The sequence below is a fragment of the Pseudomonas sp. CFBP13528 genome (assembly GCF_005233615.1).
Classification (GTDB): Bacteria; Pseudomonadota; Gammaproteobacteria; order Pseudomonadales; family Pseudomonadaceae; genus Aquipseudomonas; species Aquipseudomonas fluorescens_AM.
In genome coordinates, this window is sequence record NZ_QGAJ01000015.1 from 1 (window position 1) to 53,929 (window position 53,929).

61 protein-coding genes, 1 tRNA gene and 6 pseudogenes (1 of these 68 cut by a window edge) are annotated in these 53,929 nt (G+C 59.4%); 33 read left to right on the plus strand and 35 right to left on the minus strand.

Going from position 1 to position 53,929, the window contains the following annotated elements:
- Positions 1-345: 345 nt before the first annotated feature.
- The gene (gene treS / locus PspCFBP13528_RS21955) at positions 346-2,409 is read left to right on the plus strand and encodes a maltose alpha-D-glucosyltransferase (protein WP_101221031.1); all 2,064 of its coding nucleotides are present in this window, start codon (positions 346-348) and stop codon (positions 2,407-2,409) included.
- A gap of 89 nt (positions 2,410-2,498) precedes the next feature.
- Here treS and PspCFBP13528_RS21960 read toward each other — a convergent pair whose 3' ends face one another.
- Positions 2,499-2,906, minus strand: coding sequence for a hypothetical protein (locus PspCFBP13528_RS21960; protein WP_101221032.1), 408 nt, complete (start codon positions 2,904-2,906; stop codon positions 2,499-2,501).
- A 227-nt stretch (positions 2,907-3,133) separates the two neighbouring features.
- Between PspCFBP13528_RS21960 and PspCFBP13528_RS21965 the strand changes: the two genes are divergently transcribed.
- The 5 genes from PspCFBP13528_RS21965 (at position 3,134) to PspCFBP13528_RS21985 (ending at position 9,169) form a co-directional block, all read left to right on the plus strand.
- Entirely contained in the window at positions 3,134-3,592 is a 459-nt protein-coding gene (locus tag PspCFBP13528_RS21965; RefSeq protein ID WP_065952650.1) for an Hsp20 family protein, read from the plus strand.
- Between the two features lie 342 nt (positions 3,593-3,934).
- Positions 3,935-4,150 carry a hypothetical protein gene (locus tag PspCFBP13528_RS21970; RefSeq protein ID WP_065952651.1) on the plus strand — a complete coding sequence of 72 codons (216 nt, stop codon included), beginning with the start codon at positions 3,935-3,937 and terminating at the stop codon, positions 4,148-4,150.
- 516 nt (positions 4,151-4,666) lie between these two features.
- Positions 4,667-7,354, plus strand: coding sequence for a phosphoenolpyruvate carboxylase (locus PspCFBP13528_RS21975; RefSeq protein WP_137201492.1), 2,688 nt, complete (start codon positions 4,667-4,669; stop codon positions 7,352-7,354).
- A 78-nt stretch (positions 7,355-7,432) separates the two neighbouring features.
- Positions 7,433-8,488: an NAD(P)-dependent oxidoreductase gene (locus tag PspCFBP13528_RS21980; RefSeq protein ID WP_101221034.1), complete on the plus strand. Its 1,056-nt coding sequence runs from the start codon at positions 7,433-7,435 to the stop codon at positions 8,486-8,488.
- Between the two features lie 27 nt (positions 8,489-8,515).
- Positions 8,516-9,169 carry an RraA family protein gene (locus PspCFBP13528_RS21985; RefSeq protein ID WP_137201493.1) on the plus strand — a complete coding sequence of 218 codons (654 nt, stop codon included), beginning with the start codon at positions 8,516-8,518 and terminating at the stop codon, positions 9,167-9,169.
- A gap of 233 nt (positions 9,170-9,402) precedes the next feature.
- Here the strand turns inward: PspCFBP13528_RS21985 and PspCFBP13528_RS21990 are convergent, their stop codons facing one another.
- The 3 genes and pseudogenes from PspCFBP13528_RS21990 to PspCFBP13528_RS22000 form a co-directional block, all read right to left on the minus strand.
- Positions 9,403-10,443, minus strand: coding sequence for a trifunctional transcriptional activator/DNA repair protein Ada/methylated-DNA--[protein]-cysteine S-methyltransferase (locus tag PspCFBP13528_RS21990; protein WP_241669127.1), 1,041 nt, complete (start codon positions 10,441-10,443; stop codon positions 9,403-9,405).
- A gap of 149 nt (positions 10,444-10,592) precedes the next feature.
- On the minus strand, positions 10,593-11,414 hold the full coding sequence (locus PspCFBP13528_RS21995; RefSeq protein WP_137201495.1) for an isocitrate lyase/phosphoenolpyruvate mutase family protein: 822 nt from the start codon (positions 11,412-11,414) through the stop codon (positions 10,593-10,595).
- A 111-nt stretch (positions 11,415-11,525) separates the two neighbouring features.
- A pseudogene (locus PspCFBP13528_RS22000) lies at positions 11,526-11,784 on the minus strand (SOS response-associated peptidase family protein); the annotation flags it as partial.
- A gap of 38 nt (positions 11,785-11,822) precedes the next feature.
- Here PspCFBP13528_RS22000 and PspCFBP13528_RS22005 point away from each other — a divergent pair.
- The 5 genes and pseudogenes from PspCFBP13528_RS22005 to PspCFBP13528_RS22025 form a co-directional block, all read left to right on the plus strand.
- Positions 11,823-12,272 (plus strand): annotated as a pseudogene (locus PspCFBP13528_RS22005) (hypothetical protein); the annotation flags it as partial.
- Between the two features lie 166 nt (positions 12,273-12,438).
- The gene (gene gvpU / locus PspCFBP13528_RS22010) at positions 12,439-12,927 is read left to right on the plus strand and encodes a gas vesicle accessory protein GvpU (protein ID WP_083218036.1); all 489 of its coding nucleotides are present in this window, start codon (positions 12,439-12,441) and stop codon (positions 12,925-12,927) included.
- A gap of 189 nt (positions 12,928-13,116) precedes the next feature.
- Entirely contained in the window at positions 13,117-13,452 is a 336-nt protein-coding gene (locus PspCFBP13528_RS22015) for an MFS transporter (RefSeq protein ID WP_065952657.1), read from the plus strand.
- Positions 13,449-13,793 carry a hypothetical protein gene (locus PspCFBP13528_RS22020; protein WP_065952658.1) on the plus strand — a complete coding sequence of 115 codons (345 nt, stop codon included), beginning with the start codon at positions 13,449-13,451 and terminating at the stop codon, positions 13,791-13,793. The genes PspCFBP13528_RS22015 and PspCFBP13528_RS22020 overlap by 4 nt, the downstream gene beginning before the upstream one ends.
- Before the next feature lie 48 nt (positions 13,794-13,841).
- Complete coding sequence (locus PspCFBP13528_RS22025; protein ID WP_137201496.1) at positions 13,842-14,027, plus strand: hypothetical protein; 186 nt, start codon at positions 13,842-13,844, stop codon at positions 14,025-14,027.
- Between the two features lie 18 nt (positions 14,028-14,045).
- On the opposite strand, the gene PspCFBP13528_RS22030 is transcribed toward PspCFBP13528_RS22025, so the two are convergent.
- Positions 14,046-14,534: a DUF6530 family protein gene (locus PspCFBP13528_RS22030; protein WP_065952660.1), complete on the minus strand. Its 489-nt coding sequence runs from the start codon at positions 14,532-14,534 to the stop codon at positions 14,046-14,048.
- Positions 14,535-14,795: 261 nt separating this feature from the next.
- Positions 14,796-15,065 carry a hypothetical protein gene (locus PspCFBP13528_RS27955; protein WP_241669128.1) on the minus strand — a complete coding sequence of 90 codons (270 nt, stop codon included), beginning with the start codon at positions 15,063-15,065 and terminating at the stop codon, positions 14,796-14,798.
- A 14-nt stretch (positions 15,066-15,079) separates the two neighbouring features.
- Between PspCFBP13528_RS27955 and PspCFBP13528_RS22040 the strand changes: the two are divergent.
- From PspCFBP13528_RS22040 to PspCFBP13528_RS22075, 8 genes and pseudogenes are all read left to right on the plus strand, one after another.
- A pseudogene (locus tag PspCFBP13528_RS22040) lies at positions 15,080-15,337 on the plus strand (putative metallopeptidase); the annotation flags it as partial.
- A gap of 10 nt (positions 15,338-15,347) precedes the next feature.
- Positions 15,348-15,803 carry a hypothetical protein gene (locus PspCFBP13528_RS22045; protein WP_241669129.1) on the plus strand — a complete coding sequence of 152 codons (456 nt, stop codon included), beginning with the start codon at positions 15,348-15,350 and terminating at the stop codon, positions 15,801-15,803.
- Positions 15,804-15,814: 11 nt separating this feature from the next.
- On the plus strand, positions 15,815-16,153 hold the full coding sequence (locus PspCFBP13528_RS27665; RefSeq protein ID WP_241669130.1) for a hypothetical protein: 339 nt from the start codon (positions 15,815-15,817) through the stop codon (positions 16,151-16,153).
- A 62-nt stretch (positions 16,154-16,215) separates the two neighbouring features.
- Positions 16,216-16,995, plus strand: a complete 780-nt coding sequence (locus PspCFBP13528_RS22050; protein WP_101221038.1) for a hypothetical protein — start codon at positions 16,216-16,218, stop codon at positions 16,993-16,995.
- Between the two features lie 163 nt (positions 16,996-17,158).
- Positions 17,159-17,587, plus strand: coding sequence for an RDD family protein (locus PspCFBP13528_RS22055; protein ID WP_065952664.1), 429 nt, complete (start codon positions 17,159-17,161; stop codon positions 17,585-17,587).
- Positions 17,588-17,713: 126 nt separating this feature from the next.
- Positions 17,714-17,989, plus strand: a complete 276-nt coding sequence (locus PspCFBP13528_RS22060; RefSeq protein WP_232790600.1) for a hypothetical protein — start codon at positions 17,714-17,716, stop codon at positions 17,987-17,989.
- A 272-nt stretch (positions 17,990-18,261) separates the two neighbouring features.
- A pseudogene (locus tag PspCFBP13528_RS22070) lies at positions 18,262-18,555 on the plus strand (hypothetical protein); the annotation flags it as partial.
- Between the two features lies 1 nt (position 18,556).
- Positions 18,557-18,676, plus strand: a pseudogene (locus tag PspCFBP13528_RS22075) (DUF4113 domain-containing protein); the annotation flags it as partial.
- Positions 18,677-18,679: 3 nt separating this feature from the next.
- Here the strand turns inward: PspCFBP13528_RS22075 and PspCFBP13528_RS22080 are convergent.
- From PspCFBP13528_RS22080 to PspCFBP13528_RS22095, 4 genes and pseudogenes are all read right to left on the minus strand, one after another.
- Positions 18,680-18,889 (minus strand): annotated as a pseudogene (locus tag PspCFBP13528_RS22080) (hypothetical protein).
- Positions 18,890-18,996: 107 nt separating this feature from the next.
- The gene (locus tag PspCFBP13528_RS22085; protein ID WP_137201497.1) at positions 18,997-19,173 is read right to left on the minus strand and encodes a DUF3606 domain-containing protein; all 177 of its coding nucleotides are present in this window, start codon (positions 19,171-19,173) and stop codon (positions 18,997-18,999) included.
- 207 nt (positions 19,174-19,380) lie between these two features.
- Positions 19,381-19,467 (minus strand) — tRNA-Leu (locus PspCFBP13528_RS22090).
- Between the two features lie 136 nt (positions 19,468-19,603).
- Positions 19,604-20,131, minus strand: a complete 528-nt coding sequence (locus tag PspCFBP13528_RS22095; RefSeq protein WP_137201498.1) for a DinB family protein — start codon at positions 20,129-20,131, stop codon at positions 19,604-19,606.
- A 123-nt stretch (positions 20,132-20,254) separates the two neighbouring features.
- Between PspCFBP13528_RS22095 and PspCFBP13528_RS22100 the strand changes: the two genes are divergently transcribed.
- Positions 20,255-20,944, plus strand: coding sequence for a tellurite resistance TerB family protein (locus PspCFBP13528_RS22100; protein ID WP_065952669.1), 690 nt, complete (start codon positions 20,255-20,257; stop codon positions 20,942-20,944).
- On the opposite strand, the gene PspCFBP13528_RS22105 is transcribed toward PspCFBP13528_RS22100, so the two are convergent.
- The 7 genes from PspCFBP13528_RS22105 to PspCFBP13528_RS22135 form a co-directional block, all read right to left on the minus strand.
- A complete protein-coding gene (locus PspCFBP13528_RS22105) occupies positions 20,941-21,762 on the minus strand; it encodes a hypothetical protein (RefSeq protein WP_137201499.1) in 822 nt (273 codons plus the stop codon). The genes PspCFBP13528_RS22100 and PspCFBP13528_RS22105 overlap by 4 nt on opposite strands.
- A 19-nt stretch (positions 21,763-21,781) precedes the next feature.
- The gene (locus PspCFBP13528_RS22110; protein WP_065952671.1) at positions 21,782-22,129 is read right to left on the minus strand and encodes a DUF2493 domain-containing protein; all 348 of its coding nucleotides are present in this window, start codon (positions 22,127-22,129) and stop codon (positions 21,782-21,784) included.
- A 61-nt stretch (positions 22,130-22,190) separates the two neighbouring features.
- Positions 22,191-24,905, minus strand: a complete 2,715-nt coding sequence (gene mgtA / locus PspCFBP13528_RS22115; RefSeq protein ID WP_137201500.1) for a magnesium-translocating P-type ATPase — start codon at positions 24,903-24,905, stop codon at positions 22,191-22,193.
- 234 nt (positions 24,906-25,139) lie between these two features.
- Positions 25,140-25,433: a hypothetical protein gene (locus PspCFBP13528_RS22120; RefSeq protein WP_137201501.1), complete on the minus strand. Its 294-nt coding sequence runs from the start codon at positions 25,431-25,433 to the stop codon at positions 25,140-25,142.
- A gap of 475 nt (positions 25,434-25,908) precedes the next feature.
- Positions 25,909-26,376, minus strand: coding sequence for an arsenate reductase ArsC (locus tag PspCFBP13528_RS22125; RefSeq protein WP_137201502.1), 468 nt, complete (start codon positions 26,374-26,376; stop codon positions 25,909-25,911).
- 11 nt (positions 26,377-26,387) lie between these two features.
- Complete coding sequence (locus tag PspCFBP13528_RS22130) at positions 26,388-27,671, minus strand: arsenic transporter (protein WP_137201503.1); 1,284 nt, start codon at positions 27,669-27,671, stop codon at positions 26,388-26,390.
- Positions 27,672-27,690: 19 nt separating this feature from the next.
- Complete coding sequence (locus PspCFBP13528_RS22135; RefSeq protein WP_065952676.1) at positions 27,691-27,876, minus strand: hypothetical protein; 186 nt, start codon at positions 27,874-27,876, stop codon at positions 27,691-27,693.
- Between the two features lie 144 nt (positions 27,877-28,020).
- Between PspCFBP13528_RS22135 and PspCFBP13528_RS22140 the strand changes: the two genes are divergently transcribed.
- From PspCFBP13528_RS22140 to PspCFBP13528_RS22155, 4 genes are all read left to right on the plus strand, one after another.
- Positions 28,021-28,236 (plus strand): hypothetical protein, encoded by a 216-nt coding sequence (locus tag PspCFBP13528_RS22140; RefSeq protein WP_065952677.1) that lies wholly within the window; start codon positions 28,021-28,023, stop codon positions 28,234-28,236.
- A 70-nt stretch (positions 28,237-28,306) separates the two neighbouring features.
- Positions 28,307-29,002 carry an AzlC family ABC transporter permease gene (locus PspCFBP13528_RS22145; RefSeq protein WP_137201504.1) on the plus strand — a complete coding sequence of 232 codons (696 nt, stop codon included), beginning with the start codon at positions 28,307-28,309 and terminating at the stop codon, positions 29,000-29,002.
- Positions 28,999-29,310, plus strand: coding sequence for an AzlD domain-containing protein (locus PspCFBP13528_RS22150; RefSeq protein ID WP_065952679.1), 312 nt, complete (start codon positions 28,999-29,001; stop codon positions 29,308-29,310). Before PspCFBP13528_RS22145 ends, PspCFBP13528_RS22150 begins: the two co-directional genes overlap by 4 nt.
- A 171-nt stretch (positions 29,311-29,481) precedes the next feature.
- Positions 29,482-29,835 (plus strand): hypothetical protein, encoded by a 354-nt coding sequence (locus tag PspCFBP13528_RS22155; RefSeq protein ID WP_101221045.1) that lies wholly within the window; start codon positions 29,482-29,484, stop codon positions 29,833-29,835.
- Positions 29,836-29,990: 155 nt separating this feature from the next.
- Here the strand turns inward: PspCFBP13528_RS22155 and PspCFBP13528_RS22160 are convergent, their stop codons facing one another.
- From PspCFBP13528_RS22160 to PspCFBP13528_RS22205, 11 genes are all read right to left on the minus strand, one after another.
- Entirely contained in the window at positions 29,991-30,695 is a 705-nt protein-coding gene (locus PspCFBP13528_RS22160) for a YoaK family protein (RefSeq protein WP_065952681.1), read from the minus strand.
- Between the two features lie 66 nt (positions 30,696-30,761).
- Positions 30,762-32,396, minus strand: a complete 1,635-nt coding sequence (locus tag PspCFBP13528_RS22165) for an ATP-binding cassette domain-containing protein (protein ID WP_137201505.1) — start codon at positions 32,394-32,396, stop codon at positions 30,762-30,764.
- Positions 32,397-32,521: 125 nt separating this feature from the next.
- Positions 32,522-33,571, minus strand: coding sequence for a DNA topoisomerase IB (locus tag PspCFBP13528_RS22170; RefSeq protein ID WP_137201506.1), 1,050 nt, complete (start codon positions 33,569-33,571; stop codon positions 32,522-32,524).
- Positions 33,572-33,646: 75 nt separating this feature from the next.
- Complete coding sequence (gene modC / locus PspCFBP13528_RS22175; protein ID WP_137201507.1) at positions 33,647-34,726, minus strand: molybdenum ABC transporter ATP-binding protein; 1,080 nt, start codon at positions 34,724-34,726, stop codon at positions 33,647-33,649.
- On the minus strand, positions 34,723-35,412 hold the full coding sequence (gene modB / locus PspCFBP13528_RS22180; RefSeq protein ID WP_137201508.1) for a molybdate ABC transporter permease subunit: 690 nt from the start codon (positions 35,410-35,412) through the stop codon (positions 34,723-34,725). Before modB ends, modC begins: the two co-directional genes overlap by 4 nt.
- The gene (gene modA / locus PspCFBP13528_RS22185; RefSeq protein WP_241669133.1) at positions 35,413-36,162 is read right to left on the minus strand and encodes a molybdate ABC transporter substrate-binding protein; all 750 of its coding nucleotides are present in this window, start codon (positions 36,160-36,162) and stop codon (positions 35,413-35,415) included.
- Between the two features lie 108 nt (positions 36,163-36,270).
- On the minus strand, positions 36,271-37,329 hold the full coding sequence (locus PspCFBP13528_RS22190; protein ID WP_137201510.1) for a nitronate monooxygenase: 1,059 nt from the start codon (positions 37,327-37,329) through the stop codon (positions 36,271-36,273).
- A 109-nt stretch (positions 37,330-37,438) separates the two neighbouring features.
- Entirely contained in the window at positions 37,439-38,485 is a 1,047-nt protein-coding gene (gene ada, locus PspCFBP13528_RS22195) for a bifunctional DNA-binding transcriptional regulator/O6-methylguanine-DNA methyltransferase Ada (protein ID WP_137201511.1), read from the minus strand.
- A gap of 75 nt (positions 38,486-38,560) precedes the next feature.
- A complete protein-coding gene (gene alkB, locus PspCFBP13528_RS22200) occupies positions 38,561-39,226 on the minus strand; it encodes a DNA oxidative demethylase AlkB (protein WP_137201512.1) in 666 nt (221 codons plus the stop codon).
- 3 nt (positions 39,227-39,229) lie between these two features.
- Complete coding sequence (locus PspCFBP13528_RS27670; protein ID WP_163001619.1) at positions 39,230-39,394, minus strand: hypothetical protein; 165 nt, start codon at positions 39,392-39,394, stop codon at positions 39,230-39,232.
- A gap of 25 nt (positions 39,395-39,419) precedes the next feature.
- Positions 39,420-39,722, minus strand: coding sequence for a DUF1883 domain-containing protein (locus PspCFBP13528_RS22205; protein WP_003173824.1), 303 nt, complete (start codon positions 39,720-39,722; stop codon positions 39,420-39,422).
- A gap of 212 nt (positions 39,723-39,934) precedes the next feature.
- On the opposite strand from PspCFBP13528_RS22205, the gene PspCFBP13528_RS22210 reads away from it, so the two are divergent.
- On the plus strand, positions 39,935-40,285 hold the full coding sequence (locus PspCFBP13528_RS22210; RefSeq protein WP_065952690.1) for a hypothetical protein: 351 nt from the start codon (positions 39,935-39,937) through the stop codon (positions 40,283-40,285).
- A gap of 248 nt (positions 40,286-40,533) precedes the next feature.
- A complete protein-coding gene (locus PspCFBP13528_RS22215; protein WP_065952691.1) occupies positions 40,534-40,764 on the plus strand; it encodes a hypothetical protein in 231 nt (76 codons plus the stop codon).
- 9 nt (positions 40,765-40,773) lie between these two features.
- Here the strand turns inward: PspCFBP13528_RS22215 and PspCFBP13528_RS22220 are convergent, their stop codons facing one another.
- Together PspCFBP13528_RS22220 and PspCFBP13528_RS22225 are read right to left on the minus strand one after the other, a co-directional pair.
- Positions 40,774-41,055: a hypothetical protein gene (locus tag PspCFBP13528_RS22220; protein WP_065952692.1), complete on the minus strand. Its 282-nt coding sequence runs from the start codon at positions 41,053-41,055 to the stop codon at positions 40,774-40,776.
- A gap of 143 nt (positions 41,056-41,198) precedes the next feature.
- Positions 41,199-41,384 carry a hypothetical protein gene (locus tag PspCFBP13528_RS22225; protein ID WP_017528082.1) on the minus strand — a complete coding sequence of 62 codons (186 nt, stop codon included), beginning with the start codon at positions 41,382-41,384 and terminating at the stop codon, positions 41,199-41,201.
- A gap of 299 nt (positions 41,385-41,683) precedes the next feature.
- On the opposite strand from PspCFBP13528_RS22225, the gene galU reads away from it, so the two are divergent.
- Both galU and gorA read left to right on the plus strand, forming a co-directional pair.
- Positions 41,684-42,523, plus strand: a complete 840-nt coding sequence (galU, locus tag PspCFBP13528_RS22230) for a UTP--glucose-1-phosphate uridylyltransferase GalU (RefSeq protein WP_003173830.1) — start codon at positions 41,684-41,686, stop codon at positions 42,521-42,523.
- Positions 42,524-42,629: 106 nt separating this feature from the next.
- On the plus strand, positions 42,630-43,988 hold the full coding sequence (gorA, locus tag PspCFBP13528_RS22235) for a glutathione-disulfide reductase (RefSeq protein WP_137201513.1): 1,359 nt from the start codon (positions 42,630-42,632) through the stop codon (positions 43,986-43,988).
- Here gorA and PspCFBP13528_RS22240 read toward each other — a convergent pair whose 3' ends face one another.
- On the minus strand, positions 43,989-44,996 hold the full coding sequence (locus PspCFBP13528_RS22240) for a DNA-binding protein (RefSeq protein WP_137201514.1): 1,008 nt from the start codon (positions 44,994-44,996) through the stop codon (positions 43,989-43,991).
- A 171-nt stretch (positions 44,997-45,167) separates the two neighbouring features.
- On the opposite strand from PspCFBP13528_RS22240, the gene PspCFBP13528_RS22245 reads away from it, so the two are divergent.
- The 3 genes from PspCFBP13528_RS22245 (at position 45,168) to ahpF (ending at position 48,497) form a co-directional block, all read left to right on the plus strand.
- Positions 45,168-46,100 carry a site-specific integrase gene (locus PspCFBP13528_RS22245; protein ID WP_065952695.1) on the plus strand — a complete coding sequence of 311 codons (933 nt, stop codon included), beginning with the start codon at positions 45,168-45,170 and terminating at the stop codon, positions 46,098-46,100.
- 145 nt (positions 46,101-46,245) lie between these two features.
- Positions 46,246-46,809: an alkyl hydroperoxide reductase subunit C gene (gene ahpC, locus PspCFBP13528_RS22250; protein ID WP_137201515.1), complete on the plus strand. Its 564-nt coding sequence runs from the start codon at positions 46,246-46,248 to the stop codon at positions 46,807-46,809.
- Positions 46,810-46,931: 122 nt separating this feature from the next.
- Positions 46,932-48,497 (plus strand): alkyl hydroperoxide reductase subunit F, encoded by a 1,566-nt coding sequence (ahpF, locus tag PspCFBP13528_RS22255; protein WP_065952697.1) that lies wholly within the window; start codon positions 46,932-46,934, stop codon positions 48,495-48,497.
- Between the two features lie 51 nt (positions 48,498-48,548).
- Here ahpF and gloA read toward each other — a convergent pair whose 3' ends face one another.
- Positions 48,549-49,070 carry a lactoylglutathione lyase gene (gloA, locus tag PspCFBP13528_RS22260; RefSeq protein WP_137201516.1) on the minus strand — a complete coding sequence of 174 codons (522 nt, stop codon included), beginning with the start codon at positions 49,068-49,070 and terminating at the stop codon, positions 48,549-48,551.
- Positions 49,071-49,249: 179 nt separating this feature from the next.
- On the opposite strand from gloA, the gene PspCFBP13528_RS22265 reads away from it, so the two are divergent.
- Positions 49,250-49,783: a DUF4946 domain-containing protein gene (locus PspCFBP13528_RS22265; RefSeq protein ID WP_137201557.1), complete on the plus strand. Its 534-nt coding sequence runs from the start codon at positions 49,250-49,252 to the stop codon at positions 49,781-49,783.
- Positions 49,784-49,885: 102 nt separating this feature from the next.
- On the opposite strand, the gene PspCFBP13528_RS22270 is transcribed toward PspCFBP13528_RS22265, so the two are convergent.
- Positions 49,886-50,251 (minus strand): histone-like nucleoid-structuring protein, MvaT/MvaU family, encoded by a 366-nt coding sequence (locus PspCFBP13528_RS22270; protein WP_065952698.1) that lies wholly within the window; start codon positions 50,249-50,251, stop codon positions 49,886-49,888.
- 199 nt (positions 50,252-50,450) lie between these two features.
- Positions 50,451-51,992: an EAL domain-containing protein gene (locus PspCFBP13528_RS22275; protein WP_137201517.1), complete on the minus strand. Its 1,542-nt coding sequence runs from the start codon at positions 51,990-51,992 to the stop codon at positions 50,451-50,453.
- 392 nt (positions 51,993-52,384) lie between these two features.
- Between PspCFBP13528_RS22275 and hppD the strand changes: the two genes are divergently transcribed.
- Positions 52,385-53,461: a 4-hydroxyphenylpyruvate dioxygenase gene (gene hppD, locus PspCFBP13528_RS22280; protein ID WP_065952700.1), complete on the plus strand. Its 1,077-nt coding sequence runs from the start codon at positions 52,385-52,387 to the stop codon at positions 53,459-53,461.
- Positions 53,462-53,506: 45 nt separating this feature from the next.
- Here the strand turns inward: hppD and rarD are convergent, their stop codons facing one another.
- Positions 53,507-53,929, minus strand: partial view of an EamA family transporter RarD gene (gene rarD, locus PspCFBP13528_RS22285; RefSeq protein ID WP_065952701.1) — the end only. 459 nt of this gene lie beyond the right edge of the window; the window shows 423 of its 882 coding nt (coding positions 460-882); the start codon falls outside the window, past its right edge — the gene reads right to left on this strand; it ends in the stop codon at positions 53,507-53,509.

The window sequence follows — 53,929 nt, forward strand, 5'->3', positions numbered from 1 at the left end:
GGATAGCAAAAGGTGGGCTGACCATACATTTGGTTACTTTTGGGGCTCTTTTCCAAAAGTGACCCGCTGTAAAAGCGGAACCCATAGCAGCCGTGACCGCAGAAACGGATATGTACTCAATCTGATCCAGCATCCTGGTCGGCCCGGAAGCCGCCATCGGGGGCAAGCCCCCTCCCACATTGGGCCGACGCGTGTCAGTTGGGTAGCTGTCGGCTGGGAGGCCGCCATCGGGGGGCAAGCCCCCTCCCACATTTGGCTATGGATCTGTATCCCGATGCAACGAATTGCCCCCGCCGTCGCTCCTATGCTTACGAATCACCTTCAACGACCACAGGTATCAGGCTTATGACGGCGGCGGACAACGATCATGTGAATTGGCTGGTGCAACAGTCCATGCTGAACGCGGCGCGCCAGCGCGCCAAGCTCTATTCGGGGCAGGGACGGATGTGGCAGCAACCCTTCGCACACACCCGCCCGCGTGACGCTTCAGCCTTGTCATCGGTATGGTTCACGGCGTATCCGGCGTCGATCGTGACCCGCGAAGACGGCACGGTGCTGGAGGCGCTGGGCGACGAAAGCCTATGGCATGCATTGTCGAAAATCGGCATCCAGGGCATTCACAACGGGCCGCTGAAAAAGTCCGGCGGTTTGTCCGGCACTCAACATACGCCGACCATCGACGGCAACTTCGACCGCATCAGCTTCGACATCGACCCGCAACTCGGCACCGAGGCGCAGTTGCAGGCGCTTACACGCATGGCCGCCGCGCACAATGCGGTGATCATCGACGACGTGATCCCCTCGCACACCGGCAAGGGTGCGGATTTTCGTCTGGCGGAAATGGCCTATGAAGACTATCCGGGCCTGTACCACATGGTCGAAATCCGTGAAGAAGACTGGTCGCTGCTGCCGGACGTCGCCGAGGGCCGCGATGCGCAGAACCTCAGCCCGCCGCAGGTGGATGCACTGCGCGACAAGCACTACATCGTCGGCCAATTGCAACGGGTGATTTTCTTCGAGCCCGGCGTCAAGGAAACCGACTGGAGCGCCACGCCCGTGGTGATGGGGGTCGACGGCAAGCCACGACGCTGGGTGTACCTGCATTACTTCAAGGAAGGGCAGCCGTCGCTGAACTGGCTCGATCCGTCATTCGCCGCCCAGCAGATGATCATCGGCGACGCGCTGCACGCCATCGATGTAATGGGCGCCAAGATCCTGCGCCTGGACGCCAATGGCTTTCTCGGCGTGGAACGCAAGCTCGACGGCAGCGCCTGGTCGGAAAGCCATCCGCTGTCGATCACCGGCAACCAGTTGCTGGGCGGCGCGATTCGCAAGGCCGGTGGTTTCAGCTTCCAGGAACTCAACCTGACCGTCGACGATATCGCCTCCATGTCCCACGGCGGCGCCGACCTGTCCTATGACTTCATCACCCGGCCGGCCTACCAGCATGCGTTGCTGATGGGCGACGCCGAATTCCTGCGCCTGATGCTGCGCCAGATGCACAGCCTCGGCATCGACCCTGGTTCGCTGATTCACGCGCTGCAAAACCACGATGAACTGACCCTGGAACTGGTGCACTTCTGGACCCTGCATGCCCATGACACCTTTCTGTTCCAGGGCCAGACCTTTCCCGGCAATATCCTGCGCGAGCATATCCGCGAGCAGATGTACGAACGCCTGACCGGCGAGCACGCGCCGTATAACCTCAAGTTCGTCACCAATGGCGTGTCCTGCACCACCGCCAGCATCATCACCGCGGCCCTCGGCATTCGCGACCTGGACGCGATCACCGCGGCCGACGTGCAGCAGATTCGCCAGATCCATTTGCTGCTGGTGATGTACAACGCCATGCAGCCAGGGGTGTTTGCGCTGTCCGGTTGGGACCTGGTGGGCGCCTTGCCATTGGCGGCCGAAGAGGTCGGGCATTTGATGGCCGATGGCGACACGCGCTGGATTCATCGCGGCGCCTACGACCTGGTCGACCTCAACCCCGACGCCGAATTGTCGGCCGGGCAGATGCCGCGCTCCAGAAGCCTGTACGGCAGCTTGAACAGCCAATTGCAGGACCCGGATTCATTCGCCTCACAGTTGCAGAAGATCCTCGGCGTGCGCCGCGCCTACGACATTGCTGCCAGTCGCCAGATCCTGATTCCGGATGTCGAGCACCCGGGCCTGCTGGTCATGGTGCACGAATTGCCGGCAGGCAAGGGCACGCAGATCACTGCGCTGAACTTCGGCGCCACGCCGATCACCGAATCCCTGCACTTGCCCAACATCGCACCTGGGCCGGTGGTGGACATCATCAATGAGCGTGTGGAAGGGGATCTGACGGAGGAGGGCACGTTCACCATTACGCTGGATGCCTATGAAGGACTGGCCTTGCGGGTGGTGAGCAGTACGCCGATGTAACGGGAGTGACAGTCTCTTACACGCCGGGTTGAAGGACCTTTCAAGGTCGTTCAACCCGGCGTGTGTGCTGTCGGGACAGCGTCAGAGGATCAGCGGTGCTTGTTCTTGTGCTTATGCTTGTTGCCTTTGTGTTTCCCGCCGTCATCCCCCAGGTTGTTGCCCACCGCGCCACCGGCGGCACCGCCCAAGCCTGCGCCGATGGCCGAACCGGTGCTGCCGCCCAGGTGATTGCCGATCACTGAACCACCCGCAGCGCCAACTCCGCCGCCCAGTGCCGCTTCCGCTCGATTGCCTTTGCGCGCGCCCACCGCGCCGCCGGTCGCACCCCCTACGCCAGCGCCGATGGCCGCACCGGTGGAGCCACCGAGCTGCCCACCCACGACATTGCCCAGTACGCCGCCGACCCCGCCGCCCAGAGCAGCGGTGCCATCTCCGGCGGCCGAGGCGCCTTGGGAGATCAGGATGCCCAATGCCAGGGCTGCTAAAGTCATTTTCATTTTTCTTGTACCTCAAGGGCTGTCTCAGGCGCTCACGGGGTAAAGCACGCCTGTGTTGAGATTAGAGCACAAGCGCGAGCCCCGCCGTTCCTGCGATAGCGATATCAGCCAAGAAAATTTTTTTTCGCCCCCTTGAAATCCCTTTGAGCGTCCATAAATTTTTGATCACGCGATGCCGAATGCGGGTCGCGTCCTAAATCACTTGGAGAAACTCAGGAGATTTTAAAATGGCTACTACCCTTTCGTTGGCCCCACTGTTCCGTCAATCGGTGGGCTTTGATCGCTTCAACGACCTGTTCGAGTCGGCGCTGCGCAGCGAGGCTCCGAATTCCTATCCACCTCACAACGTGGAAAAGCACGGTGATGACGCCTACCGGATTGTCATCGCAGTGGCTGGCCTGACCGAGGAGGATCTGGATATCCAGGTCGAAAGAGGCGTATTGACGGTTTCCGGCGGCAAACGCGAAACCGACGAGAAGGTCGCTTACCTGCACCAGGGCATCGCCCAGCGCGCTTTCCGGTTGTCGTTCCGCCTGGCGGACCACATCGAAGTGCGCGGCGCGGCCTTGAACAACGGGCTGCTGAGCATCGACCTGCTGCGCGAGGTGCCTGAAGAGGCCAAACCCAAGCGCATCATGATCGGTGGCGAGGCCAAGCCCGAGCTGCGTCAGGTCAGTGTGCAGTAAGGCAATCGGCGGTAGAAAGGCGCTCTTCGGAGCGCCTTTTTTGTGTGCGCGCAGCGTCGCAGCCACAAGGTCGCGGCCTGCGCGACCATTCATTTTGAACTGCCCGCACCGCAGCGTGCCGAAACTCTACAACCTGGAGGAATCAGCCATGACCGAAGAAAAGCGCAAGCAACCCGAAGAGCAAACGCCGGCGCACTCCACCGAAGAGGAGCGTGAGCGACTCAAGGATTTCAACAAGGACGGTATCCCGCCGGGCGCGTGCTGAAAGGCACTCGCACGTTCTGTCTGAACAGCCCACTCAGCCCTGTGCGCAACCGCGCGCTACTGCAATAGAGGTGATTTATGGTCGATGACAATAACGGTCCCGCAGCGCCCTATCCCGGACCGCAAAAGCAAGTGCCCGACCTGGGCGAAGGTCACGCGTCAGGCCTGGACCAGGCTGAGTCCGAGCCCAAGCAAGGCACAGGCGAGAAGCCGGAAGATTGGAACCCACCGCCTGGCAATCCCGGATCGGATCAGGACGCCCAGACCGACCGTAACAATGGCGGTGCGAAGTAGTTCGTCGCACAGCATGAACTGACAAAACCCGGCCAAGCGCCGGGTTTTTCGTTTGCAGGCAGCAAGGATGTCTGCTCCCTGAGTAGGAAATGGTGTTCATGAAGAATTATTTAGGTTGCGCCCGCAGGTGATTCCTACTCGATATCCCCCTCGGCTCAGCGGGTTTTGGTGACTGCAGATTAATGCCAAATAATCAGCACGTTAGAAAATATGCAGGCAGTTAACCGGACTTCAGTGCCGTGATTTTTATTAGCTTCCTATCTTTGTTTTCAAGTTGGCTATTCCAAAAAGGTCTTTTGTGGAGAAATCCAAGCCATGTTTTATTGCGGGCGGATGTAACAAATTGTTTCAATTTTCTGCCGTTTTTCGGTACCGACAAGGGGGCTTTCTGTCGGCGAACAGGTGAGTTCCGTTCGTTGCGACGCTGTGGGTTGAGCCTGGGACATTGATGATTTTGCGTGTGTCTGTCCGGCGCACTGCAAACAAGGGATTTGACAATTATCGAGGCTTGAACCCATGAATCATGTGATCAACTCCATACTGGAAAATGCATCAACTCGCCCCTCAATCGGCCATACCAACCCCGCGTTGCTGCACGACGTTCTATGGCGAGCACTGGAGCACGCACTCAAGGCCAACACGGATGATGCCTCCCAAACCCCGCACACCCGCGCCTGCCTGAGGATCTACGCTGAAATCGATACGCTGGCGTATCTGGACAAGGCAGATTCGAAATTGGCCGCTGCCCTGGGCAAGGCGTTCTTTGAATCGCGCTCCAGCAAAGACGTCGAGGCGTTCTGGAAGTTGTTGCTGATCAAGCAACTGCTGTTCGAAGTGTCGGTCAGGAGTGTGGCGACCCAGATTGCTTCACAAGCCAGCCTGCCTCGTCAGTTGCTCACGCTCGATCCGCAGTTGATTGCAGCGCCGTCGGGGGTAAATATCAGCCTGGGCGTGCTGTGCAAAGAGACCGACCAGCTCAAGCATTCCGTTGTGCTGGTCCTGCAGAAACTGGCACAGCACATCGAGGACCGTGGCCTCAAAAAGCCTCAAGTTACTTCGCAGATCCTGCTGGAGCTGTACAACGCTGTGTGGTCGGGCAGCAATGGCACCGATATCGAGTCACAGCTTTTTTACGCCGACAGTGTGTATGACGCGTTGCCCGACGTGCATCACGCCCTGGGCCTGGCGCCGCAGGCAAAATGGCTGACGTTGTTCACCTGGTTATACGGCGACAAGGATGGGCGCCCCTATGACACCAACCAGCACACCGAAACCCTGGTGCTGGCGCTGGAAACGGCGCTGCGCAATCGCTACATCGCTGATATCGACGGCCTGATCAAGGACGGCGGCGCACGGCATCGCCTTGAAGAGATCCGTGCACGCCTTGGCACGGATCATCCCGAGCATTTCGAGCAACCGGCCGAACTGATCGATGCACTGAGCAGCATCCGTTTTACCCAGCCGGCCGCCATCGACCGTCTGCTGCTGCGGGTGCATGCGTTTGGCTTTCACTATCTGGATATCGAGTTTCGTGAAAACGCTGAGATGTTCAGCAGCGTGGTCGATGAGATTCTGTCCAGCCAGTGGCTGGAAACCATCGGCCTGGGTCAGGGCCGGCACTATCACGAACTGGATGAGCGTGCGCGTCAGGCCGCGCTTGAGGTCGCGCTGGATGGCGGAACGGCCCAGGCGCCCGCTGCCTTGTGGCAAGCGTATCTGCAACGCACCACGCCGCTTTACACCCGCAAAGTCGAGCAATACGCCGGCCAGGATTACATTGCGCTGATGGAGCAGGACCCGAGCTATATCCGCATGCACGATGCGCGCAACGCGGTGGAGCGGTTTGAAATGATCGACCGTTATCGCGACCGCATGAAAATTCACGGGATCGCCGAGTACACCTCGGCCCTCAGCGCGCTGGAGGTGCTGTTCCTGATGAAGGCGGCCCAGGTGCGGGACGGGATCGACATCGCCCTGCAACCCGAAGACCTGGCAGGTGCCGAGCGCACGCTGGCCACGGTGCATGAGGTGTACGAAAACCCGGTGTACCGCCAGCACCTGGCAACGCGCGGCAACCGCCAATACATCACGTTCGGCCCCAGCGACACGGGCAAGCAGGGCGGCAAGGCCATGCACAAGCTGAACATGGCGATTGCCAACCAGCACAAGCTGATCGCGGCCCGCTACGGCATTGAGGTGGTGGTCCACGTCATCATGGGCGGGGAACACGCACGCTGTAATGGGGTGATCGCCGAGACCTTGCAGGAGTTCGGCGCGCTGGAGGGCCCGGAAACCCGGTTCATGCTGGCCGGCTGCGCGGAGATGCGCGCGCATCTGCTGAGCCGCAACCAGTCCGTCAACTTTCTCAGCCAGCTGTACCGGATGCACGCCGAGCCCCTGCCGCAACCGTCCGAGGCGGTCATTGCCGGCAGGATTCAACGGTGGGGGGAGGTGGTGCGACGCTACCAGGCGACATTCTTCGAACACCCGGCGCTGCCTTCCCTGCTGCGCGACCTGGCGCGATTCGATGTGGTCAGGGCCACCGCCAAGGGCACCCGGCCGCCTTCTCGGATCTTCAACATCAAGGTGTTCGAGTCGCGTCCCGATGCCATTCGTGCGATTCCCTGGACCCGCGCCTTGCTGGCCGGTGGGTTGCACAGCGAACTGATCGGCATCGGGCAGTTCGCGCAGGAGCCGGCAACGCAGCTGTCGAAGGCTTTCAACGAGGATGAGAGCTTTCACACCTACGTCAAAGGCATGGCCTACGCCATTGCACGAACCGACCTCAAATGCGCCTGGCTGACCCTGACCGGCAGCCTCCCGGAAAAGGCCCACATCCAGGCGCTGGCGCACGCCCTTAAGACCGAAGCCGTCGGCACCGCCGAACAGTTGCTGGCCAGCCTGCACCTGGAAGTGATTGAAGGTAAGCGCTTCGTGTACAAAGCCACCACCGGCACCGAGCCGGCGGACCCGTGGAAAATCAAGGAAGGCAGCCTGCTCAACCTGTGGCCCAGCCTCAAGGCCGAGGTGTACCGCAAGGAAAAGAACCTGCGAATCTATCGGTTGTTTCTGATCTACGCCAAAAGCAATCCCGCGTTCATCCAGTCGTCATCGCTGAATGATTTCTACAGCGGGTTCCTCGCGGCCGTGAGTACCGACGCAGGCCTGGTCGATCCTACAAGTGCCCACCATTTCACCTGGTGATCAACCCCGATGGTTAACCCCGATGCCTGGGGCAACCTGGGTATCGGCAGGCGCTACCCTCCCAAGAGGATCCACTGTATGGCATTGACCACCCTGATACTGGATGCCCCCGGGCCGCCGTTACTGTTTGAGGAAGTCGATCGCTTTCTCGAACTGGGCCTGGCCGTCACCCTCAACCTGCACTATTTCGCCGACAAAGAGCACATTCAGCAGCACTACGGCACGCGCATTGACTATGCCGAGATCAACTGCCATGACGAGCCAGCCTTTATTGCCGCCGTAAGTCGGGCAGGGGGCTACAGCGTGTTCAAGACGCGCCTGAACATCCCCTTGGGCGCCGGCCTGATCCGCGCCGCCGCCTCGTCCGCTCTGGCCACCCCACTGCGCGCCATTGCCCAGGCCGGCACGGGGGTCAATCATATTGATCGGTTGGCGTGCGAGCAGTGGGACGTGGCGATACTCAATACGCCGGGTTCCAACGCGGTCGCTGTTGCCGAATACGTCGTCGCCCAGGCGCTGTTTCTGTCGCGCGACCTGGATGACTACAACGCCGCAACGCACAACGGCCACTGGGCAAAAGGCACCTTGGCACCGGCCCCCGAATACGCCGAACTGACGCTTGGTCTGGTAGGCACCGGCAGCATCGCCCGGCAGGTGGCGCACAAGGCAGCGGCACTGGGCATCAAGGTGATCGCCACCGGGTCCGAGCGTTTTACCGAACCGGTGGCGCGCAGCCTTGGGCTTGAACGACGGGCAGGGCTTGAACAGTTACTGGCCGAGGCGGACATCGTCTCGCTCCACGTACCGCTCACCCCGCAGACCCGAGGCTTGTTCGGCACTGCCCAGTTCCGCCAGATGCGCCAGGGATCCATCCTCATCAATACCGCGCGCGGCGGGATCGTCGACGAGCAGCAGTTGGCCGCCTTCATGCGCCAGTTTCCCAGGCATATCAAAGCGGTGGCCATCGATACCTTTGCTCTGGAGAAAGACCGCTTCGACTCGCCATTGACCACAATTGCCAATGCGCAATTGACGCCGCATATCGCCGGCAATACCACCACGGCAATCCGGACAGCATCACGCCAGATCGTCGACAAGATCCACGCATTCAGTGTCGCCACCACCGCGCGTTAACCCACAGGACACAAGGAAGGCCTCATCATGCAAACCTCTATTTTTACCCGCCTCGACGCCCTGAGCTGTACCGACCTCAGCGATGCGATGGACCGCCTCGGCATCGTTTGCCAATGCACCGACATCATGCCCCTGGACCGCAGGTTCAAGCTCACGGGCAAAGCCTGGACCCTGCGCTACGGCCCTATTGGCCAGGACGGCGGCTCGGTCGGCGATTACATTGATGACCTCGAAGCCGGCCAGGTGGTGGTGATCGACAACCAGGGGCGGCAGGACACCACCGTGTGGGGAGATTTGCTGACCTCTACCGCCTCGCGCAAACACATGGCGGGCACGGTGATTGACGGCATCTGCCGCGATGTTGACCGTGCGTTGGAACTCGACTACCCGATCTTCTCCCGAGGCAACTGGATGCGCACCGGCAAGGACCGCGTGCGTGTCGAAGCCATCCAGGCGCCCGTGACGCTGGGCGGCGTCAGGGTACAACCGGATGACTGGTTGCGCGGCGATGGTGATGGCCTGGTGGTGATTCCCGCCGGTTCACTGAGCCAGGTGCTGGCCGTTGCCGAAGAAATCCACCAGGCCGAAGAGCATATTCGTGCGGCTATCGAAGCGGGCGTACCGCTACGCCAAGCCCGTGCCGATTACGGCTACCACGCCTTGCAGACGCCGCGCCGCTGATTGAGCACCAACAGAAGCCGCAGTGGGTGCGGCTTCTGTGTTCACAGAGGGGCCGCAGTACTTGGTTGACATCCAACAACCCGGTCGAGAACTTGATCCGGCCGTGAGCGCTTGGGCGGTCGAACGGGTTGTTTGCTGGGTCGCTGCGCAGCGGCAGACGGGCGGCGGCGATCATGAGCTTGATCCAGTCTGCGCGGATCAGTTGTTGTGTCTGCGCCTGTCAGGCTTGGCAACTAATTCAACAGGAATTCGTTCTGTTGCGTCATTTGCAAAGCAGTCTTCTCCAAACGCAGTAAAAATTCTTTCCGTGGCTGGCCTCCGCCATATCCGGCGAGTGCACCATTTGTCGCTATGACACGGTGACAGGGCACAACAATAGATAAGCGATTGTGTCCATTTGCATTGCCCACCGCTTGGCTTGCACCTGGCTTACCGACGGCCCTGGCGATGGCACCGTAGGTTGAAACGGTTCCATAGTCGATTTTCAGAAGCTCTGCCCACACACATCTGTCAAACGAGCTGCCTGGCATATGGAGCGGTACTGAAAACCTTTTCAGCTTTCCATCAAAATAAAGTTTTAGTTGAACTTCGATCTGCTTGATGTAGGGATGCTCGCCAGGCGCAATTGAATACCCATGACGCCCACGCAGTTCGTTTAATTCAGCGGTCAGGGCCGGGCGGTCAAGAAATTCGAGGAGTACCAAACCTCGTTCCTCTGCCATGGCAATCATCGGGCCCAACGGTGTCGTCAGATGGCGATAAAGCAGGAGCGACGTTTCAGCTGCCTTGCCGGGGGGCATTTGAAATGTTTTTTTGAAAGCATCTCTAAAGCCACTCAATGACTCGTATCCTGAGTCAAATGCTGTGTTATCCAGCGTTTCGCCCGAGGAAATCCGGCCTAGGGCGATACCGAGCCTTCTAGAACGCATCCATGCATGAAAAGTCATGCCAAAATTTTGTTTGAACCACCTGCGTAAGCGTAACGGATCGATACCACGCGTCGTTAGTTCGGCATCACTCCAGCGAGCGTCAGGTGATGCGGATACAGAGGCCAGTAGCCCCTTGACCCAATCTGGCGCGCAAGCCGCGAGGTCCAATGGCTTGCATCGTAAGCAAGGCCGATAACCTGCTGCCATCGCTTCGTTTGCCTGCGAAAAAAACTCTACATTCTCGGGCTTTGGCTTACGCGCACCACACGTAGGGCGGCAAAAAATACCTGTAGTTTTGACAGCAGTGAAAAAAACGCCCTCATAGGCGGTGTCGCTGCATAGCATCGCATTCACCATCTCGCTTCTGGGCGGGAGAGCGTGATTGTAAGATCTCATAGACCGTAGCCTCGTCCTCGAATGGGTGTGAAAATCGCTTTAGCGGTGCGCGCAACTGCGGCGATTTTCATGCGGATCACAGATTAATAGAGCGAAGATTACTTTTCGCTGAGGTGTTTTTTTGCGGCCATAAGGCTATTCAGGTCGCTGTAGGTATATGCGTCGAATGGATACTCGAAAAGCTTTCCCGTTCGCAAGAAGCTCTTGGCTATCGCCTTGTTGGCGCCGTATAAGAATTCAGCAATGCTGGAACCGGCGCTCAGCCGTTTGACGCCTAGACTCGTCAATTCATCCATGCCAGGTTGCCCGTTCCAGGCAAGGAGGTTGACGGGTAGCCGCGTTGCCTCGCACAGTGTAGCAATGGCGTTTTCCTCAACCATTCCAGCTGCAAAAATGCCGTCTGCACCTGCTTGCTCAAACAGTGATGCACGCAAGAGGGTCTCTGCCAATTGTCGCGCGGGTTCTACCAAACATCTCAGATAAACGTCAGTTCGTACGTTCACGAACAGGTCGACTCCATGCTTGTTGGCTACGTTCTTTGCCACTTCGATTTTTCGCAAAATCAGATCGGTGCTGCCTGTTCCGTCCTCAATGTTGATTCCAACGGCTCCAGCCCTGACGACGCAGTCAATAACTTTAGCAACCGACTCAAGGTCGTCGGAATAGCCCCCTTCGACATCGACCGTGAGGGGGACTGTGAGCACTCGAACCATTGACTCAACTGTAGTAGTCAGCAGTTTCAGGGGAAGTTGATTGCCATCCTGGTATCCATGCGCCCAAGCAACGGCGGCGCTGCTGGTCGCGACTGCCTTACTTCCTACGCTCTCGACGATACGTGCGCTGCCGGCATCGCTCACGTTGGCGAGTACCAACACATTATCTTGGTGAAGGTTGCGGAAAACCGCACTTAGTGGCGTCATTGAGTGGTACCCCGGTGAAAGAAGACAGATGCAGATCGCGCTATCGTAAGCTGACTAAATCGACGTCTCCACCGAGAAATCGACAGTGATTTAGAGCTGGCGAATAGAGTTTTTGCGGGCTAGGGAGGGCTGCTTCTTGGGGCCGCTTTCATCTACCCACTCAAACCCGTTGTCGATGGGCGTGATTGCCCGACGTCGCCAGATCGCCCGGAAGAAGGGGTTGTGGGCGACCTTCTCCACGCGCGCGTTGATCGGGGCGGCGCGGTCCTTGGCCCAGTGCGTTCGCCATCCCGGCGAACCGGGTCGGCGCGGAGCAGCTCGCCTTGCAGGTGCACAATTGCAAAGCGGTCGTCGGCGCAACGTTGTAACGCGCTATCGCGCTCGTCGCTCACGGCGTTCGCCAGAGCATGTGCCAAGCAGAAGGGGGAGATCGTCGGCAAGGAGGCCGCGCTGCTTCAGGATTGCTGGGTCTTCGGCCGGCTGCACAAAGCGCTCACTCCGGCGCACTGGCGCGCGTTAGTGGCGAAGTACTCCACTCATGAAGAGCGCAAGCACGGCGCCATTATGGAACTTCTGAATTCGGTGAAGACACCAGCGCCGAAGCGCTTTAGGGAATGCGCCGTGCTGACCTGGGCCATTCCTCAGGTTGCCGGCGCCGATGGCAAGCGTTCCGCCGCGGTGCTGCCAGCGGCATGGTACGACATCACCAATTGGGACAATGACGGCAAGCCAGAATCGACCCGGTACCGGTGGCGCTCAACTATCCGCAAGGCGCTCGACGACCGGGTGAACGAGGCGCTAACTGCCGCTCAGGAACTACTTGATGCGCAAGGGCTAATCGAAAGTTGTGCCGCTTAGCAAAAAGCCTTTGCAACGAATGAGAAAATGAGAGAATATTTATTCATCCTTTCGATCTTGCGCGTTAGGGATCTACACTTAAAGCCCGGCACACACGCTGGGCTTTTTTGTGGGTGCCAAGTTGATGTATAGATGAGACTCAGTTTCCAGCCGGATGGAGTCTCTAATGCAAGAATCTCAAGATCAGACCAAAACTGTCGTAGAGGAATTGGATTTACTCAACGATAAAGCTTTCACAAAAACACAATGGGAAGGGCGCCAGACTGATTGGCTATTGCAGTGGCTCGTAAGAAGCTCTAATCAAGCATCATTAAGCATTGGCGTCACTTTATCAGTTGGTGGATCAGTAATATCGGGCAAACTGATCCCCCACGCAGTGTATTTTGAGAGGCTTGCCGAAAGCTTTTCGGCTCCCTTCCGGGAAAAAGGTGATCACAATGCAGATGCCATCCAAGACATAATTCTTGGTTTCAATGTGACCCCCGAATCTGAGTCTTCAGAGGAGGACGCACCCTTCCAGTTCCTTCATCTTGAAAATGCTAGAACTTACTTGGGTACATCGTCACCAATTCCTGGCGAGCCAGGTGCGCTTTGGCGCGGGAAAATTTCGTCAGTAGACGGATTTACGCTTGGAACGATTAGTAATAACGATTAAGCCGTACTGATATGAGTGACGGTACTTAAGTATTTTTGCTTAATTTCGCGCAGCTTAACTGCGCAATATTAAAGGCCCCGTCATCGTGCGGGGCCTTTTCGTTTTCGGCTCCACCACACCCATTGCTCCGAGCTGGGAGTGCTGTATGAGCCGATTCAATTCCCAAACATGCCCCACGGAGTCGAGCGCATGGAGTATCTAGAACGCCTGCTCGACAAGATCGACAGGTTCGAATTGTTGATTGCGGGCCTGATTGGGGCTGTTGTTGCCAGTGGGTGGCACAAGGATGACTTGTCCGACTGGTGCGCCTGGATGGTGTTCTTGATCACGGGGGTGGCCTGCTCGCTGTACCTGACGAGCATGGTCAGCGCCTACCTGAATGTCACTGAGACCAAGATCGTCGCGGGGATTGGTTTCCTCCTGGGCACGTTCGGCGGTTCTCTCCTGGCAGCAATCAACCGAGCCATCAAAGCCGCTGACCTCTGGGCGCTCATCCGCCAGCGGTTCGGGGGAGGCAACCCATGAATCTTGAACTGATCAACTCCATCACCTGCGGCCTTATCGCGCTGTGGGCCACCTGGTGCGTACTGAGCGGTAAGGTGAGGGACGGCATTCTTGGGAAGCTGATCTACACCACGATCGCCATCACTGGTTTCGTTGTGTCGGTGCGCAGTCAGAATATCTTCTTCGGCCCGACCACTGCGGGTCTGACGTTGTATGTCTCCCTGGCCCTGGCCGGCGCCCGCCACATCTTCATGGTCACGTACTGGCAGCGTGTGGAGGTCTGGCTGTGCCGGACGCTGAACTCCGAGCAGTGTATGAGGTGCCCGAAGGCGCCTGAAGGTATCGACCGGCGGAAGCAGTAATTCGCGCCACGTTTTCGAATGCGCCAAATCGTGGCGCGAGGTTCTCAGATGAGCAACGTAACCCGCTCGTGGCAAGCGCTGTCGTTGAGCCGGGACATTAACAACGTCCTGGCCGAACTGGATAGCTCCATCGCCAAGACAATCGACGCGGCCAGGTCTGCCGTGCTGCCTCAAGGGCTGATCGTTGCCGAATTGCACGGGCACGCCCCCACACACAAACCCACATCATTTTGAGTTGAATACATCAGGGGATCAGAGTTTTCCTTGAGCCTTGAGACTGTTGAGCATCTGATAAAGCTTATTGAATCGACCTCTCAAGGCCTTTTCGTGATCACTCAAGAATTTGTCGAACTGGTCTTTGTCTTGATCTGCAACTGGTTCCTCCTCTATCCGAAATCCTTCGGGCTGATTGGTGAAAAGGCTTCGCTCAATTTCGACACTTTGCTCATCACGATCGAGGAGAACCTTAGCCAGAAATATTGACGAGTCGATTACCCTGTGCAGCGGTAGCTCTTCGGACTGGCGGGACCATTGATCCTTGTAGCGCATGATCTTTAGTGAAACCTCATTAGCGCACCACTGTGAAATCCCTATTGAAAGGTACCTAGTGTCGGTCTCGCCGTTGCGCCAGCCATCGAACTGCTTGTACGGCATGGCATATATGGGTTGGTGGTCGAGATGCTTAGGTAGGGATGGCGAAACGGCGTAGTTTTGTTTTGCGGCAAACTCTTCAATTGGCATAAGGAACGAACCTTGTTGTGTCGAGGGGGGTGGCTTGCCGCAGATTAGCGCGGCACTTGTCCTATAGGTCTTCGATGCCTGTCAGCTCTCTCTTGTGCTTACGGTCCAAGTCAATGAAGTAATCCGAGGGTTCTTGCGTTGTAAGTGTGACGTATCGCTCCGACTCTTCACGGCTCAAGCCCTTAAAGACTTCATTGCCGTCAGCATCAGTGTCTAGAGCGTTTTGCAGGCTCAGTATTTTCCTGTTCCACCCATCAAGATTTAGCATTCGCTTGCCCTGTTTAGTTTGTCGCAGGCCGCCATGGCTTCGTCCTTAGTGAGATAAGGACCGCCAGTGTAGTCGCCGTCTGCGAGCGAATCTTCAACTCGAAAACAGGACTGTTGGATTGGCTTGCTTGGAGGGGATTGGCCAAGCTCAAGCGCGAACATTTCAGAGTGCGGCACGTTTACGACGCTGTATCGGCTCGACATGGAGCATTCCTTGCTGATGAGTTGATCCTTACCAATACCGGCAACCAGCCACCATTTCAAGCTGAAGGTGCTTCATGGACAGGCCATTCCCTCCATCGTCACTGCTTGAGCTGTCCGACCTCTCCGAGTTCGGCATCCGCCTGATACCAGTGCCTGAGGTTTGGAACTGGCTCCAGTCCGAGATCCTCATCGGCATCGGCAGCATCCACAACGAAGACCATGCCCATCTACTGGATGCAGACATTCGGGTCATGTGGGCATCGTCGAGCTTCGCCAAGCAGGGCCGCACAGTCCTGGGCCAGGCCGAGCAGGTAGCGTTCCGCGCTGGCGGATGAGTGCGCCGTGAAGCGCAACGAGCGCAACCTGCCCAAACCGAGCGGCATGGTTGAGGCTGAAAAGCTCGACGGCGCCGGCAACAAGTACCTGTACGAGAACTACACGAACCGGGCTCAGTACGTGCATTGGGTGCGTGACTCGTTGCGTTCAATGATGGGCCTGGTCTCGCGGCTTATACCTGAGATCGAACTACCTGCCGGCCTGAAAGGGCTGGAAGACAACGCCACTGCCGACGGCTTCGGCCTGAAGCAGTTGTTCTTCCGCATGGTGCGCCAAGCAATTTCCCACGGCCGGGTGCCGCTGGTGGTGAATATTGACGAGAGGCGCGTAAAACACGCCAGAACGACCAGCACGCCACGTTGCACAGCATCGTCATCACGGTGGCTGAGGCGGTCGAGCAGGGCTTGCGGTACGCAGCCGAGTGGAAGGGCTACGACCCCAAGCAGGTCAAGTTCAAGGTGAATCCTGAGTTTGTGACCACTGTAGTTGACGCCCAGGTTCTCGCCGAGCTGCTTAAGGGCGTGATGGCCGGTACGATCAGCGCCGACACCTACTGGCAATACCTCACGCTGTCCGAGACGTTCGTGCCCTTTGAGCTTGAGTGGGGCCAGGTACGGCTGGCGGTGGAGCTTTACGCCGCAGAGCAGGGCTTCCAGATTCAGGAGCCGACACATTGCAATGAGCCGAATGGCCGGCGCACGCGGCTCAACCGGGATACGCCAGGCCTGCGAATGCGCCCGCCGCCATACGCGCCAAGCAGGACGCAGTTCGCCGATCACCTGGTGATGCGCGGGCTTCAACTCGTTCGATAAGTCATCGTTGAGCTCCCTACCATCTGCTGATATAAGGCTCCCTTTTTAAAGGGAGCGGAACAATGAATTGGATGCTTGGAGTGATTCTGCTGGTTGCGTGCGTCACGAGTGCAAGTCTCGGACTTACAGCTGGGATCAATTTGAATCCGGCGTCTACTGTCACGTACGTTTGGGATTGGAGTGCTGCAGGTGGATGGGTTTCAGGTATTGGAACCCTATTGGCTGTTATTGTCACGCTGTGGCAAGTTCGACGCCAGCAGGAGCGGGAGAAGCCCAGCGTAAAAGCGCAGCAAGACTTTGAGCTTGAGGCTAACTCTCTTTCAGTAGCACTCGTATCTACCGGCCTGGTGCCGTCAACCATCCTGAGCGCGCATCTCTCCTATAACGGAGGGGGAGCGCGCATAGATTTGTCTCATCATTGCCCCCATAGCACTGTCTACCCGCAACGTCTTGATCGAGGCGAGGTGATGAGCCTTTTATCGCTGAAAGATGTCAATTTCTACATGTTGGGTAGAAGCATCGTTGACCCGATCGTGGGCGCCTTAGAGGCTAAGGGCGAGCGGCCGGCAGTTCATGGCGTGGGGCTAAACCAAAAGTTTTTCGATGAGCTGAACTCAATATCCTCACGTGGCGCCACTCTGATTGTAAAAACGGCTTACGGGGTAGAGGAGTTCCCTTTTTCTCAGGATGCACTACGTGCGCTTCTCAAATATGCGATTGACGACGAGCTCATTCTGGCGAAACAACAACTTGAAAGTTGGAGCAGAGAGGACCGCAAGCTCTCCAAGATGCTTGCGGAAGAGCTGCAAAGGTGTCAAAGAAACGAAGACAAATCTGAATGACCCTTTAGGGGGGGTTAATAGACCAACTATAGAACCTTTGAGCACTGGTCGGGTGGTGCGGTTGAAATGGTAGATGTACCAGGCAAGTGAGCAATTGCCCGGCCTCGCACTGGGCTTTTGCATCTGTGAATATTGAAATCAGATACCATTGGAGCGGAAACGCATGGAAGTGAGCACCATTCAAAATGAATACCGAAAGCCAGACAACCTAGCCGGACTGGGGCGTCGGCTTGGAGGGCAGTGGATTGACTCGTTAATTAGTGTCTTTATGCTATTTTTCGTCGGGCGCGCGGCTGAGTTTCTTGGTTTTTCTCCAGATGTGGTCGCGATCTTAGCGTTCGGCTCTGCTGCGGCGTATTACCTGTTCTCCGACGCAATGCCCAACGGTCAAAGCGTGGGTAAAAAACTGTTGGGGATGTCAGTAATTGACGAGCGCAGCCACCTTAATTGCAATCTATATCAATCCTTCATGCGAAACATCACTACGCCTATTCTGAGCATTTTTGACTGGATATTTATCTTCTTTGGTTCACGGAAGCGCTTAGGAGACATGCTCGCATCCACCATAGTAGTCCGATTTAAGCAGCTGTAACTATTGTAGGTCTGCCAAACCAAAGAGGGAACGACATGCGCGTGGTGTTGCATTTTATCCCAGACGGGTGGACACATGTATAGACTTGATCGCTTGAACGGCCTGCTGCGAGAGCAGGACTGTGTGATGTCAATTGACATCAAATTCAACGAATTCAAATACGATTTGGAGTTGGTGCTGTCTGCCAATGAGTCAGGTTCGGACGCGGTATCGCTAATTTTTCATGATGTCAGCGCTCTTGAGTTGAACGGATTCGGTGGCGGCCTGACCCAGTTCATGCATCTTGAGGCCTCCCGTGTATATGATGGCCTCGACAGAATTCGGTATGAAATCAGAGATCTGAGTGGCGGGAAGATCTCGTTCAGTTTTTTCAATTTTAGCGGGTCAAATATTCAGGGGTGATCATTCGGATTTTGATAGCGGCGGTAGCGGTGGCGATGCTGGCTGGGTGTATGGCACCAACGATGAACGAGGCCCGCCAAGAGGGGCCATACAAAGTGTTGACCTCAAAAAAATCCGACGCTGCACTGGCTAAGTGCGTTCATTACAAGTGGCAGAACCAGCCAATATTCGGGGGTACGCCTGGTGCAACGCTTCAGCCGGGGCGCGATAATGGATATACGGTCTTTACAGAAGGCTCCCAATATTTCGTGGACATTCAGCCGCAGGGTGCTGAGTTCGAAGGCACGCCAACCGCGCGCGACATCTACCTCGACAACACCCCCCTGCAAGACCCTCAGGGCAACATGAACTTCCCAAACGTGAAGTGGGAGTGGCGTACCGGGGCCGTGGACCAAAGCTATATCCAGGGCACCCCTTCGATTGAGAACGAAACCACGATCAGTATCGAGCTGCGCAGTGGGACGCCATGGGTGCGTGCCATCAGCAACACCCAGCTTTGCGCTGTGCGCGTCCGTTTTGCGTGGCCTGCGCTTCAGTCAGTGGACTCTGGCGGAAACGTCAACGGCAAGGGGAACGCTTCGTTCTGCTAGCGTGCCCACCAATCCCGACTGGGGTATGCGTCGGGAGATGATGAGCCAGAGCTACACCACCAAGCTGGACCAGCTTTGGGCTGTAGCCTGCAAGTAGCTGTTATTCAGGACTCATCAATACCGCCAGAGTCAGTTTGATGAAATCCTCGTTATCGTCGATGGCTTGAAGGGCGCCACGAACATTATCCGCTATCTCGGCAGAGCCACGCTGCTCCACCCAGTTGGATAATTCCATGATGGACGCCTCAAGGGCGAGTTGGTTTTCTTAGAGTTTGGAAAGCAGGGAAGGGATCAAATCGGAATTGGGCATGGCTAGTTCTCCGTGAGGGGAACAGCGTAGCAGGGAGTGCTGGCAGCGCAATAACCGCAATGAGGTTCAGGAAACAGCCCCGCTAGAACGCGGGGCGTTACCACTCTTCACTTACCGAGTTTCTTGCGTACGTCGTCAACCATTGGACCAACAGCTTTCACTGCATCTTTGAGCTGTTGCTCAGTTACACCAAACTCTTCGGTCCAATGCTTCACCTCCCAAGCTTCCGAGGTGTTTACTCGAGCACGATCCTGCGGGCCGCGGTTTTTCAAATCGTCAGACATAATTAGCTCCTTACGGGATAGCTTGGAAGCGCCCAAGCCTATCTCGATAGAACGTTAGTACAGGACGGTAGTTCGGTCTGAATAAAGAGGTGGGGAATTCGTTCGGCAGGACGCCAGGGGAGGGGGAATTGCGGAGCAGATCTCAGAATTGCGGAGCAAAAAAGATAAGGGCCTGCCCAGGTTTCCCCGGCAAGCCCTTGATATCTATGGTGCCCGAACCCGGAATCGAACCGGGACGCCCTTACGAGCGGGGGATTTTAAGTCCCATGCGTCTACCAGTTTCGCCATTCGGGCGGTAGCGCGGTGCAGCAGGGTTGCGAATATATAGATCCAGACGCTTTGGCGCAACCTCGATAGATCCTTTACTGCACAAACACCGGTCTGAAAAAGCCTGCCAGATCAGTGATCTACGCTGCGAGGCAGGCTGCGTTCAGTCAATCAGCGCGAGCAGGTCGGTGTCGCCCACGTCCACGCCGGCTTGACTCAATAATGTGGTCACTTGGCCGCGATGATGGGTCTGGTGGTTGAAGAAATGCATCAGCAGGCCGAAAAACGGTTTTTCAGACGCTACGCCGCCCATGGTGTGGTAACTCAATCGCATGTCCAGGTGGGCTTCGCGCAAGCTGTGGGCCCAATCCAGGATAAGTTGATCCAGCCACGCACGATGGGCCGAGAGTTCACGGATGTCTGCGAACGCCAATTGCCTGAGGTCGCCGGGTGTGGCGATGGCGTTCAAGGGCGCCAACGCGCTGAACCCCGCCGGGTGCTGGGCAAAGCGTTTGAGCCAGACGGTGTCGCCCAGTGCCAGGTGATTGAGGGTGCCCAGGATCGAGCCGAAAAATGCCTGCCGGTCCGCAGTCAACGCCGCGTCTGTGAGCGTGCCGGCAGCCTCGTAGACCTTGCGATTCATCCATTGATTGTAGTTGGCCATCAACCCGATGTGCTCGATTCGGTTCACCTGGGTTCTCCCTTGAGGTGGTGGTGGCACCATCATAGAGCTTGCCCGCCCGGCGGTCATGGTGTTCCATCGGCGGCGAACTATGGTTGATTAATGCCACTAAGCGCCTGGGAGGGCGACACCATGAATACCGGCGATCTATTGGAACAACTGTTGCGCGGCGCAGGGCAGGGCGGCGCTTCTTCGGGCGGCGGTTTGGGCGGGGTGCTTGGAGGACTGCTCAAGGGCAACCGCGCCGGTAATGCTTCGGGCGGCGGCCTCGGCGATTTATTGGGTGGGCTCGGCGGCATGCTGGGCGGTGGCGCGGCTACGCGTCCAACACAAGGGCGCGCCGGGGGGATGAACTACGCCGCGTTGGCTTCTCTCGGGATGATGGCCTACAAGGCGTATCAGGCCTGGCAGAGCCAGCAGGCGAGCCAGGCGCAACCCGCTTTCCAGACGGCCGACCAGCTCTCGGGCGCGCAAGTCGAAGCGCACAGCCATGCAGTGCTGCGCGCGCTGATCGCTGCCGCCAAGGCCGATGGCCACATTGATGAAAAAGAGCAGCAGCTGATTTCCAATGAGCTGGGCAAGCATACTGACGACCCGCAATTGCAGGAGTGGCTCGACGCTGAAGTCGCCAAGCCGCTGGATGCTGCGGATTTCGCCGAGTTTGCCGCAGACCCGGCGGTGGCGGCCGAGGTGTATCTGGCCAGTGTCCTGTTGGTCGATGACCAACAGGATGCAGAGCGCAATTACCTGGACGACCTGGCGGGGCAACTGCACATCGATCCGCAGTTGCAATTGCACCTTGAGCAGCAGGCCAAGGCCTAAAACCTCAGCGTTGCCGCCGTGGTCAGCCACTGGTTACGCTCGCCGATCAGGCTGCGCCCGAGCACCAGGTCCACGTCGACAGACTCGCCGACGTGGAATCGCGGTCCGGCCTGCCAGGCCTGATCGCCGCCTTCCTGGCCGTAGCGCTCGGCGAGCAGCGTGAGGACCTCTGCCACGCGATATTCAAACCCCGCGCCCCAGGTCAGGCGCTGCTGCTGGTCCCCGTCGTTGTAGGCATGATTCCAGCCGGCATTCAGATTCAGGCGTAAAGCGTCCAGGGCTTGCCACGTCAACGGCAGGTTGAAGTCAGCGCCATCGAATGTGTGCTGTCTGTCCAGGGCAAAGTGCGCCCCGGCGGCAATCGCCAGTTCGAGCCCCCAATCGTCTCGCGACAGCACCTGTACCTTTATTTGCGGGCTGACTTGAGTTTCGCCTTTGCCCTCGGCAGTAGCGCGCGACAATGCCGTTCCCCACTGCACCGAGGGCATCTCGTTGAACGTACAGGCCGGCGACACGGTTTGGTTATGTGTAGCGCCGGCGTGCCGGTTGGCGGTGTACCAGGCGTCGACATTACATTCGCCAGGGGCATTGATGGCGCCATCGTCCACCACATAGGCGCCGCCTGCCGCATGAGCCTTCGCAAAAAACACCATGAGCAGGACGACACCCAGGCTCACCCCGATGAATATCAGATTGCGCTGCAACGCACGGCGGTTGGCCGGCGGCAACAGCAGCAGGGTAGGACGCACACTGCGCGAGTGACGCGCGCGGTATTTGGCAAACCCGTCCGCCTGCTTTGGCTTGTGATGGTTGTGCATGATGCACCTCGCTTGAATTTCAGCTTTCTACGCTCAGCACCGAAATGCCGCTGGCTTTGGCCTGGCAGACCAGCTCCGAGGTGTCGTCACCACCCGGCAGGGCGATGATCACGTCGGGGCGGCTGTCGGCCAGCATGAAGTGGTTGCGCTGGCGTTCCGCCTGCTTGCCGTGGCGTTGCCAATTCGGCGGATAGCGCACCACGTCAATCGCGTTTTCGCGGGCCCATTCCTCGATGTCGCTGCCCAGGAACTGGTTGCCGCCATGGATCAGCACCTGCACCGGGCGCAGGCGGTGGTAAGCGTCCAGCACCTGGCGGGACTTTTTACTGTCGGCGTAATGCCGACCTGCACAGATCAACACGCGCATGAGTAAATCCTTGTGTTGCACGGTGAGGGTCGGGCGACCTTCACCGTTTGAACGGAGGGGGTCAGTACCACTGCTTGAAGCGGCGGATGTAAATCGTCTTCATCAGTTGGGCGACGCAGCAGTAGGCGAGCAGGGTGCCCACCAGCCATGGGAAGTACGCCAGCGGCAGCGGTTGCAGGCCCACCAGGGTGCCCAGGGGCGAGAACGGTACGTAGATGCCCAGGGCAATGACGATGCCGGTCATCATCAACACCGGCCAGGCGGCCGTGCTCTGGAAGAACGGGATCTTGCGGGTGCGCAGCATATGCACCACCAGGGTTTGCGAGAGCAGGCCCTCGATAAACCAGCCGGACTGGAACAGGGTCTGCATTTCCACGCTGTTGGCCGAGAACACGTACCACATCAGGGCAAAGGTGGTGATGTCGAAGATCGACGAGGTCGGCCCGATCCAGATCATGAAGCGACCGATGTTTTTCGCGTCCCACTTGCGCGGCTTGGCCAGGTATTCCTTGTCCATCTTGTCCCACGGCAGGGCCAGTTGGGAGATGTCGTACATCAGGTTTTGCAGCAACAGGTGAATCGCCAGCATCGGCATGAACGGAATGAACGCACTGGCCACCAGCACCGAGAACACGTTGCCAAAGTTGGAACTGGCGGTCATGTTCAGGTACTTCATGATATTGCCGAAGGTCTCGCGGCCTTTGAGCACGCCTTCTTCGAGCACCATCAAGCTCTTTTCCAGCAGGATGATATCGGCCGATTCCTTGGCGATATCGGTGCCGCTGTCCACCGAAATACCCACGTCGGCATCGCGCAGGGCCGGCGCATCGTTGATCCCGTCGCCGAGGAAACCGACGGTGTGGCCGTTGGCTTGCAGCGCCTTGAGCACCCGTGACTTCTGCAGAGGGGTGAGCTTGGCAAACACCGTGCGTTCTTCCACGCAGCGCAGCAGCGTCGCGTCGTCCATCGCTTCGATTTGCGGCCCCAGCAGCGGTTGGCCGGGCTCGAGGCCGACCTGGCGGCAGATCTTGCTGGTCACGACCGCGTTGTCGCCGGTCAGCACTTTGACCGCCACACCGATCTGTTGCAGCGCGGCAATCGCCGGGCCGGCCGTTTCCTTTGGTGGATCAAGGAACGTCAGGAAACCATGGATCACCAGATTGCGTTCATCGGCGGTGGTGTACTGCTGGCGCGCCAGCGCTGCAGGGATGGTGCGGGTGGCGACGACCAGCACGCGAAAGCCGTCTTCGTTGTAGTCATTGGCGATCGCCAGCAACTGCTCGCGGCGGCGCTCATCCAGCGGTACGGCGGCGCCGTTTTCCAGGGCGTGGGTGGAAATGCTCAGCATCTCTTCCACGGCGCCCTTGCACACCAGCAGATGATCGCCGGCGGCGTCCTTGACCATGATCGACAGGCGCCGGCGGACGAAATCGAACGGCAATTCATCGACTTTGCTGTAGGCAAACGGCACTTCGAACTTGGGATTCTGCGCAGCGAACTGCACAACGGCCTGGTCCATCAGGTTCTTCATGCCGCTCTGGTGAAAGCTGTTGAGCCAGGCCAGGGACAGCACCGCATCATCGCGCTGGCCAAAGGCGTTGACGTGATGCTCCAGGATGATCTTGTCCTGGGTCAGGGTGCCGGTCTTGTCGGTGCACAGCACATCCATCGAGCCGAAGTTCTGGATCGCATTGAGGCGCTTGACCACAACTTTGCGCCTGGCCATGGCCGTGGCGCCTTTGGCCAGGTTGGCGCTGACGATCATCGGCAGCATTTCCGGGGTGAGGCCTACCGCAACGGCGAGGGCGAACAGGAAGGCATCGCCCCAATCACCTTTGGAGAAACCGTTGAGGAAGAACACAATCGGCACCATCACCAGCATGAAGCGGATCAGCAACCAGCTGACGCTGTTCACGCCACGGTCGAACGCGGTCTGTACCCTTGAGCCGACAATCGCCTTGGCCAGCGAGCCGAAGTAGGTGCGCGGCCCGGTGGCGACCACCACGGCCTTGGCCCGGCCGCTGACCACATTGGTGCCCATGAAGCAGATGTTCGGCAGGTCGAGCAGGTTGCCCTGGTCGGCAGGCAGTGGGGACGCGGACTTTTGCGTGACATCGCCGAGGGTGTCGTATTTTTCCACCGGCAAGGCTTCACCGGTGAGCACCGCCTGGCTGATAAACAGGTCGCGGGATTCGATCAGGCGGATGTCGGCGGGGATCATGTCGCCGGCCGACAGGTGCACGATGTCGCCGGCGACCAGCTCGCGCATCGGCACTTCGCGCAGGGTCGGCCGGGCGCCCACCTGTTCGCGACGCAGCACCGTGGCGGTGGTGCGCACCATCGCCTTGAGCGCCTCGGCGGACTTGGCCGAGCGGTGTTCCTGCCAGAAACGCAGCAGGCTGCTGAGCAGCACCATGGTCATGATAATGATGACCTTGGTAGGGTCGGCTTCTTCGCCGTCCTGCATCGGCAGCCAGCAATCGGTGATGAAACTGATGCCGCCCAGGGTCAGCAATACGTAGATGAAAGGATTGTTCAGTGCCTGCAGGAACTGGACGAGGGCGTGAGGCGGCTTGTCATGGGCCACTTCGTTGTAGCCTTCGCGGTGCAGGCGCGCCGAGGCGTCCAGTTCGGTCAGGCCATCCTGGGTGGCGCGTACGTTGGCCAGGGTGGCCGACAGGCCGTTGCGGGCTTCGCGGGCGGCGCGCATCGACAATCTGGTGTTGTCGTCGATGCCTTTTTTCTGCGGCAGTGGCGTGTTTTTTACGACGCTCATGGTGTGTACTCCTGTCGCCAACTCTCGACAAAACATACCCGTTACTTGCCTGTTTACAGGCGAGCGAAAGCATGCCGAGCCGCGAACTTCGCGATCGGTTTAAATAAGATCTGGATAATCACTTACCGTAAATGCTGAGCACGCGTTTATTAACGTGCGCGCAGCAATTCACGACTGGATAAGTTCACAAGGAACTCCAGTGCATCAATAAGAAAGTTACTGTTTCCAGTCAGGTCAGGCGGCGCGAGCGCTCACGTAAGAACCGAGCATCACGCCCGTGCGGGCCAGGCTGGAAACGCTGGGTCTTTGCGGGTCCTGAGGGTCGGCGTGATCCGGGTGCTGCACCCACTGGCCGCTTTGCGGGCAGGCACGCCAATGGCCCAGCGGGCGGGCCGGGCGCACTTGCAGGGAGGATGAAACAAACGCTGCGGGGGCAGGGGGCAAGCCTGCGGGCGCACGGCACTGCTTGGTGCGCAGGGCGGCGGCAAGGGTGCGTACATCAAGTAAAACATGGGTTTGGAAGGTCATAACACACCTCGGGACCGGACACGCGACCGGCGAGGCAGTTACGGTGGAGCATCAAGCTCTAGCGCAGCTTACCGGGCCTGGAAGGCGAGTCCCGTCATGTTCTGGGTTTGGCGCCCGACGCCCGCTGAGGCGGTGCTCGGACAGCGACTAGATACTGTGTCCATTGGCTTCTTTTGTGAGGTTTAAAAAAGGCCCCTGTGGCGGGCAGGGGCAATTTACTCAGGCAGTTACAGAATGTCAACGCATGGTTAATTAAATGATCGGGTATTCAGAGTTGGTTCAGATAAGTGTGCGCTCATTTAACTTCAAATATCGCGTGCTGTAATAGGACGCTCTGAACGAGTACCGGCACTGTGTGGGAGGGGGCTTGCTCCCGATAGAGGCATATCAGTCAAATAGGTGTACCTGAGGCACCGCTATCGGGAGCAAGCCCCCTCCCACAGTTTTGATCGTCTTCGACATGGACACCGGTCGGTTAGGAAGCGATGCGGTCCAGTTCGATCTTCAATTGGGCGGGACTGATAGTTGCAAACGGCAAATGGAAAAAAGCCTGGCAACGGCTGATGATGATCGCCAGCGTTTTCTGGAACGCGGCCTCCACGCTGGCCTCATCCCCCTTAACATCTGACGGGTCCTCCAGGCCCCAGTGGGTTTTCACGCAAGGTCCGAAATACACTGGGCAGGCTTCACCCGCAGCCTTGTCGCACACGGTGATTACCACGTCCGGCGGGCTGCCTTCGAACGCCTCATTGCCCTTGCTGTACAAGCCGTCGGTGCTGATGCCTGCCGCTTGCAGCGTACTCAGGCTGCGCGGCAGTACCTGGCCCTTGGGAAAACTGCCTGAGCTGATCGCCTCGAAACCCGGCGGTGCCAGATGGTTGAACACCGCCTCGGACAAAATGCTGCGACAGCTGTTGGCGGTACACATGAACAGAACTTTCATCACGGCATTCCTTAGAAACTCAGGCGCAAGGCCAGGGCGGCGAGGGTGATCAACAGCACCGGCACAGTCAGCACAATCCCGACCTTGAAGTAGTAGCCCCAAGTGATGGTGATGCCCTTGCGCGCCAGGATGTGCAGCCACAGCAGAGTGGCGAGGCTGCCGATAGGGGTGATTTTCGGGCCCAGGTCGCTGCCGATCACGTTGGCGTAGATCATCGCGTCCTTGATCACGCCCACGGCATGGCTGGACTCGATGGACAGCGCGCCGATCAACACCGTTGGCAGGTTGTTCATCGCCGAGGACAACAACGCGGTCAGCACGCCGGTGCCCAGGGCCGCGCCCCACACGCCATAGCTGGCGAAGGTGTCGAGCCAGGTGGCGAGGTAATCGGTCAGGCCGGCGTTACGCAAGCCGTACACCACCAGGTACATGCCCAGGGAAAAGACCACGATCTGCCATGGCGCGTCTTTCAAGACTTTGCGCGTGGAGATTTTGTGGCCCTTGGCGGCGATCACCAGCAACAGCACGGCGCACACCGCGGAAATCGCGCTGATGGGAATGCCCAGCGGTTCCAGCGCGAAGCAGCCTACCAGCAGAATACCCAGCACCCACCAGCCGGCACGAAAAGTCGCACGGTCGTGGATGGCACTGTCGGGTTGTTCCAGGTCGGCCGGGTCGTAGGTCTGCGGAATATCACGGCGGAAAAACCACAGCAGCACCGCCAGGGTCGCGGCGACGCTGACCAGGTTCACCGGCACCATCACCGCGGCATATTCGTTGAAGCCGATCTTGAAATAATCCGCCGAGACGATGTTCACCAGGTTCGACACCACCAGCGGCAGGCTCGCCGTGTCGGCGATAAAGCCTGCGCCCATGACGAATGCCAGCGTCGCCGCCGGAGAAAAGCGCAGGGCCAGCAGCATCGACATCACAATCGGGGTGAGGATCAACGCCGCGCCGTCATTGGCGAACAGTGCCGACACCAGTGCGCCGAGCAGCACCATGTAGGCAAACAGGCGCCGGCCCCGGCCACGCCCCCAGCGCGCCACATGCAGCGCGGTCCAGGCAAAGAAGCCGGCTTCATCCAGCAACAGGCTGATGATGATCAAGGCGACAAAGGTACCGGTGGCGTTCCAGATGATGTGCCACACCACCGGAATATCCGCCAGGCTGATTACCCCGCATGCCAGGGCCAGGATCGCGCCCAGGCTGGCGCTCCAGCCGACGCCCAGGCCCTTGGGTTGCCAGATGACCAGCACGATGGTGACAAGGAAAATCGCAATTGCGACAAGCATGAATTAACGCTCCGATGGCTCAGCAGCAGGTGCTGGCCCGTTGTGGTCTGTCGCCCATTGCCTGCAGACGCAATGCGTCGTTCTGCAGGCAGGGCCGGCTGTCATCCAAGGCATGGATCAGTTCGCCTACGTAAAGTTCGCGCTCGCGCAGGATTAATAGCGTCAGCCGTGCTCGGCCGGCATCGGCCAGGCATTTGAACAGCATTGCGGATAAACGGCCATGTAAGTCAAATCCTGATTTCGGTTGACGTGGATCAACTGCCCGATGATCGACCACAAGTGATTGAAATTAAACTGAAACACGAATGTCCTAAAGTGCCCGCCCATTGCTGATGAAGGAAGCTCCCGCGTGACCCGAGCCACTCGTAACCTGCGCAAAACCCTGGATTCCATCGCGGAAAATAACGAAACCGCGGCGTTCGATCTCATGCGTGCCGTCGAAAAGCTCGGCGATGAAGTGCTGCGCCAGCGCCTGCTCAACAGCATTCACCGGTTGAATCAGGACGCCTGCGAACTGCGCGAAGCGCGCGATTCGGTGGAGATGGTTTCGGTAAAACTGGCCTGAGCAAGATCGTTCAAGACAAGCGCCCGAGTGCGCTGCATGCTTGCCGACTGTTTGTCGATGAGCCCAGTCCATGCCTGCTGCCCTCCCTCGTGACGCGTTCATACGTGGCGCCATTGCTGTCATTCCGTTATCCCTGGCCTGTGCCCCCTGGGGGTTGCTCGCCGGCTCCATGGCCATCGATGCGCAGTTCACGCCGCTGCAAGCCCAGGGCCTGTCCGCCATCGTGTTTGCCGGTGCGGCTCAACTGGTGGCGATCGGCATGGTCAAAAGCGGCGCCAGCCTGCTCTCCATCGTGCTGACCACCTTGCTGCTGACCTCCCAGCATTTGCTCTACGGCATGCACATGCGCCCGACACTGTCCTCGCTCAACACCCGCTGGCGCATGAGCCTGGGTTTTCTGTTGACCGACGAGTTCTTTGCCCTGGTCAATCACTATGACCGCCAGACCTTCAATCGCTGGTATGCCCTGGGTGTCGGCCTGACGTTTTATATCATCTGGAACCTGTTCACCCTGGCCGGCATTGTCCTGGGCAAAAGTATTCCCGGCCTGGACCAGCTGGGGCTGGAGTTTTCGATTGCCGCGACCTTTATCGCCCTGATCACGCCGGTGGTGCGCGACGTGCCGACGGTGGTCTGCGTCGCCGTCTCCCTGTTGTGTTCGGTATGGCTGAGTTACCTGAACTGGGAATCGGCGGTGGTGGTCTCGGGCGTATTGGGGATGAGCGCAGGGTTCGCCTGCAAGCGCCTGGGAGTAGGGCAGCGATGATCTACCTGATGATTGTGGCGATGGCGCTGGTGGTGTTTTTCAATCGCTACCTGTTTATCGAGCCGCGCCTGCCGGTACGGCTCAATCGGGGCACGCGTGAGTTCCTCGGGTTTGCCGTACCGGGCATGCTCACCGCGATTTGCGGGCCGATTATTTTCATCAAAGACCACCAGCTCGACCTGAGCCTTAGCAATCCCTACTTGCTGGCCGGAGTGTGCGCCGTGGGGTTGATGCTGTGCACGCGCAGTGTGCTGGTCACCGTGCTGTCGAGCATGGCGCTGTTCTATCTGCTGCGCTGGTGGTTGTGAACCGCAGGCGAAAAAAAGCCCGCGGGAGGGCGGGCAGAAGGGAGACTTCTAAAAATGAGCGTGGCCACTATAAGACGCCGGCTTTGCCTTTACAGTGAAACAAAGTTCATGGGCGCGTCAGTTGGCGGCGGCGCAATGGTAGAGTCACGGTTTTCCCAAGGAAGCACAGGCATGCACAAAGTGGTGATAGGCGCATTGGTACTGGCGACGCTGGCCGGCTGCGCGGGTTCGAAGATGAAGGAGGCACGTGCGGGCAGCCCGTACAAGACCATGGCGTCGGACAAGGCCACCCTGGTGGTCGCCCAATGCATCCAGTACGGCTGGCAGGACGAAAGCGTGTTCGGCATCGATGCCGGCGGCTTCAAGGAAGCCACCGAGGCGGGAGGCTTTACGGTATACACCACGGGCGGTGACTACTTTGCGGATGTACAGAGCACGGGTGCGGGTTCTAGCGTCAAGTATTACGCCGCGGAGGACACGATGCCCGCCAAACGCCGTCTGGCTGCGCTTGCCACTTGTCTGTAATACCTTGCCTTAGTCATATTCGGAAACGCCCGGCGGGACAGCCGTCGGGCATTGGCCTATTATTCACCGGCTCGCCCGACGTGATGGCTCTTTACCGGTACACGGATGTCGAGGCCGAAACGTCGGGCGGGCACCTCTTTTCCAAACCCTGGTGTTCAGCGTGGCATGAAGCCCAGCTGCCAGCGCCGGGGAATCGCCAGGGTCGCCAGGCCCAGTGACCCTGCCAATGCGCCACTGACCCAGAGTGCGCGCAGCCCGATCTGCTGTTCCAGCAGCGCCCCGATCACCGCGCCGACAAACATCCCTGCCCACGGGATCAACTGCATGCGCCAGCCATTGCGGCGTTCGCCCATCAGCCAGCGGCCCAGCCCGCGACCAAAGCGTGAGAGCGCCCCGGTGACATAGGTGAGCCCCACCGGCACGCCATTGACTTGCTCGACGGCCGCGTTAAGCATGCCCATGGCGATAATCGCCGCCAACAGAGCGGGCAGCGTATCGGACCAGGGCAGCAGTGCCGCACCGCAGAGCAGGGCGCCGATGCTGAGCAGCAAGGGCAGCGCGTGGCGCTTGCTCAAGCGGCTGACGATAACCCCCAGCGCGTTGCCGATGATGAAGGTGGCAACCAGCAATACCAGGCGCGCGGTAAGCCCCCCGTCGCCTGCACTGATCGCGACCGCCAGGCGCGTGGTGTTGCCGCTCATGAACGAGACAAAATCGCCGCTGGCCATGAAACCAATGGCATCGGTCATGCCGGCGAGTACCGACAAACCGGCCACCAGCAGCAAGCCCACGCGTCCACGCCAGCGTTGTCGATGGGCGAGGGCAGCATTGGCGGAGGGCTTGAGGGGCGAAGGCAGCATCGGCCGGTTTCCAGTGAGATTATCCGGCCACTACCCTAGGACGCTTTGCGACTGCGTGCAATCAGATCACACAGGCTCCAGGCGCCACCCGCTGCTGTACCAGCTCAGGTAATGGCTGGGTTGGATCGCCTGCAGGAACGCTTCATCGTGGGACACCGCCACCAGCGCGCCGGTAAAGCCCTTCAAGGCCTGTTCAAAGGCCATCACCGTCTCCAGGTCCAGGTGATTGGTCGGCTCGTCGAGCAGCAACAGTTGCGCCGGTGTTGCGCGCCACAAAGCGATCGCCATCGCCGCTTTCAACCGCTCGCCACCGCTGAGTTGCCCCGCGGGTCGGGTCACGCGCAAGGCATCCAGTTGCAGCAAGGCCAGGCGCGTACGCAGTTCGCCTTCGACCAGCGGCGTGTCGAGCAGGTTGAGCTGATCGACGATACTGCGCTGGTCGTCCAGCTGCGTCAGGTGCTGGTCGATATAGGCGCAGGGCACCGAGACCGCGCACGTGCCACTGACGGCGTGCCATTGCCCGGCAAGCAACTTGAGCAAGCTGGATTTACCGCAACCGTTCGGCCCGCGCACCGCCACGCGCACAGGCCCGGTCAGGTCCAGGCTCAGATAGGTTGACGGTGCACGCGGATCCAGCCAGGGCAACTGCGCCTGTTGCAGGCTGACCACCTGGCGACCGTTGGCCAGCGCCGAACCGGGTAAGGTCAGCAAGGTCGGCGTCTCGTCCACCACACGCTCGTAGGCCTGGCGCACCTGCGCGTCGAGTGCGTCTTTGTGATCGCGATGGGCGCTGCCCCGGGCGCTGACGATTTGCGTGGCCGTGCTTTTCCAGCGCGCCCTGGTAAACCGGTCGACGTTGGCGGTCTCGGCCTGTTTGCGTGAGTGCGCCGCGTGGCGCTGCAGGCTGTCATGGGCCTTTTGCAAGCGTTGACGTTCGCGGCTGCGCTGCTCGCGGGCGTATTCCCACGCTGCGGTAGCCGCCTGCTGTTGGGCGTCGCGTTGCTCAAGATAGGCGACGTAGTTGCCGCCGTAAGCCTGCACACCGAGGGGCGACAGTTCGATAATCCGGCCCATGGTGTTGAGCAGCTGCCGATCATGGCTGACCACCACCAGGCCACCGCGCCAGGCAGCCAATTGCTGCAGCAGCCAGGCACGCCCGCAACTGTCGAGGTGGTTGCTGGGCTCGTCGAGGATCAACAACTGCGGCGCCGCCAGCCATGCGCCGATCAGTGCGACCCTGGCCAATTGGCCACCGCTGAGCCGATCAACCTGCGAAGCGGCGCTGAGCGATGGCAAACCTGCCGTATCCAGGGCCGTACGCAGGCGTTCGGCAAGGTCCCAGCGCTCATCGATCAGCTCCAGGTCACCGGCCAGACCCACGCCCTGAATCATGCGTTCAAGGGCGGCCAGGCATTGGGCGGTACCGGTCAGATCGGCGACGGTCGCACCGGGCCGCACCACCACGGTCTGGGGCACGTACACCACATGGGCCGGTGCCTTCAGCGTACCGGAGGAAGGCTGCAGGATGCCGGCCATCAATTGCGCCAGGATACTTTTGCCGCGCCCGTTGCGCCCGACGATCCCGGTGGGCGTCTGGTCGATGGACAAGGTGAGGTCCTCCAGCACGGTGTCGCCATTGGCGAACTGGAAACACAGGTGTTGCAGGGAAATCAATGCGGGCAGCCGGTTGACGTGAGTCATCAGCACCTCCAGGAAAATGTCGAACAGGCCAACAAGCGCGCCAGGCGGCTCGTTGCAGAGGCATTTTTGGAAGGCTTAGTTGTTCACGTCGGCAACCGTCCCGAGAGTCAGAAGGGATTTGGAGGCTAACCCACCTTGGCTGGCTTGGGCAAGTCCGCGACCAGTTGCTCAAGGAACATCGCCAAGGCGACTTCTTCGGCTTTGAGGCCCTTGCGCACCCGTGGCTTGGGCAGCTTGGACAGCTCACCCAGGCTGAAATGTTCGAGCACCGCCGGGTGGATATAGCACTTGCGACACACCGCCGGCGTATTGCCCAGTTGCCTCGCGACGTCCTTGACCATCGCCACCACATGGCGCTTGGCGTCGGACTCCGGTTGCCACGCCAATTCGCGCAACACCGCCAGCGCCATGGCCGTGCCGGCCCAGGTGCGGTAGTCCTTGGCGGTGAAATCCTCGCCCGTCAGGCTATGCAGGTACGCGTTGACGTCCTGGGAGCTGACGGTATGGCGCTCGCCGTTTTCGTCCAGGTACTGGAACAGGTTCTGCCCGGGCAGTTCCATGCAGCGTTTGACCACGCTGGCCAGACGCCGGTCCTTGACGCTGATTTGATGCTCCACGCCGCTCTTGCCGCGAAACTGGAATTTTATCTCGCTGCCTTTGATGTCCACGTGACGGTTGCGCAGGGTGGTCAGGCCGTAGGATTTGTTGTCGCGGGCGTACTGGGTATTGCCGACGCGGATCAGCGTGGCATCAAGCAACATCACCACCGTGGCCAGCACCTTTTCGCGGGTGAACCCGGGCTGGGCGATCTGTGCTTCCAATTGTTTGCGCAACTTGGGCAAGGCAGCGCCGAACGCCTGCAGCCGCGCGTACTTGTCGCTGTCGCGCACCTCACGCCAGCGCGCATGGTAGCGGTACTGCTTGCGACCACGGGCGTCGCGGCCGGTGGCTTGCAGGTGGCCACGCGGGTCGGCGCAGATCCACACATCGGTGTAGGCGGGCGGCACCGCCAGCGCATTCAGGCGCTTGATCTCATCGGCATCGGTGATGCGCTCGCCATCGGGAGCGAAATAATGGACCTTGCCGCGCAGCTTTTTGCGGCGGATTCCGGGTTGGCTGTCGTCAACGTAATGCAGGTCGCGGGGCAGATCGGCGGGCAGCGAAGAGTCGTGCATGGTGCGGGTTCCTTGGCAATGGATCAGGCCGGTATGTCTGATTGACCGCGTCGCCCTGCGGTCGTGCCAAATGGTTTAGGCGAGCACCGCCACCGCCTTGATGTGCGCCCACAGCACTTGCCCCGGCTGCACATTCAGCTGGTCGCGGGAGAACCGCGTGATGCGCGCCAGCAACGGCGTGCCGGCGGCATCCAGGCGCACCAGTGCATGGGCGCTGTTATCCGCCGCGACGTCCTGGATGACGGTCACCGGCAGGCGGTTGAGGATACTGCTGTGCGCTTGCGCCTGGTGGCTGAGGCTTACGTCACGTGCCTGAATCTTCACCCGCAGCTGTGTGCCCAAAGCCATCGGCGTGTGGGCCACACGTATCTGCAAGAGGCAATCGGGCAGTTGCAGGGTGAGCAGTTGGTAGTGCTCGTCATAGGCAATCACGCGGCCAGTGACGACCACACCGGCATCGTCGCCCAGTGCCAGGGGCAGATCGAGCCGCGCCAGGGTTTCGCCGATAGGTCCGCTGGCCAGGGCCTTGCCGTCGTCGAGCAAGACGAGGTGATCGGCCAGGCGCGCGACTTCGTCCCGGGCATGGCTGACGTACAGCACCGGAATATCCAGTTCGTCGTGCAGGCGTTCGAGGTAAGGCAGGATTTCGTTTTTGCGCTGGCTGTCGAGGGCCGCCAGGGGTTCATCCATCAGCAGCAAGCGGGGACTGGTGAGCAGGGCGCGAGCGATGCCGACGCGCTGGCGCTCACCACCGGACAGGTGCTGCGGGTCGCGCGCAAGCAGGTGAGCGATACCCAGCAGCTCAGTGGCCTGGGCCATGTCCACGCGCCGCTGCGCACGTGGGATGCGCTTGAGGCCGAACGCCAGATTGGCCTGCACCGACAGATGGGGAAACAGGCTCGCCTCCTGGAAAACGTAGCCCAGGGCGCGTTTGTGCGGCGGCACGAACAGCCCGTTACGGCTGTCTTGCCAGACCTCGTCGTTGATCTGCACAAATCCGTCATCGGCGCGCTCCAGGCCGGCGATACAGCGCAGGCAGGTGGTCTTGCCGGAGCCGGAAGGGCCGTAAAGAGCGGTTACGCCACGGCCCGGCAATTGCAGTTCCACGTCCAGCGCGAAGCCTGTGTACTTCAGGTGCAGGCGTACCTCGATCATCGCGAAGAACTCCAGCCCATGTGGGTTTTACGGCTGGAGTAGAGCGCCAGCAATACGAGGAACGCGAACACCACCATCGCGCCGGCCAGCCAGTGGGCCTGGGCATACTCCATGGCTTCGACGTGGTCGTAGATCTGCACCGAGACCACCCGGGTCTTGTCCGGGATATTGCCGCCGATCATCAGCACCACGCCGAACTCGCCGACGGTATGGGCGAAGCCGAGAATCGACGCGGTAATGAAACCTGGGCGAGCCAACGGCAGGATCACCGTGAAAAACGTGTCCCAGGGACTCGCACGCAAGGTCGCGGCCACTTCCAGAGGGCGCGTGCCGATGGCCGCGAACGCGTTTTGCAACGGTTGCACCACGAAGGGCATGGAGTAGATCACCGAGCCAATCACCAGCCCGGCGAAGCTGAAGGTCAGGGTGCCCAGGCCCAGCCACTGGGTGAACTGGCCGACGTAGCCATTGGGCCCCATGGTCAACAGCAAATAGAAGCCGATGACCGTGGGCGGCAGCACCAACGGCAACGCAACGATTGCACCGACGGGACCGCGCCACCAGGAACGGGTGCGCGACAGCCACAGGGCGATTGGCGTACCGATCAGCAGCAGGATCACCGTGGTCAGCGAGGCCAGTTTGACCGTCAGCCAGATCGCGGAAAAATCGGCGCTCGTCAGCGGCATTTACAGCGCATAACCGTAGGACTTGATCACCGCAGCGGCCTTCGGCCCTTTCAGGTAGTCGACCAGGGCCTTGGCGGCGGCGCTGTCCTTGCCTTTGGCGAGGATCACCGCGTCTTGCTTGATCGGGTCGTGCAGGGACGACGGCACGACCCACGCCGAACCGCTGGAGACTTTACCGTCCTTGTAAATCTGCGACAGTGCCACGAAGCCCAACTCGGCGTTGCCGGTGGACACGAACTGATAGGCCTGGGTGATGTTCTGGCCTTCGACGATCTTGTCCCTGACCTGGTCGGTCAAGCCTTCCCTGGCCAGCACTTGAGTGGCGGCCAGGCCATACGGCGCGGTTTTCGGGTTGGCGATGGACAGGTGCTTGAACGCATTGCGCTTGAGCACTTCACCTTGGGCATCCACGTAGCCGTCTTTCGCCGACCACAGGGCCAGGGTGCCCACCGCGTAGGTAAAGCGCGAGCCCTTGACGGTCTCGCCTTCGGCCTCGAGTTTTTGCGGGGTCGTGTCGTCGGCACTGAGGAATACCTGGAACGGCGCGCCATTCTTGATCTGGGTATAGAACTGCCCGGTGGCGCCGTAGGCCGCGACCAGCGTGTGACCGGTGTCTTTCTTGAAGTCGGCGGCAATCGCCTGGATGGGCGCGGTAAAGTTGGCGGCGACGGCCACTTGTACCTCATCGGCCTGCGCCGAACCCAGGGCGAAGATGGCAAGCAGGGGGGCCAGGCGCGCGGCGCGGATCATCATGAAGCAACTCCTTGAGGGTGTACGGCTTGTTACCGCTATGTACGGGAATATATAGCGGTTACCCGGTGCCGGTACAGTGCGAAGTTGCGCCGTGTGCCGACAGGCCTAGCGCAGCTTGGCCAATGTCTGCTCAGCCAGGTCGCGGGTCAGGTCATACGTTGAGCGGTCGTTACCCAGACGCAAGGACTGGCCGGCCCACAGGTTGCTGAAGCCCGCTTCGTCCCTGGCCTTCAGAGGCAGCAATGCGCCACCGGCCCGTGGAAACGCTGGCGCGGCTGCGTTGATCGCGCCCAGCTCGCGCATCACGCGATTGACAATGCCCCGCGCCGGGCGACCGGTGAACAGGTTGGTGAGGGCCGTTTCGCTGGCCTGGGCATGCCGCAAGGCATGGTAGTGGGAAGCGCTGACACTGGCTTCGGGGGTGAACAGGTACGCCGTGCCGATCTGCACCGCCGAGGCGCCCAGGGCAAACGCGGCGAGCATCCCGCGCGAATCCGCGATACCTCCAGCGGCAATCACCGGCACGCCGACGGCATCGACGACTTGCGGCAGCAGCGCCATCAAGCCGATCTGACTGTTGAGGTCGGCACTGAGGAACATACCGCGGTGCCCGCCGGCCTCGATGCCCATTGCGATAATCGCATCACAGCCGTGTTGTTCCAGCCAGACCGCCTCCTCGACCGTCGTGGCCGACGACAGCACCTTGGCGCCGGTGGCTTTTACCCGGTCCAGCAAGGCTTTTTCCGGCAGGCCAAAGTGAAAGCTGACGACTTCAGGGCGCAAGGTTTCGATCACTTCACACGCCGCTTCATTGAAGGGGGCACGATTGGAGACCGGGGTTGGCGCATCAAAATCGGCGCCCAGCTCGCGATAGTAGGGTTCGAGCAACGCTTTCCAGCGGCGCTCGTGTTCCTCGTTCGCGTCCGGCGCCTGGTGGCAGAAAAAGTTGACATTGACGGGGCGGGTGCCGGCTTGGCGGATGGTGGTCAACGCTTCACTCAGTTGCTCGATGCTCAGCGCAGCCGCAGGCATGGACCCCAGTGCGCCGGCCTGGCTGGCGGCAATCACCATGGCGGTGGTGGTCGCGCCCGCCATGGGGGCCTGGATGATGGGCAGGTCGATGCCCAGCAGGTCGAGAATGCGCGTGTCTGGCCAGGTGCTCATGGGATGCGTCTCCAGCGTCAGTGAGGCTTTTCGCTGTTTTAGCAGGGCCCTTGGCGCCCGGCCAGTCTGTTTTATTCACTGGACGAGGGCAGTGCTTTATGCAGCGGGGTCAGTCCGAGGTTTCCCGCGCCAGCAGCGTGCGCTTGCGCTCTACGCCCCAGCGGTAGCCGGACAGGGCGCCATCGCTGCGCACCACGCGGTGGCAGGGGATTGCCACCGCCAAGTGGTTGGCGCCACAGGCCTGGGCCACTGCGCGAAATGCCGTGGGCGCGCCGATACGCTGGGCAATCTGCGCATAGCTGGCCGTGCTGCCCACCGGAATATCCCGCAGCGCCTGCCACACCCGCTCCTGGAAGGCCGTGCCGCGTAGATCCAGCGGCAGGTCCAGGCCCAGGGCGGGCGCTTCGATAAAGCCCACGACCTGGGCGATCAATCGTTCGAAATCCCGATCCGCGCCGAGCAGTTCGGCGTTGGGAAATTGGTCCTGCAGGTCGCGTACCAGCGTATCCGGCTCGTCGCCCAGCAAGATCGCACACACGCCGCGTTGACTCTGCGCCACCAGAATCGCCCCCAGTGAGCATTGGCCCACGGCAAAGCGAATCCGGTTGTTGGCACCGCCGGCCTTGTACTCCTGCGGCTTCATGCCAAGCACCTGGTCAGCCGCTGCATAAAAGCGGCTGTTGGAATTGAAGCCGGCGTCGTACAGCGTGTCAGTGACCGACTGCTGCGCCTTGAGCCCATCACGCACCTTGCGCGAGCGCAGAGCGCCGGCGTACCCCTTGGGGGTGAGGCCGGTGATGGCTTTGAACACGCGATGGAAGTGGAACGAACTCAAGCCGGCGTGGCGGGCGAGCGCGTCCAGGCTGGGTGGCGTCTGGGCCTGTTCTATCTGACGACACGCCTCGGCGACCAGCTTTGCATGGTGGGCGGCCAGTTGCGTCTGGTCGCCGGCGGCGCGTCGGCTGGGACGATAACCGGCGGCTTCGGCGTGTTCCGCAGTGTCGAAGAATTCGACATTTTCCGGACGCGGCAAACGTGAGGCGCTGCTGGGCCTGCAGTACACGCCGGTGGTTTTCACAGCGTAGACAAACAGTCCATCGGCGTTGGCATCGCGGGCCACGATGGCGGCCCAGCGTGGGTCTAGTGAGTGGTTCATGGCCTGCACTCTTGAGTGGTGATCGGCAGATTAACCCTGCTGTTCGCGCGCGACACTCCGAAGCTTGCGGTCAAATCAGCCGGCGGTGCGAAACGTCAGGTTGATGCGTTGCGGTCCCATGATCGGGTGCTCGCCTTCCTTGACCGGCATCACGCCATGGAAGCGCAGCCGATCCACGCCACCCCAGACCACCACATCACCGTGGAACAGCGAGACTTTTTGCGTCTTGTCACTGCGCTGATGGCCGCCGAACAGGAAAATCGCCGGCAGGCCGAGGGACACCGACACCACTGGCGCGTCATAGCGCTGCTCGTTCTTGTCCTGATGCAGCGACATTTTTGCACCGGGCACATAGCGGTTGATCAGGCAGGCATCCGGCAAGAAATCGCTGAAACCTGCAGCGTTGGCCGCCGAGATGGCCAATTCGCGCAGTGCGTCGGGCATTGCCGGCCAAGGTTGCTGGCTGCGTGGATCGAGAGGGCTGTAGCGGTAGCCGCGCGTGTCGGTGGTCCAGCCCAGCGCGCCGCAACTGCTCAGCGCGGCCGACATGGTAAAACCGCCAGGCGTGACCATTTGCCGAAACGGCGACTGGGCCAGGACACGCCGCAACTCAGGCAATAAACGATCAATCCAGGGCAGGGCGTAGCCTCCCAGGACGTAAGACTCTTCGCCAATCTGTTCGCGCCTTGCAGGTTGCTGCAGGGCATCATCGGCGAACAGGTCAGCGGTAGGCCCCGGCATGGCTTACAGCGCCTTGCTCACGTTGATGTCAGTAATTTCGTCGCTTGCATCGTGGATTTTCGCCAGGGCTTGCCGGGCCTCCTCGACACTGTTGCTGGTCAGTTGGGCGAATTCGAAGCGACGTTCGCCGTTGAGCTTGTACTTGATAACGTATTTGGTGGTGTTCACAGCTTTTTTCCTTGCGGCGTTCGGGTCAGCTCAGCTTGGTGCTGGTGCGACGAACAATGCGAATCTTGTGGGACAGCGCCGGTTTGCGGGTAACACTGATGGCGCGGCGCGTGACCACATCCAGGGTAATGTTCCAGAAACCGGTGCTGGGCGCGGTGATTTTCGCCGGAAATTTATCGAAGGCGCCACCGTGGTAGGTGTGGCGCCCACCGTTCTTGAAGCTGCGAAAATTCGCATCGCTCATCAGACGAATATTACAGGTCTGTGAGCATTCGATGACAACAATGTCTCCCTCGTTAAGGTGCTCACGCTGATGGATGAATTTCATGGGGTGTCTCCAGAAGGGCTTTTTCTGAAAAATCAGAACGATACGTAGGTTAAGATGGAGTTTATCAGCCCCAGCGCGTTTATTATCGGGCTGTCGTCGACGACTTCGACAATTTAAAACAGTTATTTACCGAGTTTTCAGAGATAAATCCTACATTGGCGGGAGAAAATTCCTGTGTCCGCTGTCGTAGGGTCTTTATCGGAGGTTTTAGTATGAAGTGGAGTGTGTTGGTGCTGGCCTTGGCAATAGCTGGGTGTGCTTCGGTTGCAGATATCAAGCAGACCCCACCTACGTTGGTGGTCATTTCCGGGAAAAAGCCGCAGGAATATGCGGCATGCGTGGTACGCAAGTTGGAGGCGACACGTCGTCCGCCACAGATCGAACCGCATAAGGAAGGTATTCAAGTGATCGTGCCGCAGAAGTTTTCGGCCGATCCGTCAGCGATCTTCGAAATCGAGGACCGCTCCAGTGGCAGCAGCATCAAGCTCTATGAAAGCATGTCCAACGTGCCGATTCGGCCGGGCGATGTGAAAAAAGCCGGGGAGGATTGCATTTCCGGCTAACACAGGGCGTATGTCCACGAACTGAATCCGATAAGAGCCCCATTGCGCAGGACGAGCATTTTCGTTCCTGTCCGGTGGGGTTTTTTCTGTGTTATCCGGTACTCAACCCATAAAGCCGAGCGGGCTGATGGGAGCGCCCAATGGCGTGTCGATCGGCAAGGCATCCGTTAAACTGTCGGTCACTGCCTACAAGAATGCCGTTCAAACCCTGGGTCTGAGCGGCCTTGCCCTGCCTGGAACGTCCCATTATGAAGCGAGAACACGTCAAAGCCCGCCATGCTGAAGGTCAGATCACGGCGACCCACGTCATCCAGAACCCTGCCGACCTGGGCGAGTGGATCGTATTTTTCAAGAAGAGTGACGGCCGCAGTTACTTCCTGGTGGACGATCAGGATGAGGTCGAGTCATTCCCGCGCCTGGATGACTTGATCGAAACCCTGCGCAGCCTCGGGATCAAGTTCGCCGAAGTTCACCTGTAGCACCAAGGCTTACTTGCACACCACCACGACGCTGCGGCTTTTGAAATTACCCACGTCCTTGCCCAGCGTTTGTTCGCTTCCCTTGAGTGACGGGGTCCCGTCGGTGCCGACGATGCGGTAACCGGTGCCCGCGCAGGAAGCGTCGGCTTTCTCGTAGCAGCTGGCCCAGGAGTTGACTTCGCCCGAGCAGTCGATGGTCAAACCTTGCTCACCATTTTTCAGGTAAGTGTCGGATGTGGTGGTGCAACCGGCCAGCGCCAATACCGCAGTGAGTGCCAGGATCTTGTTCATAGAGAGTCGTCTTCGAAGGTGTTGAGGGGGGCGCTGACACTGTCGTGGGGCGTTGGCGGAAGATTATAGCGAACTGCCATCTAGGTACAGCCAAACACAAAAAAGCCCCGCTTTGCGGGGCTTTTGCTGCAAGGCCGCGTGGCTTACTTGCCCTTTGGCCGCTTGCTCGATGCATGACCGGCTTCATCCACGAACACCTCGGCCACCGCAATCGCCATGCTTTCGGTCTCGAAAACGCCCGCGACGCTGTCGCCATGGAAGTTGATCAAGTGCCAACCGTCCGCACGTTTGGTGATCAGGTAGCCGTTTACGCCTTTGGGTTCTGACATCTAATTAGCAATCTCGTAAGCTGATTCAAGGGTGCAATGATAGCCGCAAACACCCCGCAGTTGCCCAAGTAATTCCAGCCCGGAGCCGGGCTTCGAAAAGCGTGCTACAAAGGATCAGGCCCTTTGAAAACGCAACACTCGAGCGCCGGCCAGCCTGCCGGTTGAAAGATCAGCGGAACTTACGCCGACATTTTTTCTCTATGATGACATCGCGGCGCCAGCAGGACCCATTGTAAGGTGACTGCGGCCTGATTAGACTGCGCCGAATTCCGTACGCACAGCCCTTTGTAAGGACTCATATGATCAAGAAATGCTTGTTCCCGGCAGCCGGTTACGGCACTCGCTTCCTGCCAGCGACCAAAGCCATGCCCAAAGAGATGCTGCCGGTGGTGAACAAGCCACTGATTCAGTACGGCGTCGAAGAGGCACTGGATGCCGGCTTGAATGAAATCTCCATCGTGACCGGCCGTGGTAAGCGCGCACTGGAAGACCACTTCGACATCAGCTATGAGTTGGAAAACCAGATCAAGGGCACCGACAAGGAAAAATACCTGGTCGGTATTCGCAAGCTGCTCGACGAGTGCTCGTTCTCCTACACCCGTCAGACCCAGATGAAAGGCCTCGGCCACGCCATCCTCACCGGTCGCCCGCTGATCGGTGACGAACCGTTCGCCGTGGTACTGGCCGATGACCTGTGCGTGAACCTGGAAGGCGACGGCGTGCTGACCCAGATGGTCAAGCTCTACCAGAAATACCGCTGCACCATCGTCGCGGTAATGGAAGTCAACCCGACGGAAACCAACAAGTACGGCGTGATTGCCGGCGACGACATTGGTGATGGCCTGATCCGCGTGCGTGACATGGTCGAGAAGCCAGCGCCGGAAGATGCACCGTCGAACCTGGCGATCATCGGCCGCTACATCCTCACCCCGGACATCTTCAAGCTGATCGAAGAAACCGAGCCAGGCAAGGGCGGCGAGATCCAGATCACCGACGCCCTGCTCAAGCAGGCCAAAGATGGTTGCGTGATTGCCTACAAATTCAAGGGCCAGCGTTTCGACTGCGGCGGCGCTGAAGGCTACATCGAGGCGACCAACTTCTGCTACGAGCACTTCTACAAGACCGGCAAGGCGTACTGATTTCACCCTTGCCGATCTGTTTCAAGTGAAAGCCACCTTCGGGTGGCTTTTTCGTTTTTCAGCCCCATGTAAGTCGGTATGCTGGTGTCCTGCCGAGGAGAATGAAATGGCCTACGATTTTGACCTGTATGTAATTGGCGCCGGTTCCGGCGGTGTTCGCGCGGCGCGCTTTGCCGCAGGCTTTGGCGCCAGGGTGGCCGTGGCGGAAAGCCGCTACCTGGGCGGTACCTGTGTAAATGTCGGTTGCGTGCCGAAAAAACTGTTGGTGTACGGCGCGCATTTTGCCGAAGACTTCGAACAGGCCAGCGGTTTCGGCTGGTCGTTGGGCGAGGCGAAGTTTGACTGGGCGACCCTGATCGCCAACAAAGACCGCGAGATCAACCGTCTCAACGGCATCTATCGCAACCTGCTGGTCAACAGCGGCGTGACCCTGCACGAAGGGCATGCGCGCCTGGTTGATCCCCATCAAGTGGAAATCAATGGCGAGCGCTTCACTGCCAAACATGTCCTTATCGCCACGGGCGGCTGGCCGCAGATCCCGGACATTCCGGGTCGCGAACACGCCATCGGCTCCAACGAAGCATTCTTTCTCAAAGAGCTGCCTAAGCGCGTGCTGGTGGTAGGCGGTGGCTATATCGCCGTGGAATTCGCGGGCATTTTCCACGGCTTGGGCGCGCAGACTTCGTTGCTGTATCGCGGCGACCTGTTCCTGCGCGGCTTCGATGGCGCGGTGCGCAAGCACTTGCAGGAAGAGTTGACCAAGCGCGGCCTGGACCTGCAATTCAATGCCGACATCGAGCGCATCGACAAGCAAGCCGATGGCAGCCTCAAGGCCACCTTGAAAGACGGCCGGGTATTGGAAGCCGACTGCGTGTTCTACGCTACCGGCCGACGTCCGATGCTGGACAACCTGGGGTTGGAAAATACCGGCGTCACCCTCGATGAGCGTGGCTTCGTCAACGTGGACGAGTTGTATCAAACCACCGAGCCGTCAATCCTGGCCATTGGCGATGTGATCGGCCGCGTACAATTGACCCCGGTCGCCCTGGCCGAAGGCATGGCTGTGGCACGTCGCCTGTTCAAACCCGAGCACTACCGTCCGGTGGATTACGCGATGATCCCGACGGCGGTGTTCAGCCTGCCGAATATCGGTACGGTGGGCCTTACGGAAGAGGAGGCGAAGAAGAACGGCCATAAGGTGCAGATCTTCGAGAGCCGTTTCCGGCCCATGAAGCTGACCCTGACGGACTGCCAGGAAAAGACCCTGATGAAGCTGGTGGTCGACGCCGACACCGACAAAGTGCTGGGCTGCCACATGGTCGGGCCCGATGCCGGCGAAATCGTGCAGGGCCTGGCGATCGCGCTCAAGGCAGGCGCGACCAAACAGCATTTCGACGAAACCATTGGCGTGCACCCGACGGCGGCGGAAGAGTTCGTCACCATGCGCACGCCTGTGGCGGACTGATCAGGTTTCGCTGGTTGCCTCTGGCGTCGTTGCAACGACGGCGGCCAGACGCAACGCTTCAATGTTGGCCTGGGCCTTGAGCAGGTCCAGCTCCAGCGCCTTGTTGACCTGCTGATGTTCAGTCAGCGCTGCCTGGCGTGACTGGCTTTCCTGCAGTGCAACCCGCAAGCGCTCCTGGAGCAGCGTGCGCTCGCTGTCGACCTGGCTGATTTTCTCGCTCAACTCCAGTTGCACGGCCTGGTCCTTGCGCAGTTGCTCCTGCAGTGCGTTCAGCTCCCGCGCGGTCACCCGGTGCTCGATCAGCACGCGTTCGTTGTCTCGATGCAATTGGGTGATTTCGTCCTGACGCACCAGTGCACTCTGCTGCGCCTGACGCAGCTCGGCTTGTACCTGCTGCAACTGACCCTCATGACGACGCTGCTCCTGCTCACGCTGCTCCTTGACCGCATTGCGGTAATGCTCAAGGGCATCGCGGGCGTGCAGGTGCTTGTCCTCCAGTGAGCGAATCTGCTCGTCCTTGTCCTTGATCCTCAGTTCGTAATCGCTGCACGCCTGGCTAAGCCCGGCGTTGCGCGTCTGCTCGGTCTGCAGGCTGGTGCTGGCAGTTTGCAGGGCGGCGCTTTCCTCGGCGAGGGCGGCGGCCTGGATATCGAACTGCTGTTGCAACTGGTCATGGGCCTCCTGCAGCGCTTGAAGCTGAGTGAGCAGGGCGCTCTTGTGCTGTTCGAACTGCGCCAGGGCGAGGTCGATGGGCTCTTGGGCCTTCTCTTTCAGGCGCTGGGCGAGCCGTGCCACCAATTCCCCAAGCTCGTCATCAATCGGGGCCTGGGTGATGGTCTGGCGGGTCTCGCTTTCGTCGAGTTCCTTCAGATAGCGATGAATGGTGGTTTTCGAGCCGGTATTGCCCATCTCGATGCGCACGGCGTCGATGCTGGGGTTTTCGCCACGGGCGAGGATTGCCAGGCGTGCCGTCTGAACTACTGCTTTATTTATGCCGCCGCGAGCCATGGGGTCTCCGTCGATTTCGTACTGTGGTACAGGGTATGTATTTACATACCCTATCACATTTAAAAAACACTTTAAATTCATGAATTAACAGATGGGATATTGGCGTATTATCCCGTGTCACCAGCATTTTTAACGTTAAACCAGGCGTTAGCAGTACGAATAGGCCCTGCCATGAGTGATCTTGATCGTTACCTCAACGCCGCGACCCGTGACAACACGCGCCGTAGCTACCGCGCAGCCATCGAACATTTCGAGGTCAGTTGGGGTGGATTCCTGCCCGCCACCAGCGACAGCGTGGCGCGCTATCTGGTCGCGTATGCGGGCGTGCTGGCCGTCAACACCCTGAAGTTGCGCCTCTCGGCACTGGCGCAGTGGCATACCAGCCAGGGGTTTGCCGACCCGACCAAGGCGCCGGTGGTGCGCAAGGTGCTCAAGGGCATCCGCGCCGTGCACCCTGCGCGCGAGCGCCAGGCCGAGCCGTTGCAGCTCAAGCATCTGGAGCAGGTGGTGGCGTCGCTTGAGCTTGAAGCGAGGGAGGCCAGCGACAATCAGGACCGGCCCGCGTGGCTACGCGCCAAACGCGACACGGCGCTGATCCTGCTGGGGTTCTGGCGTGGCTTTCGCAGCGATGAGCTGTGTCGCTTGAGCATAGAGCATGTCCAGGCGGTGCCTGGGGCCGGCATCAGCCTCTACTTGCCGCGCAGCAAAAGTGACCGCGACAACCTCGGCAAGACTTACCAAACCCCCGCACTGCTGCGCTTGTGCCCGGTACAGGCCTACAGCGAATGGCTCAGCGCCTCGGCACTGGTGCGCGGCCCGGTGTTTCGCGGGATCGATCGCTGGGGCAACCTGGGGGAGGAGGGGCTGCACCCCAACAGCGTGATTCCATTACTGCGCCAGGCGCTTGCGCGCGCGGGCATCCCGGCCGAGCAATACACCAGCCACTCCCTGCGACGCGGCTTCGCTACCTGGGCCCATCGCAGCGGCTGGGATCTGAAGTCGTTGATGAGTTATGTCGGTTGGAGCGACATGAAATCGGCCATGCGCTATGTTGAAGCGACGCCCTTTCTCGGCATGACGCTGGCGACCCAACCGCTGTTATGAGATTTCTTCTATTAATACAGTCATCTGATAGAGAAACCCAATCGTCAGCATCAGGTTTGCCAATGAGCCATCGTCACCAGGAGTGGGTAGGATTCACCCCATCAACTTGTTAACCCTTTCTACAAACCCTGACGGAGAGTCAACGATGCCTATCATCAACAGCCAAGTAAAACCGTTTAAAGCCACCGCTTTCAAAAACGGCAGCTTCCTCGATGTGACCGACGCTGACCTGAAAGGCAAGTGGTCTGTGGTGTTCTTCTACCCAGCCGACTTCACCTTCGTTTGCCCAACCGAACTGGAAGACCTGGCTGACAACTACGCCGAATTCCAGAAACTGGGCGTAGAAATCTACAGCGTGTCCACCGATACCCACTTTGCCCACGCTGCCTGGCACAACACTTCGCCAGCCATCGGCAAGATCCAGTACACCATGATTGGCGACCCGACCCTGACCATCTCGCGCAACTTCGACGTGCTGATCGAAGAAGTCGGCCTGGCGGACCGCGGTACTTTCGTGATCAACCCGGAAGGCCAGATCAAGATCGTTGAGCTGAACGACGGCGGTGTTGGCCGTGACGCTTCGGAGCTGCTGCGCAAGATCAAGGCTGCCCAGTACGTTGCCGCTCACCCGGGCGAAGTGTGCCCAGCCAAGTGGAAAGAAGGCGAGGCCACCCTTGCTCCGTCCCTGGACCTGGTCGGCAAGATCTAAGTCTGTGAAGTCCCAAGGGCGGGTATCCGCACCTACCCAGTAAGCTGCAACCGCCCTCAAAAACGCCCGGGCGAGATTCGCTCGGGCGTTTTTTTTACCCAGAATCAAAGGAAATCGCCCGTATGTTGGACGCCAATCTTAAAGCTCAGTTGAAGTCATACCTGGAGCGGGTTACCCAGCCGATCGAGATCGTCGCTTCCCTCGATGACGGCGCGAAATCCGAGGAAATGCTCGCTCTTTTGCAGGACGTAGCCAGCCTCTCCACGCTGATTACCCTGTACACCGATGGCAATGATGCGCGCAAGCCGTCGTTCTCCATCAACCGCCCGGGTGCCGAGATCAGCCTGCGTTTCGCCGGCATCCCCATGGGCCATGAATTCACGTCCTTGGTACTGGCCCTGCTGCAAGTCGGTGGCCACCCATCCAAGGCCAGTGTCGAAGTGATTGAACAGATCCGTGCCTTGAAAGGCGAGTTCAGCTTCGAGACGTACTTTTCGCTGTCTTGCCAGAACTGCCCGGACGTGGTCCAGGCGCTGAACCTGATGGCCGTGCTCAACCCCAATATCCGCCACGTGGCTATCGACGGCGCGCTGTTCCAGGCTGAAGTCGATGAGCGTCAGATCATGGCGGTGCCCAGTGTCTACCTTAACGGTGTGAACTTCGGCCAGGGCCGCATGGGCCTGGAGGAAATCCTCGCCAAGCTCGACACCAGTGGTATCGAAAAAGCCGCCGAGAAAATCAGTGCCAAGGAGGCCTTTGATGTATTGGTTGTCGGCGGTGGCCCAGCGGGTTCATCGGCGGCGATCTATGCGGCACGTAAAGGCATTCGTACCGGTGTGGCCGCCGAGCGTTTTGGTGGCCAGGTACTGGACACCATGTCCATCGAGAACTTTATCTCGGTACAGGAAACCGAAGGCCCCAAACTGGCCAGCGCCCTGGAAGCCCATGTGCGTCAGTACGATGTGGACATCATGAACCTGCAGCGTGCCAGCAGCCTGGTGCCGGCGAAAAACGCCGGCGAGTTGCACGAAATCCGCTTCGAAAGCGGTGCGACGCTCAAGTCCAGAACCGTGATCCTGGCCACCGGTGCACGCTGGCGTGAAATGGGCGTGCCGGGCGAGCAGCAATACAAGGCCAAGGGCGTGTGCTTCTGCCCGCATTGCGATGGTCCGTTGTTCAAGGGCAAGCGCGTGGCGGTGATTGGTGGCGGTAACTCAGGCGTCGAAGCCGCCATCGACCTGGCCGGTATTGTCAGCCACGTCACGTTGCTGGAGTTCGACAGCAAGCTGCGCGCTGACGCTGTGTTGCAGCGCAAGCTGTACAGCCTGCCGAACGTTGACGTGATTACCAGCGCATTGACCAGTGAAGTCAAAGGCGATGGCCAGAAAGTCACCGGTCTTGCCTACAAGGATCGCGACAGCGGCGAGTTCAAGACCCTCGACCTGGAAGGCATCTTTGTGCAAATCGGTTTGCTGCCCAACACCGACTGGCTCAAAGGCACGGTGGAGCTGACGCCGCGCGGCGAGATCATCGTCGATGCGCGTGGCGAGACCTCATTGCCGGGTGTATTCGCCGCCGGTGACGTGACGACTGTGCCGTACAAGCAGATCGTGATTGCCGTGGGCGAGGGCGCCAAGGCGTCCCTGAGTGCTTTCGACCACCTGATCCGCACGTCCGCGCCTGCATAAAATCCGCCGCGCAAATGAAAAACCCCATGAGTGATCATGGGGTTTTTTGGTTTACATCGGTGCTGGCTGAATGATTTCAACCCAGTAGGCGTCCGGGTCCTTGATGAAAGCCAGGCTTTTCATGCGGCCATCGCTCAGGCGCTTCTGGAAATCGCAGCCCAGGGCTTCGAAGCGTTCGCACGCCGCGACGATGTCCGGTACCGAGATGCAAATGTGGCCAAAGCCACGGGGGTCGGTGTTGCCGTTGTGGTAGGCGAAGGCGGCATCGTTTTCGGTACCGTGGTTGTGGGTCAGTTCCAGAATGCCAGGGATCGACTTCATCCACTGCGTACGCTCAGCCGCGTCAGCCGGGATCTGTGCCTTGTCCACCAGGGCGAGGAAATACAGGCTGAATTCGGCATCCGGGAAATCGCGTTTTTCAACCAGGGAAAAACCCAGTACGCGGGTGTAGAAATCCAGCGACTTGGTGATGTCCTTGACCCGCAGCATGGTGTGGTTGAACACGAAGTTCGCGGTGGCAGTATCAGGTTGGGCAGTGACGCCGGGGAAAGTGTTCAGTTCGTGCAGGCTCATGGGCCCTCCAGAAAAAAATGGGGCAAAGCGGTCCCTTGGCTTGCGGCAAGCATCCGTGCAGCCGGGCCATGATACGCAAGGCCTGCCGGTCACGCCAAATGAAAAAGCTGACGCAGCCCTTGCGAGCTGTGGGTCTGGGGCCGCAAACTTTGGTGCTGGAACCCTGGATGCTTTTTGCAATGATCGAGTTTCGTAAACCGCTGTTGAGTACCTTGTGTCTATTGCTGGCGAGCCCGCTCGCAGGGGCGGCCGACCCCGAGATCCATTGGCCCAGCGGCTGGCAGGTGGAGGAAGTGGAGCCCGACGCCGCCGTCGGGAAGAGCCCGGCCGTGACTCGACAGCGTGCGATAAAGAATGACGAAAATGGCCAGACCTTGATGGTGATGGAGTTGACCGGTACGCCAATTGAGGCCGGACACCAGGTTAATCTTCAAGGCGTCTTGCTGGAGATGCGTAAGTCCATTCAAAAGGATTTTGCCCAAGGCGGTTATCAAAGCGTGTGCACCAAACTGCACGCCGCTACATTGAGCCGCCTTGATGCGCTGGAAACTACCTGTGTGATTACCGAGAACGGTCGCCATGTGCTATCGCAGACACTAGTGGGCACGGTGGATACGGAAAAAGCCTACGTGTTTTCATATGCGGGCCAGGCGCAAGCGTACGAGACCAGTGAGGATGAAGTCCGTTCAGTGCGTGACAGCCTCAAACTTTGAATGGCTGTATGTGAAAGAATGTGAACTTTAATTTAAGTTCGCTTGCGAACCTGAAAACGAAAAAGCCCCGCCTGAGCGGGGCTTTCCATTAATGCCTGTCAATCAACCGCGAAGCCAGGAATCTACAGTGGCTGCGCCATGTTCTTCCTTCCAGGCTTTCAGGCCACGATGGTTGCCGCCTTTGGTCTCGATCAGCTCACCGGTGTGCGGGTTCTGATAGACCTTGACCACGCGGGCGCGGCGCTGTTTCGGCGCGGCAGCAGGTGTGGCGCCACGTTTGGCCGGGTTTGGATCAAGGATGGAGATCACGTCGCGCAGGCTCTTGTCGTAGCTGCCCATCAGTTTTTTAAGCTTTTCTTCAAATTCGATTTCTTTCTTCAGCCCGGCGTCGTTCTTCAGGGATTCCAGCTGGGCAAGCTGCTCTTGAAGGGCTCTTTCTGCTGCGCGAAATTCGGCGAGTCTGGACAAAATCTGTACTCCAATAGTGTAGTTAGCTGATATCTACTGCGAAGAAAGCCTTAAGCCAAGAGGGTTAAGCTAACTCAAACGAAAACACCTGACTGTGAGTGTATCGCCGGCAAGAAAAATTGTAGTAGTTAATCCACGTCGAGTAAATCATGTCTTTTGTCTAAATAATATGCTGGCCGGGAAGGTAGTCGGTGACTGTTCACTGACGGGTTACCGACTTAATGAATTCATCGCCGGGTAATGGACGGCCAAACAGGTAGCCTTGCAGAAAGTCTACGCCTTTGGCGACAAGGTAATCACACTGTTGCGCTGTTTCCACGCCCTCGGCCACGATGCCCAGGTCGAGCTTGGCGGACAGTTCTATAATGCTGTCCAGAATATGCCGCGAGAGGGCATCCGCCCCGATCATGGCGACAAAGCTTTGATCGATCTTCAAGTAGTCCACATTGAAGTGACGCAAATAGCCCAGGCTGGAATGCCCGGTGCCGAAGTCGTCTATGGCGATCATCACGCCCAGCTGGTGCAGCGCGTCGAACAAGCGCCGTGTGATGTCAGTGGGCTCGATCAACTCACGCTCGGTCAATTCCAGTACCAGGGTTATCTGGCCGGGCGGGAAGGCCGCAAGGAACGCTCGGCAGTCGTCCACCAGCTCCAGGTCCTGGCAATGACGCGCGGTGATGTTCACGCCAATATGAAATCCCGGGCTGAAGCGCTCGGCATGCGGTGCCAATTGCGCGGCAGTCTGGCGCAGCAGGGCGCGAGTCATGGGCACAATCAGTCCGGAGTGCTCGGCCAGGGGAATGAACAGGTCCGGTCGCACCAGGCCCTCTTTAGGGTGTTGCCAGCGCATCAGCACTTCGCAGCCGGCCCATTGGCGCGTGTCGCCGCGCACCACCGGCTGGAAATACGGAATGAATTCGTTGGCGAGCAGGGCTCGTTGCAACTCGTGGGTGGGCGCTGAGGAGCGCTTTTGCAGCCAGTGGGCAAGGAGGCCGGCCAGTACACCAAAAAACACCACCAGGCTGAACACGGCCGGATAGCGCGCCTGCATGTAACGCCAGACCTCACCCTCGGGCATGCCTACATCGACGCTGTACTGATAGCGGCTGGAGGCCAGGAAATGAGGGGCTATGGCAAATTCCGGCGACGCGTCGGTATGGACCTTGCCGTCGGCATCCAGCCAGTTGGGGCCCACCTTTAACACCAGGGAAGCGTAGCGGCTGATCAGGCGCAGGGCATTGGTGAGGTGGTAACCGTCAATCGAGGCAAACGCGCCTTGATCGCCGTCGACCAAGCGGTACACCAGCAGTGCGGTATCCGGCGTGACCGGGTTGCCGTTCATCAACCACAAACGCCCACCAACGTAGTCGTCCGGATTGACCGGCGACTCATACCTGCTGCCGAACAATGAACTGCAATAGATGTTTTTCTGCCAGGACAAGGTGGTGGCGCGCACGAACGGTCGGCGCGTGACCTGCTCACGCAGTGCCAGCTTCACGGCGTTGTCACACGGCAAGCCGGCCAGTGGCAACAAGGCCTGGGCCGCGAGTGCGGTGTTGTCGAGCATCAAGTCGAGCTGGCGCACCGCTTCCCGGGCCGTTTGCGCGGTGCTTTGCTCAAGCGTGCGTTCGGCTTGCCAATAAAGAATCACGACCCCCAATAAAACGGGGAGCAGGCCGCAGACGGTGCTCAGCACATAACGCGCAACTCGGCTTCGTGGGCCTTGGGAGGTAAGGGGCATAGAGGAGCGGCCGTGCAGAAAAGAAGAGGACTATGCCGATGATAGATGGCATTCCCATCAGGCGCTCAGTAAAACATTGCGCGCCTGCCTGGGTGACAAACCCCTTGCACGCGGCAGGGCGATGGGGATTTGATACGAGCACGGACAAATAGAGCTCGGACAAATAGTGTTACGCTGTGTAGAATCGATTTACGCATACAACAATATGGACTTGCGCTCACGCAAGCCTCGCCGTCAGAGACTGATGACACCATGAAGCAACTCGGTTCTCCCCTCATCTTTGGTGACTTCCTCGCCCGCAGCGTGCGAGGACTCTCCTGTGCGCCACCCGCTGACCTCATCCTTGCCCGCCAATAACGATTCGTTACCCCAAGCATGATGAGGCACCCGACATGACCGACCAATATGAAAACCCGATGGGCCTGATGGGCTTTGAATTCATTGAGTTCGCATCGCCGACCCCGGGCATCCTGGAGCCGATCTTCGAGATCATGGGCTTCACCAAGGTGGCGACCCACCGCTCCAAAGACGTGCACCTGTATCGCCAGGGCGAGATCAACCTGATCCTCAATAACGAGCCGAACAGTCTGGCCTCGTACTTCGCCGCCGAACACGGCCCGTCCGTGTGCGGCATGGCGTTTCGGGTGAAGAACTCGCAGCAGGCCTACAAGCGCGCCCTGGAACTGGGGGCGCAGCCGATTCATATCGAAACCGGTCCGATGGAACTGAACCTGCCGGCGATCAAGGGCATTGGCGGCGCGCCGCTGTACCTGATCGACCGGTTTGGCGAGGGCAGCTCGCTCTATGACATCGACTTCGTCTACCTCGAAGGCGTAGACCGCAACCCGCAAGGCGCCGGCCTCAAGGTCATCGATCACCTGACCCACAACGTCTACCGTGGCCGCATGGTCTACTGGGCCAATTTCTACGAGAAACTGTTCAACTTCCGTGAAGCGCGCTATTTCGACATCAAGGGCGAGTACACCGGCCTGACTTCCAAGGCCATGAGCGCGCCGGACGGCATGATCCGCATCCCGTTGAACGAAGAATCGTCCAAGGGCGCGGGCCAGATCGAAGAGTTCCTGATGCAGTTCAACGGCGAGGGCATCCAGCATGTGGCATTCCTCACCGATGACCTGGTCACGACCTGGGACGCGTTGAAGAAGATCGGCATGCGCTTCATGACCGCGCCGCCGGACACTTACTACGAAATGCTCGAAGGCCGCCTGCCCAACCACGGCGAACCGGTGGACCAGCTGCAGGCCCGCGGCATTTTGCTGGACGGCTCGTCGATCGAAGGTGACAAGCGCTTGTTGCTGCAGATTTTCTCGGAAACCCTGATGGGGCCGGTGTTCTTCGAGTTCATTCAACGCAAAGGCGATGATGGTTTCGGCGAAGGCAACTTCAAGGCGTTGTTCGAGTCGATCGAGCGCGATCAGGTACGTCGCGGTGTATTGACCGCCGACTAGGCAAAACAAAGCCCGGCTTCGGCCGGGCTTCCTTTTGCCTGGGATTCAGGCCCTGCGCTGACGCACCAGATGCTTGAACCCTTCATACACCAGCACCATCACCGCCAGCCAGATCGGGATATAGGTCAGCCATTGCCCGCCCTTGATGCCTTCACCCAACAGTAGCGCCACTGCGAGCAACAACACCGGCTCCACATAACTGAGCAGGCCGAACAGGCTGAATGCCAGCAACCGGCTGGCGATGATATAGCTCACCAGCGCCGACGCACTGATCAAGCCCAGCATGGGAATCAATGCGTACAACTTCGGCTGCGCATCCAGTACCGCGAAGCCCTGCTCGCCGCTTTGCACAAACCACCAGGCCACCGGCAACATCAGCGCCATGTCCAGCCACAGGCCTCCCAGATGGTCGGTGCCCAGGTATTTGCGCACCACGAAGTACACCGGGTAACCAATGATCACCACCAG

Coding starts and splice junctions, on each gene's coding strand:
- treS (WP_101221031.1), top strand. CDS start 346: ATGACGGCGGCGGACAACGATCATGTGAATTGGCTGGTGCAACAGTCC.
- PspCFBP13528_RS21960 (WP_101221032.1), bottom strand. CDS start 2,906: ATGAAAATGACTTTAGCAGCCCTGGCATTGGGCATCCTGATCTCCCAA.
- PspCFBP13528_RS21965 (WP_065952650.1), top strand. CDS start 3,134: ATGGCTACTACCCTTTCGTTGGCCCCACTGTTCCGTCAATCGGTGGGC.
- PspCFBP13528_RS21970 (WP_065952651.1), top strand. CDS start 3,935: ATGGTCGATGACAATAACGGTCCCGCAGCGCCCTATCCCGGACCGCAA.
- PspCFBP13528_RS21975 (WP_137201492.1), top strand. CDS start 4,667: ATGAATCATGTGATCAACTCCATACTGGAAAATGCATCAACTCGCCCC.
- PspCFBP13528_RS21980 (WP_101221034.1), top strand. CDS start 7,433: ATGGCATTGACCACCCTGATACTGGATGCCCCCGGGCCGCCGTTACTG.
- PspCFBP13528_RS21985 (WP_137201493.1), top strand. CDS start 8,516: ATGCAAACCTCTATTTTTACCCGCCTCGACGCCCTGAGCTGTACCGAC.
- PspCFBP13528_RS21990 (WP_241669127.1), bottom strand. CDS start 10,443: ATGCTATGCAGCGACACCGCCTATGAGGGCGTTTTTTTCACTGCTGTC.
- PspCFBP13528_RS21995 (WP_137201495.1), bottom strand. CDS start 11,414: ATGACGCCACTAAGTGCGGTTTTCCGCAACCTTCACCAAGATAATGTG.
- gvpU (WP_083218036.1), top strand. CDS start 12,439: ATGCAAGAATCTCAAGATCAGACCAAAACTGTCGTAGAGGAATTGGAT.
- PspCFBP13528_RS22015 (WP_065952657.1), top strand. CDS start 13,117: ATGGAGTATCTAGAACGCCTGCTCGACAAGATCGACAGGTTCGAATTG.
- PspCFBP13528_RS22020 (WP_065952658.1), top strand. CDS start 13,449: ATGAATCTTGAACTGATCAACTCCATCACCTGCGGCCTTATCGCGCTG.
- PspCFBP13528_RS22025 (WP_137201496.1), top strand. CDS start 13,842: ATGAGCAACGTAACCCGCTCGTGGCAAGCGCTGTCGTTGAGCCGGGAC.
- PspCFBP13528_RS22030 (WP_065952660.1), bottom strand. CDS start 14,534: ATGCCAATTGAAGAGTTTGCCGCAAAACAAAACTACGCCGTTTCGCCA.
- PspCFBP13528_RS22050 (WP_101221038.1), top strand. CDS start 16,216: ATGAATTGGATGCTTGGAGTGATTCTGCTGGTTGCGTGCGTCACGAGT.
- PspCFBP13528_RS22055 (WP_065952664.1), top strand. CDS start 17,159: ATGGAAGTGAGCACCATTCAAAATGAATACCGAAAGCCAGACAACCTA.
- PspCFBP13528_RS22060 (WP_232790600.1), top strand. CDS start 17,714: ATGTCAATTGACATCAAATTCAACGAATTCAAATACGATTTGGAGTTG.
- PspCFBP13528_RS22085 (WP_137201497.1), bottom strand. CDS start 19,173: ATGTCTGACGATTTGAAAAACCGCGGCCCGCAGGATCGTGCTCGAGTA.
- PspCFBP13528_RS22100 (WP_065952669.1), top strand. CDS start 20,255: ATGAATACCGGCGATCTATTGGAACAACTGTTGCGCGGCGCAGGGCAG.
- PspCFBP13528_RS22105 (WP_137201499.1), bottom strand. CDS start 21,762: ATGCACAACCATCACAAGCCAAAGCAGGCGGACGGGTTTGCCAAATAC.
- PspCFBP13528_RS22110 (WP_065952671.1), bottom strand. CDS start 22,129: ATGCGCGTGTTGATCTGTGCAGGTCGGCATTACGCCGACAGTAAAAAG.
- mgtA (WP_137201500.1), bottom strand. CDS start 24,905: ATGAGCGTCGTAAAAAACACGCCACTGCCGCAGAAAAAAGGCATCGAC.
- PspCFBP13528_RS22120 (WP_137201501.1), bottom strand. CDS start 25,433: ATGACCTTCCAAACCCATGTTTTACTTGATGTACGCACCCTTGCCGCC.
- PspCFBP13528_RS22125 (WP_137201502.1), bottom strand. CDS start 26,376: ATGAAAGTTCTGTTCATGTGTACCGCCAACAGCTGTCGCAGCATTTTG.
- PspCFBP13528_RS22130 (WP_137201503.1), bottom strand. CDS start 27,671: ATGCTTGTCGCAATTGCGATTTTCCTTGTCACCATCGTGCTGGTCATC.
- PspCFBP13528_RS22135 (WP_065952676.1), bottom strand. CDS start 27,876: ATGCTGTTCAAATGCCTGGCCGATGCCGGCCGAGCACGGCTGACGCTA.
- PspCFBP13528_RS22145 (WP_137201504.1), top strand. CDS start 28,307: ATGCCTGCTGCCCTCCCTCGTGACGCGTTCATACGTGGCGCCATTGCT.
- PspCFBP13528_RS22150 (WP_065952679.1), top strand. CDS start 28,999: ATGATCTACCTGATGATTGTGGCGATGGCGCTGGTGGTGTTTTTCAAT.
- PspCFBP13528_RS22155 (WP_101221045.1), top strand. CDS start 29,482: ATGCACAAAGTGGTGATAGGCGCATTGGTACTGGCGACGCTGGCCGGC.
- PspCFBP13528_RS22160 (WP_065952681.1), bottom strand. CDS start 30,695: ATGCTGCCTTCGCCCCTCAAGCCCTCCGCCAATGCTGCCCTCGCCCAT.
- PspCFBP13528_RS22165 (WP_137201505.1), bottom strand. CDS start 32,396: ATGACTCACGTCAACCGGCTGCCCGCATTGATTTCCCTGCAACACCTG.
- PspCFBP13528_RS22170 (WP_137201506.1), bottom strand. CDS start 33,571: ATGCACGACTCTTCGCTGCCCGCCGATCTGCCCCGCGACCTGCATTAC.
- modC (WP_137201507.1), bottom strand. CDS start 34,726: ATGATCGAGGTACGCCTGCACCTGAAGTACACAGGCTTCGCGCTGGAC.
- modB (WP_137201508.1), bottom strand. CDS start 35,412: ATGCCGCTGACGAGCGCCGATTTTTCCGCGATCTGGCTGACGGTCAAA.
- modA (WP_241669133.1), bottom strand. CDS start 36,162: ATGATCCGCGCCGCGCGCCTGGCCCCCCTGCTTGCCATCTTCGCCCTG.
- PspCFBP13528_RS22190 (WP_137201510.1), bottom strand. CDS start 37,329: ATGAGCACCTGGCCAGACACGCGCATTCTCGACCTGCTGGGCATCGAC.
- ada (WP_137201511.1), bottom strand. CDS start 38,485: ATGAACCACTCACTAGACCCACGCTGGGCCGCCATCGTGGCCCGCGAT.
- alkB (WP_137201512.1), bottom strand. CDS start 39,226: ATGCCGGGGCCTACCGCTGACCTGTTCGCCGATGATGCCCTGCAGCAA.
- PspCFBP13528_RS22205 (WP_003173824.1), bottom strand. CDS start 39,722: ATGAAATTCATCCATCAGCGTGAGCACCTTAACGAGGGAGACATTGTT.
- PspCFBP13528_RS22210 (WP_065952690.1), top strand. CDS start 39,935: ATGAAGTGGAGTGTGTTGGTGCTGGCCTTGGCAATAGCTGGGTGTGCT.
- PspCFBP13528_RS22215 (WP_065952691.1), top strand. CDS start 40,534: ATGAAGCGAGAACACGTCAAAGCCCGCCATGCTGAAGGTCAGATCACG.
- PspCFBP13528_RS22220 (WP_065952692.1), bottom strand. CDS start 41,055: ATGAACAAGATCCTGGCACTCACTGCGGTATTGGCGCTGGCCGGTTGC.
- PspCFBP13528_RS22225 (WP_017528082.1), bottom strand. CDS start 41,384: ATGTCAGAACCCAAAGGCGTAAACGGCTACCTGATCACCAAACGTGCG.
- galU (WP_003173830.1), top strand. CDS start 41,684: ATGATCAAGAAATGCTTGTTCCCGGCAGCCGGTTACGGCACTCGCTTC.
- gorA (WP_137201513.1), top strand. CDS start 42,630: ATGGCCTACGATTTTGACCTGTATGTAATTGGCGCCGGTTCCGGCGGT.
- PspCFBP13528_RS22240 (WP_137201514.1), bottom strand. CDS start 44,996: ATGGCTCGCGGCGGCATAAATAAAGCAGTAGTTCAGACGGCACGCCTG.
- PspCFBP13528_RS22245 (WP_065952695.1), top strand. CDS start 45,168: ATGAGTGATCTTGATCGTTACCTCAACGCCGCGACCCGTGACAACACG.
- ahpC (WP_137201515.1), top strand. CDS start 46,246: ATGCCTATCATCAACAGCCAAGTAAAACCGTTTAAAGCCACCGCTTTC.
- ahpF (WP_065952697.1), top strand. CDS start 46,932: ATGTTGGACGCCAATCTTAAAGCTCAGTTGAAGTCATACCTGGAGCGG.
- gloA (WP_137201516.1), bottom strand. CDS start 49,070: ATGAGCCTGCACGAACTGAACACTTTCCCCGGCGTCACTGCCCAACCT.
- PspCFBP13528_RS22265 (WP_137201557.1), top strand. CDS start 49,250: ATGATCGAGTTTCGTAAACCGCTGTTGAGTACCTTGTGTCTATTGCTG.
- PspCFBP13528_RS22275 (WP_137201517.1), bottom strand. CDS start 51,992: ATGCCCCTTACCTCCCAAGGCCCACGAAGCCGAGTTGCGCGTTATGTG.
- hppD (WP_065952700.1), top strand. CDS start 52,385: ATGACCGACCAATATGAAAACCCGATGGGCCTGATGGGCTTTGAATTC.